This is a genomic window from Arthrobacter sp. 01N442, from assembly GCF_056399345.1.
Genome location: NZ_JBFTRD010000001.1, coordinates 453,780 through 511,450 on the forward strand (window position 1 = coordinate 453,780; position 57,671 = coordinate 511,450).

At 68.8% G+C, this 57,671-nt stretch carries 46 protein-coding genes (2 of these 46 cut by a window edge); 14 read left to right on the plus strand and 32 right to left on the minus strand.

Annotation, left to right across the window (positions count from 1 at the left end; translation table 11 throughout):
- From AC1DNC_RS02080 to AC1DNC_RS02090, 3 genes are all read left to right on the plus strand, one after another.
- Positions 1 to 519, plus strand: partial view of an HRDC domain-containing protein gene (locus AC1DNC_RS02080; RefSeq protein ID WP_476860894.1) — the end only. It extends 900 nt beyond the left edge of the window; the window shows 519 of its 1,419 coding nt (coding positions 901-1,419); its start codon lies off the left edge, out of view; its stop codon occupies positions 517 to 519.
- 148 nt (positions 520 to 667) lie between these two features.
- Entirely contained in the window at positions 668 to 1,939 is a 1,272-nt protein-coding gene (locus AC1DNC_RS02085; protein ID WP_476860895.1) for a thiolase family protein, read from the plus strand.
- The gene (locus tag AC1DNC_RS02090; protein ID WP_476860896.1) at positions 1,936 to 4,101 is read left to right on the plus strand and encodes a 3-hydroxyacyl-CoA dehydrogenase NAD-binding domain-containing protein; all 2,166 of its coding nucleotides are present in this window, start codon (positions 1,936 to 1,938) and stop codon (positions 4,099 to 4,101) included. Before AC1DNC_RS02085 ends, AC1DNC_RS02090 begins: the two co-directional genes overlap by 4 nt.
- A 104-nt stretch (positions 4,102 to 4,205) precedes the next feature.
- On the opposite strand, the gene AC1DNC_RS02095 is transcribed toward AC1DNC_RS02090, so the two are convergent.
- From AC1DNC_RS02095 to AC1DNC_RS02150, 12 genes are all read right to left on the minus strand, one after another.
- Positions 4,206 to 4,556 (minus strand): VOC family protein, encoded by a 351-nt coding sequence (locus AC1DNC_RS02095; RefSeq protein ID WP_476860897.1) that lies wholly within the window; start codon positions 4,554 to 4,556, stop codon positions 4,206 to 4,208.
- 109 nt (positions 4,557 to 4,665) lie between these two features.
- Complete coding sequence (locus AC1DNC_RS02100) at positions 4,666 to 6,282, minus strand: ABC transporter ATP-binding protein (protein ID WP_476860898.1); 1,617 nt, start codon at positions 6,280 to 6,282, stop codon at positions 4,666 to 4,668.
- Positions 6,258 to 7,010 carry an energy-coupling factor transporter transmembrane component T gene (locus AC1DNC_RS02105; protein ID WP_476860899.1) on the minus strand — a complete coding sequence of 251 codons (753 nt, stop codon included), beginning with the start codon at positions 7,008 to 7,010 and terminating at the stop codon, positions 6,258 to 6,260. The genes AC1DNC_RS02100 and AC1DNC_RS02105 overlap by 25 nt, the downstream gene beginning before the upstream one ends.
- 3 nt (positions 7,011 to 7,013) lie before the next feature.
- The gene (locus AC1DNC_RS02110; protein WP_476860900.1) at positions 7,014 to 7,847 is read right to left on the minus strand and encodes an ECF transporter S component; all 834 of its coding nucleotides are present in this window, start codon (positions 7,845 to 7,847) and stop codon (positions 7,014 to 7,016) included.
- A gap of 134 nt (positions 7,848 to 7,981) precedes the next feature.
- Positions 7,982 to 9,034, minus strand: coding sequence for a nucleoside hydrolase (locus AC1DNC_RS02115; protein ID WP_476860901.1), 1,053 nt, complete (start codon positions 9,032 to 9,034; stop codon positions 7,982 to 7,984).
- Positions 9,035 to 9,042: 8 nt separating this feature from the next.
- Complete coding sequence (locus AC1DNC_RS02120) at positions 9,043 to 10,020, minus strand: aldo/keto reductase (protein WP_476860902.1); 978 nt, start codon at positions 10,018 to 10,020, stop codon at positions 9,043 to 9,045.
- A 57-nt stretch (positions 10,021 to 10,077) separates the two neighbouring features.
- Entirely contained in the window at positions 10,078 to 10,296 is a 219-nt protein-coding gene (locus AC1DNC_RS02125; protein WP_476860903.1) for a helix-hairpin-helix domain-containing protein, read from the minus strand.
- An 84-nt stretch (positions 10,297 to 10,380) separates the two neighbouring features.
- Positions 10,381 to 10,938 carry a hypothetical protein gene (locus AC1DNC_RS02130; protein WP_476860904.1) on the minus strand — a complete coding sequence of 186 codons (558 nt, stop codon included), beginning with the start codon at positions 10,936 to 10,938 and terminating at the stop codon, positions 10,381 to 10,383.
- 94 nt (positions 10,939 to 11,032) lie between these two features.
- Positions 11,033 to 13,006, minus strand: coding sequence for a 1-deoxy-D-xylulose-5-phosphate synthase (dxs, locus tag AC1DNC_RS02135; RefSeq protein ID WP_476860969.1), 1,974 nt, complete (start codon positions 13,004 to 13,006; stop codon positions 11,033 to 11,035).
- A 132-nt stretch (positions 13,007 to 13,138) separates the two neighbouring features.
- The gene (locus tag AC1DNC_RS02140) at positions 13,139 to 15,952 is read right to left on the minus strand and encodes an aconitate hydratase (protein ID WP_476860905.1); all 2,814 of its coding nucleotides are present in this window, start codon (positions 15,950 to 15,952) and stop codon (positions 13,139 to 13,141) included.
- 185 nt (positions 15,953 to 16,137) lie between these two features.
- A complete protein-coding gene (locus tag AC1DNC_RS02145) occupies positions 16,138 to 17,484 on the minus strand; it encodes a class I SAM-dependent RNA methyltransferase (RefSeq protein ID WP_476860906.1) in 1,347 nt (448 codons plus the stop codon).
- Complete coding sequence (locus AC1DNC_RS02150; protein WP_476860907.1) at positions 17,481 to 19,457, minus strand: APC family permease; 1,977 nt, start codon at positions 19,455 to 19,457, stop codon at positions 17,481 to 17,483. The genes AC1DNC_RS02145 and AC1DNC_RS02150 overlap by 4 nt, the downstream gene beginning before the upstream one ends.
- A 168-nt stretch (positions 19,458 to 19,625) precedes the next feature.
- On the opposite strand from AC1DNC_RS02150, the gene AC1DNC_RS02155 reads away from it, so the two are divergent.
- A complete protein-coding gene (locus AC1DNC_RS02155) occupies positions 19,626 to 20,297 on the plus strand; it encodes a potassium channel family protein (protein WP_476860908.1) in 672 nt (223 codons plus the stop codon).
- Positions 20,298 to 21,068 carry a potassium channel family protein gene (locus AC1DNC_RS02160; protein ID WP_476860909.1) on the plus strand — a complete coding sequence of 257 codons (771 nt, stop codon included), beginning with the start codon at positions 20,298 to 20,300 and terminating at the stop codon, positions 21,066 to 21,068.
- 16 nt (positions 21,069 to 21,084) lie between these two features.
- Here the strand turns inward: AC1DNC_RS02160 and AC1DNC_RS02165 are convergent, their stop codons facing one another.
- From AC1DNC_RS02165 to dut, 4 genes are all read right to left on the minus strand, one after another.
- On the minus strand, positions 21,085 to 21,795 hold the full coding sequence (locus AC1DNC_RS02165) for a DUF3159 domain-containing protein (RefSeq protein ID WP_476860910.1): 711 nt from the start codon (positions 21,793 to 21,795) through the stop codon (positions 21,085 to 21,087).
- Entirely contained in the window at positions 21,792 to 22,187 is a 396-nt protein-coding gene (locus AC1DNC_RS02170) for a single stranded DNA-binding domain-containing protein (RefSeq protein ID WP_476860911.1), read from the minus strand. Before AC1DNC_RS02170 ends, AC1DNC_RS02165 begins: the two co-directional genes overlap by 4 nt.
- Complete coding sequence (locus AC1DNC_RS02175; protein ID WP_476860912.1) at positions 22,180 to 22,896, minus strand: DUF3710 domain-containing protein; 717 nt, start codon at positions 22,894 to 22,896, stop codon at positions 22,180 to 22,182. Before AC1DNC_RS02175 ends, AC1DNC_RS02170 begins: the two co-directional genes overlap by 8 nt.
- A 78-nt stretch (positions 22,897 to 22,974) precedes the next feature.
- Positions 22,975 to 23,505 (minus strand): dUTP diphosphatase, encoded by a 531-nt coding sequence (gene dut / locus AC1DNC_RS02180; RefSeq protein WP_476860913.1) that lies wholly within the window; start codon positions 23,503 to 23,505, stop codon positions 22,975 to 22,977.
- Between the two features lie 121 nt (positions 23,506 to 23,626).
- Between dut and AC1DNC_RS02185 the strand changes: the two genes are divergently transcribed.
- On the plus strand, positions 23,627 to 24,112 hold the full coding sequence (locus AC1DNC_RS02185) for a DUF3093 domain-containing protein (protein WP_476860914.1): 486 nt from the start codon (positions 23,627 to 23,629) through the stop codon (positions 24,110 to 24,112).
- Positions 24,113 to 24,179: 67 nt separating this feature from the next.
- Here AC1DNC_RS02185 and AC1DNC_RS02190 read toward each other — a convergent pair whose 3' ends face one another.
- Positions 24,180 to 24,479: a DUF4193 domain-containing protein gene (locus AC1DNC_RS02190; protein ID WP_138769577.1), complete on the minus strand. Its 300-nt coding sequence runs from the start codon at positions 24,477 to 24,479 to the stop codon at positions 24,180 to 24,182.
- 322 nt (positions 24,480 to 24,801) lie between these two features.
- On the opposite strand from AC1DNC_RS02190, the gene sepH reads away from it, so the two are divergent.
- Entirely contained in the window at positions 24,802 to 26,277 is a 1,476-nt protein-coding gene (gene sepH, locus AC1DNC_RS02195) for a septation protein SepH (protein WP_476860915.1), read from the plus strand.
- Between the two features lie 43 nt (positions 26,278 to 26,320).
- On the opposite strand, the gene AC1DNC_RS02200 is transcribed toward sepH, so the two are convergent.
- From AC1DNC_RS02200 to AC1DNC_RS02210, 3 genes are all read right to left on the minus strand, one after another.
- Entirely contained in the window at positions 26,321 to 27,526 is a 1,206-nt protein-coding gene (locus tag AC1DNC_RS02200; protein ID WP_476860970.1) for an alkaline phosphatase family protein, read from the minus strand.
- A 79-nt stretch (positions 27,527 to 27,605) separates the two neighbouring features.
- Positions 27,606 to 28,349: a DUF5998 family protein gene (locus tag AC1DNC_RS02205; protein ID WP_476860916.1), complete on the minus strand. Its 744-nt coding sequence runs from the start codon at positions 28,347 to 28,349 to the stop codon at positions 27,606 to 27,608.
- 98 nt (positions 28,350 to 28,447) lie between these two features.
- A complete protein-coding gene (locus AC1DNC_RS02210; RefSeq protein ID WP_476860917.1) occupies positions 28,448 to 31,183 on the minus strand; it encodes a bifunctional acetate--CoA ligase family protein/GNAT family N-acetyltransferase in 2,736 nt (911 codons plus the stop codon).
- Between the two features lie 68 nt (positions 31,184 to 31,251).
- On the opposite strand from AC1DNC_RS02210, the gene AC1DNC_RS02215 reads away from it, so the two are divergent.
- Positions 31,252 to 33,774, plus strand: a complete 2,523-nt coding sequence (locus tag AC1DNC_RS02215) for a DNA gyrase/topoisomerase IV subunit A (RefSeq protein WP_476860918.1) — start codon at positions 31,252 to 31,254, stop codon at positions 33,772 to 33,774.
- A 599-nt stretch (positions 33,775 to 34,373) separates the two neighbouring features.
- On the opposite strand, the gene AC1DNC_RS02220 is transcribed toward AC1DNC_RS02215, so the two are convergent.
- Positions 34,374 to 34,757 carry a VOC family protein gene (locus AC1DNC_RS02220; RefSeq protein ID WP_476860919.1) on the minus strand — a complete coding sequence of 128 codons (384 nt, stop codon included), beginning with the start codon at positions 34,755 to 34,757 and terminating at the stop codon, positions 34,374 to 34,376.
- A 63-nt stretch (positions 34,758 to 34,820) separates the two neighbouring features.
- Between AC1DNC_RS02220 and AC1DNC_RS02225 the strand changes: the two genes are divergently transcribed.
- Complete coding sequence (locus AC1DNC_RS02225) at positions 34,821 to 35,339, plus strand: DinB family protein (RefSeq protein WP_476860920.1); 519 nt, start codon at positions 34,821 to 34,823, stop codon at positions 35,337 to 35,339.
- A gap of 45 nt (positions 35,340 to 35,384) precedes the next feature.
- Here the strand turns inward: AC1DNC_RS02225 and AC1DNC_RS02230 are convergent, their stop codons facing one another.
- The 3 genes from AC1DNC_RS02230 to AC1DNC_RS02240 all read right to left on the minus strand — a co-directional run bounded on the left by AC1DNC_RS02230 (position 35,385) and on the right by AC1DNC_RS02240 (position 39,126).
- The gene (locus AC1DNC_RS02230) at positions 35,385 to 36,374 is read right to left on the minus strand and encodes a GNAT family N-acetyltransferase (protein WP_476860921.1); all 990 of its coding nucleotides are present in this window, start codon (positions 36,372 to 36,374) and stop codon (positions 35,385 to 35,387) included.
- A gap of 110 nt (positions 36,375 to 36,484) precedes the next feature.
- Positions 36,485 to 37,804 carry a DUF2254 domain-containing protein gene (locus AC1DNC_RS02235; RefSeq protein ID WP_476860922.1) on the minus strand — a complete coding sequence of 440 codons (1,320 nt, stop codon included), beginning with the start codon at positions 37,802 to 37,804 and terminating at the stop codon, positions 36,485 to 36,487.
- Positions 37,801 to 39,126: an APC family permease gene (locus tag AC1DNC_RS02240; protein WP_476860923.1), complete on the minus strand. Its 1,326-nt coding sequence runs from the start codon at positions 39,124 to 39,126 to the stop codon at positions 37,801 to 37,803. Before AC1DNC_RS02240 ends, AC1DNC_RS02235 begins: the two co-directional genes overlap by 4 nt.
- A gap of 169 nt (positions 39,127 to 39,295) precedes the next feature.
- Between AC1DNC_RS02240 and AC1DNC_RS02245 the strand changes: the two genes are divergently transcribed.
- On the plus strand, positions 39,296 to 40,483 hold the full coding sequence (locus AC1DNC_RS02245) for an FAD-dependent monooxygenase (protein ID WP_476860924.1): 1,188 nt from the start codon (positions 39,296 to 39,298) through the stop codon (positions 40,481 to 40,483).
- A 136-nt stretch (positions 40,484 to 40,619) separates the two neighbouring features.
- Here the strand turns inward: AC1DNC_RS02245 and cydD are convergent, their stop codons facing one another.
- The 3 genes from cydD to AC1DNC_RS02260 are packed head-to-tail and all read right to left on the minus strand — an operon-like array spanning position 40,620 to position 46,817.
- A complete protein-coding gene (gene cydD, locus AC1DNC_RS02250) occupies positions 40,620 to 44,129 on the minus strand; it encodes a thiol reductant ABC exporter subunit CydD (RefSeq protein ID WP_476860925.1) in 3,510 nt (1,169 codons plus the stop codon).
- Positions 44,130 to 44,135: 6 nt separating this feature from the next.
- Complete coding sequence (cydB, locus tag AC1DNC_RS02255) at positions 44,136 to 45,185, minus strand: cytochrome d ubiquinol oxidase subunit II (protein WP_476860926.1); 1,050 nt, start codon at positions 45,183 to 45,185, stop codon at positions 44,136 to 44,138.
- A 33-nt stretch (positions 45,186 to 45,218) separates the two neighbouring features.
- Complete coding sequence (locus tag AC1DNC_RS02260) at positions 45,219 to 46,817, minus strand: cytochrome ubiquinol oxidase subunit I (protein WP_476860927.1); 1,599 nt, start codon at positions 46,815 to 46,817, stop codon at positions 45,219 to 45,221.
- 359 nt (positions 46,818 to 47,176) lie between these two features.
- Here AC1DNC_RS02260 and AC1DNC_RS02265 point away from each other — a divergent pair, with 359 nt between their 5' ends.
- Positions 47,177 to 47,563: a BlaI/MecI/CopY family transcriptional regulator gene (locus AC1DNC_RS02265; protein WP_476860928.1), complete on the plus strand. Its 387-nt coding sequence runs from the start codon at positions 47,177 to 47,179 to the stop codon at positions 47,561 to 47,563.
- Positions 47,564 to 47,569: 6 nt separating this feature from the next.
- The gene (locus tag AC1DNC_RS02270; protein ID WP_476860929.1) at positions 47,570 to 48,559 is read left to right on the plus strand and encodes a M56 family metallopeptidase; all 990 of its coding nucleotides are present in this window, start codon (positions 47,570 to 47,572) and stop codon (positions 48,557 to 48,559) included.
- A gap of 36 nt (positions 48,560 to 48,595) precedes the next feature.
- Here AC1DNC_RS02270 and AC1DNC_RS02275 read toward each other — a convergent pair whose 3' ends face one another.
- Positions 48,596 to 50,704, minus strand: a complete 2,109-nt coding sequence (locus tag AC1DNC_RS02275; RefSeq protein ID WP_476860930.1) for a DNA gyrase/topoisomerase IV subunit B — start codon at positions 50,702 to 50,704, stop codon at positions 48,596 to 48,598.
- A gap of 252 nt (positions 50,705 to 50,956) precedes the next feature.
- Here AC1DNC_RS02275 and AC1DNC_RS02280 point away from each other — a divergent pair, with 252 nt between their 5' ends.
- Positions 50,957 to 51,178: a DUF7455 domain-containing protein gene (locus tag AC1DNC_RS02280; protein WP_476860931.1), complete on the plus strand. Its 222-nt coding sequence runs from the start codon at positions 50,957 to 50,959 to the stop codon at positions 51,176 to 51,178.
- Between the two features lie 186 nt (positions 51,179 to 51,364).
- Here the strand turns inward: AC1DNC_RS02280 and AC1DNC_RS02285 are convergent, their stop codons facing one another.
- From AC1DNC_RS02285 to AC1DNC_RS02300, 4 genes are all read right to left on the minus strand, one after another.
- Positions 51,365 to 52,699, minus strand: coding sequence for an RNA polymerase sigma factor (locus AC1DNC_RS02285; protein WP_476860932.1), 1,335 nt, complete (start codon positions 52,697 to 52,699; stop codon positions 51,365 to 51,367).
- A 276-nt stretch (positions 52,700 to 52,975) separates the two neighbouring features.
- Positions 52,976 to 54,331, minus strand: coding sequence for a DUF4192 family protein (locus AC1DNC_RS02290; RefSeq protein WP_476860933.1), 1,356 nt, complete (start codon positions 54,329 to 54,331; stop codon positions 52,976 to 52,978).
- Between the two features lie 66 nt (positions 54,332 to 54,397).
- Positions 54,398 to 55,729 (minus strand): MFS transporter, encoded by a 1,332-nt coding sequence (locus tag AC1DNC_RS02295; RefSeq protein WP_476860934.1) that lies wholly within the window; start codon positions 55,727 to 55,729, stop codon positions 54,398 to 54,400.
- Between the two features lie 35 nt (positions 55,730 to 55,764).
- Positions 55,765 to 56,703: a proteasome assembly chaperone family protein gene (locus AC1DNC_RS02300; protein ID WP_476860935.1), complete on the minus strand. Its 939-nt coding sequence runs from the start codon at positions 56,701 to 56,703 to the stop codon at positions 55,765 to 55,767.
- Between the two features lie 329 nt (positions 56,704 to 57,032).
- Between AC1DNC_RS02300 and AC1DNC_RS02305 the strand changes: the two genes are divergently transcribed.
- On the plus strand, positions 57,033 to 57,671 hold the beginning of the coding sequence (locus AC1DNC_RS02305; RefSeq protein WP_476860936.1) for a leucyl aminopeptidase. The gene runs 888 nt beyond the window's last position; 639 of the gene's 1,527 nt are visible here — the first part of the coding sequence; its start codon is at positions 57,033 to 57,035; its stop codon lies off the right edge, out of view.

Here is a 57,671-nt window from a genome sequence, read left to right on the forward strand (position 1 = left end):
ATCCCCGATTCCTCCCTGGTCGCCGCCGCCAAGGCGATGCCCAGCACCGTGCCGCAGCTGCTCGGAACCAAGGGCTTCCACGGCCGGGCCGCGCAGCGCGAGGCTCCGCGCTGGCTGCGCTGCATCAGCACGGCCCGGAACCTCGAGGAACTCCCGCCGCTGCACTTGCCCACCAACGCTCCCCCGCCTCCGCGCGTCTGGGCCGACCGGGACCCGGAGGCCGCGGCGCGGCTCGCCACGGCGCGGCCCAAACTGCAGGCCCGGGCAGAGGAGCTGAACCTGCCGGTCGAAAACCTGCTGACCCCCGACTACCTGCGCCGGGTCTCCTGGCGACCGCCGGCGGAGATCAGCGAGGAGGGAATTGCCGAGGAACTGCAGAACCTTGGGGCCCGCCAGTGGCAGATCGAGCTCACGGCTCCGCTGATCGCCGAGGCGTTCCTGAACCCGCAGCCGCTGCCGCCGAAAGAAGCCAAGGCCGCCCCGGCTCCCGCCGGCACAGCCTCCGACGCCGCTTCCTGACACCGCTTCCTGACGCCGGGCCGCCACTCCTTGCCAGCTAAGTTACTCATGAGTAACATAGCTAGGGATGCCGCCAGGATCATTCTTGTCCCCCAGCCACCGGCCCGGGACAGGGATCCGGCACCCATGTCTCAATGAGGAGTAATACGTGAGCCAAGCCAGCAGCGCAAAGCCGACAATCGGAAGCAGCAGGACCGTCCGCGAGGTCGTTTTTGTGGACGGCGTCCGCACCCCGTTCGGGCGCGCCGGCGAGAAGGGTATTTACGCCGGAACCCGCGCCGATGACCTTGTGGTCAAATGCATTCGCGAACTCATGCGCCGCAACCCCGCCCTACCGGCCGAGCGCATCGACGAGGTGGCCATTGCCGCCACGACGCAGACCGGTGACCAGGGCCTCACCATCGGCCGCACCGCCGCCCTGCTGGCCGGGCTGCCGCGGACCGTTCCCGGCTTCGCTATCGACCGGATGTGCGCCGGTGCCATGACTGCCGTGACGACCACGGCCAGCGGCATTGGCTTCGGCGCCTACGACGTCGTCATTGCCGGCGGCGTCGAGCACATGGGCAACCACCCGATGGGTGCCGGTGCCGATCCCAACCCCCGCTTCATGTCCGAGCGGATCGTGGACCCCGCCGCCCTGAACATGGGCAACACCGCGGAGAACCTGCACGACCGCTTCCCCGCCATCACCAAGGAGCGCACAGACGCCTACGCCGTGGCCTCCCAGGACAAGCTGGCAGCCGCCTACGCCAAGGACCAGATCCAACCGGATCTGGTCCCCGTAGCCACCATGAAGCCCGGCCAGGGCTGGACCGTCAACACGGTGGATGAGCCGCCGCGCCCGGGCACCTCGGTGGAGGACCTCGCAGCACTGCGGACCCCGTTCCGCGCCCACGGCCGCGTCACTGCCGGCAACGCCGCAGGCCTCAACGACGGGGCCACCGCCGCGCTGCTGGCCTCTGCCGACGCCGCCGAGGAACTTGGCTTGCCGGTCAAGATGCGCCTGGTCAGCTACGCCTTTGCCGGCGTCGAACCGGAAGTCATGGGCATCGGACCGGTTCCGGCCACCGAAAAGGCCCTCAAGAACGCCGGGCTCGGCATCGAGGACATCGGCCTGTTCGAAATCAACGAGGCCTTCGCCGTGCAGGTCCTCAGCTTCCTGGACCACTTCGGCATCGCCGACGACGACCCCCGGGTTAACCGCTACGGCGGCGCGATCGCCGTCGGGCACCCGCTCGCCTCCTCCGGCGTCCGGCTGATGAACCAGCTGGCCCGCCAGTTCGAAGAGGACCACAGCGTCCGCTTCGGCATGACCACCATGTGCATCGGCCTTGGCATGGGGGCCACGGTCATCTGGGAGAACCCGCACCACGCCGACTACGGCACCGACTACACCACCAAGACTGGAGCCGCAGCATGAGCGCCGCCGATTTCCACAAGCTTGCCGAGCTGTTTCCGAACGAGACGGTCACGCATTCCTACGTCCAGGACATCCAGCTCCCCGCCGTGAACGGCAAGAGCCCGGGCACCTTCGCCCTGGTCACGCTGGACAACGGCCTGGACCACTCGAAGCCCACCACGCTGGGCCCGAACACCCTGATCGAGCTCGGCACCGTGCTGGAAGGCCTGCGCGACCGGGCCGCGCGCGGTGAGATTGCCGGCGTCGGCGTGACCGGCAAGCCGTACTTCCTGGTGGCCGGCGCGGACCTGTCCACGGTCAAGTCGGTCAGCGGCCGCGAGCAGGGCCTGTGGATGGCCCAGCTCGGCCACGACGTCTACGCCACCCTGGCCAACCTCGGCGTGCCCAGCTTCGCGTTCATCAACGGCCTGGCCCTGGGCGGCGGGCTGGAAATCGCCCTGCAGTCCACCTACCGCACCGTCTCCACCGGTGCCGGCGCGCTGGCATTGCCGGAGGCCTTTATCGGGCTGATCCCTGGCTGGGGCGGCGTCTACATCCTGCCGCGGCTGATCGGGCCCGAGAACGCCGTCAAGGTCATGATCGAGAACCCGCTGAGCAACAACCGCACCCTGACGGGTCCGCAGGCCTACGAATTGGGCGTGGCGGACGCGATCTTCGAGCCGGCTGACTTCGTGGAGCAGTCCGTCGCCTGGGCCGCCCGGGTGATCGCCGGCGCCGAGGCACCCGCGCGGGCCAACGCCGTCGACCCCTCCGCACCGGAGGTCGCCGAACGCTGGGCCGGCGCTGTGGCCGCCGGCCGGGCGTTTGTGGAAGCCAAGACCTCCAACGCCTCCCCGGCCCCGGCCAAGGTACTGGACGTGCTGGAAGCCAACCGCACCATGACGCAGGCCGAGTCCGCGGAGCTGGAGTGCCAGACGCTCGCGGACCTCATGCAGACCGACGAGTTCCGCTCCACGGTGTACGCCTTCCTAGACCTCGTGCAGCGCCGTTCCAAGCGCCCCGCCGGCGCCCCGGACCGCAAGCTCGCCCGCCCGGTCACGAAGATCGGCGTCGTCGGCGCCGGCCTGATGGCCAGCCAACTCGCGCTGCTCTTCGCTCGCCAGCTCAAGGTGCCCGTGGTGATGACGGACATCGACCAGGCGCGCGTGGACAAGGGCGTGGACTACGTGCACGCCGAGGTGGACAAGCTGCTGGCGAAGAAGCGCATCAGCGCGGACGCCGCCAACCGGACCAAGGCGCTGGTCAGCGGCTCCGTGTCCAAGGAAGCGTTCGCCGATGCCGACTTCGTGATCGAGGCCGTCTTCGAGGAGCTCGGGGTCAAGAAGCAGGTGTTCAAGGAAGTTGAGGCCATTGTCTCGCCGGAGTGCATCCTTGCCACCAACACCTCCTCGCTCTCCGTCACGGCGATGGCGGAGGACCTGCAGAACCCCGAACGCCTGGTCGGCTTCCACTTCTTCAACCCCGTGGCCGTGATGCCGCTGCTGGAGATCGTGCGGGCACCGAAGACCGACGACGCCGTGCTCGCCACCGCCTTCGAACTGGCCAAGGGCCTGAAGAAGTCCGCGGTGCTGGTCAAAGACGCCGCCGCGTTCGTGGTCAACCGGCTGCTGCTGCGGCTGATGGGCGAAGTTACCGCGGCCTTCGACGAGGGAACCCCGGCCGAGGTGGCGGACAACGCGCTGCGCCCGATGGGCCTGCCCATGACGCCGTTCACGCTCGGCGCCATGGTGGGCCTGCCGGTCGCGCAGCACGTCCAGGAATCCCTGCACGCTGCCTTTGGCGACCGCTTCACGGTCTCCCGGAACCTGCAGGCGCTCATCGACAACGGCATCAAGTCCATCTGGGATCCCGCCTCGGTGAAGGCCGGCACCCCGGTCATCCCCGCCGAGACCCTGGCCCTGATGACCTTCGGCGATTCGCCGTCGACCGCCGCGGAAGTGCTGCGTCGCACACAGGACGCCCTGGCGGAGGAAATCGGCCTGATGCTGGATGAAGGCGTCGTGGCAGGACCGGAGGATATCGATCTCTGCATGATCCTCGGCGCTGGCTGGCCGATGTTCCTGGGCGGCATCACCCCGTACCTTGACCGGGTGGGTGCGTCCGAGCGGGTCAATGGCAAGAAGTTCCTGGCTCCGGGCGTGGCCTCCGAACCGGCCGCCTAGCGGCCCGGTTCCACACGCGACAGCGCCGCCGTTCCGCCGACAGGCAGGGACGGCGGCGCTTTTGCTTGCTTATTAGCCTGACTGCCGCTGGGAGACCCGTGCGGCTAGCACTCGCAGACCATCAACACATTGCCGTCGGGATCCTTGAAGTTGAACCACTGGCCGTCACGGATTTCCGCGACCTCCGAGCCCGCGCCCTGCAACTGGGTGTGGGCCGCCTGGATGTCCGCGGTGTTGAAATGGAACGCAGGGACCCGGAAGACGGCGTCGGCGGAGTAGATCTTGCTGTCCAGGACCAACCCGGCCCCTTTCATCGGCAGCACGTACAGATGCCCGAAGAGGATCTCGCCGTCCGCCGGGACACCGAGCAGGGAGCAGTACCAGTCCCGGGCCTTCGCGATGTCGCTGACCGGCACGAAGACCGTTCCGATCTCCGGGGCTATTGGATTAGTCAACGGTTCCTCCTGGTCATGGCTCCCGGCCGGGGTGCGGGAAAACTCCAAGGAATATACATGGCCAAGCGGCACTCGGGCGGTAACCGGCGCCTCCGCGTCAGAGCCCGTGTCAGATCTCCCGGAGGCTCCCGCCGTCCAGTGCGAGGACGCGGTGGGCATTGGCGCGGGCGTAGGCGAGGTCATGCGTGACCATGACGACGCCGGCTCCGCGGACTGCCGCGTCGGCGATGGCCTGCTGCAGCCGGTCGAGGCCGTGCCGGTCCAGGCCCACGGTGGGCTCGTCCAGCGCGATGACCGCAGGCCGGCGCGCCAGTACCGTGGCCAGGGCCAGCAGCCGCTGCTGCGAGGACGGCAGTTCCCCCGGGTGCGCCTGTGCGGCGTCGGCGAGCCCGACGGCGGCCAGCGCCTCGTGTGCCCGGCGCACCGCATCATTTGGACCGGCGAGCCGGCGCAGTCCAAAGCTGACCTCCCGCAACACCGTCCGTTCGAAGAGCTGGTCGCGAGGCTGTTGAAACAGGAGGCCGACGGAAGTGGCGATGCGGCCGGTCGGGATTCCGGCGATGCTCTTGCCCGTGACCAGTACGTCCCCGGACTGGGGCCGCAGCAGTCCGTTGAAGTGGCGCAGCAGCGTCGATTTTCCGGTCCCGTTGGGCCCGGTGATGGCGACGATCTCCCCCGCCCGGACGCTCAGGTCCAGGTCCCGCAGCAGGTCCGCCGCGGCCCGGTCCCCGGCCGGCCTCCCTCCCGATCCCCGGCGGACCTTGCCTGCCCCGTAGCCGAAGCCAAGTCCCCGCAGTTCCAGGACCGGTGCGGCGGCGGCCGGTGCGGCGGCGGGGCTGAGGCCGGGCGGGTTTCCGGGTCTCCCGGCGGCGCCGTTTTCCAGCACCACGCCGGCCTCGCGGAGTGAGGCGGTCTTCTCCAGTTCGGAAGGAGGGCCGTCCGCGACGGCCGTGCCGCCGTTCAGGACGGTCCAGTGCCCGGCGCTGTGGGCGAGCGCGTCTGCCGTCTGGCTCAGGACCACGACGGCGGTACCGGCGTCGAGCAATCCGGCCACGAGGTTCCGGAGTTGGCTGGCCCCCGCGGCGTCGAGGGACGCCAGCGGTTCATCGAGCACCAGCACGTCGGGGCGGGCGATGACCGCGCAGGCGACGGCCAACCGGCGCAGCTCGCCGCCGGAGAGCGCCGCCGGGTCCCGCTCCATGAGTCCGGAGAGGCCGGTCTGTTCGGCGACGCGGGCCACCTGCCGGAGCATCTCGAGCCGGGCAACGCCCCAGTTTTCCAGGCCGAAGGCCAGTTCCTCCGCCACCGTGGAGCGCACCGAGGAGAGCATGGCACCGGCGTCCTGGGGCACGTAACCCACCCGGCCGGACCAGGCGGCGGGGTTGATGCGGGGGTCGTCGCTGCCGCCATGAAACTCCAGCAGATCCGCGCCCAACGCCAGGCTGCCGTGCAGGACACCGGAATGGCCGGCCCGGAGCCAGCCGGCGATGAGCTTGCCGAGGGTGCTCTTGCCGCTGCCGGAGCCGCCCAGCACGGCTGTCAGGGTTCCGGGCAGGACGGAGAGCTGCACATCCCGCAGCGCCTCGACTGCCTCGCCGTGGAAGCTGAAGCTGCGGATCCGGGCCGAAGCCGCGGGCAGGGCGGAAGCTTCGGCCTGCCCGGCCCTGGCGGGCTTCCCGACTGGTGCGCGGCCGGCCGCGGTCACGAGGGCACCGCCGTCGGCCACGCAGTGATCAGCCGCAGCACCACGGCCGCCGCGGCCAGCAGGAGCGCGGCAACCCGGAAGATGCGCTGCGCCGGAGGGTCCTGCAGCTGCCGGTAACTGGTCCGCGGTCCCGGCGTGCCGAAACCCCGCGCGTCCAGAGCCTGCGCCCTGGCGCCGGCATCCTCCACCAGCCCCAGGACCAGCGGAACCGCCTGCAGCCTGGCCGCAGCCAGCCGGGACAGCAGCCCGCGGCCGACCACCAGGCCGCGGGCTTCCTGGGCCTGCCGGATCCGGTCCAGCCGTCCGGCCATGGCAGGGACCAGGGTGAGCGTGGAGGCGAGCACGAAGCTGAATTGCGGAGGGATCCGCCGCGCAGCCAGGGCGCTCAGCAGGTCGGGGACGCTGACGGTGAAGGAAAAGAATAGGAGCAGCAGCACGCACGCGGCGGTCCGCGAGCCCAGCTCCACGGCGAGGCCCAGCCCCTCGGCAGTGACCCGGGCCGGCCCCCATTGCGCCAGCACGGTGTGTCCCTCAGGGAAGAACAGACCGTGCAGCACCAGCAAGGACAGGAAAAGCGGCGCCAGGATGACTCCGGCAGCCGTCAGCACCCGCTCTGCCACCCCGGCGCGTGCGGCAAGCAGCGCGGCGGCCAGTGCAACGGCGACGGAAAACGGCCAACTGCCGGCCGCCGTCGTCACGACCGCGGCGCAACAGGCCGCGGTCAGGGCCGTCAGCGGGTGCAGGGACATGTCCTAGGCTACGGAGTCCGACGGGGCCTTACCCGCGAGCACCCGGAAGCGGCGGACGAAGGCGTACTGGAACGTCGTGCGCCGGGGCAGGGCGTAGGCCAGCAGGGCTGCAATCGTGAAGACGATCGCTTTGTCCATCGGGTCCGAGATCAGGGCCTGCTTGGTGATTGCGGCCAGCAGTGTGTCGCCCATGGCACGGAAGGCGCTGACGATGGCGCCGGTGCCCAGGCCCGCGGTTCCGCCGTAGACAAAGGCGGCGATCGGGGCGGACACGACGCCGGCCAGGATGCCGGTGAGGAATCCTGCCACGGGGGCGAAGTAGAAGCGGCGGAACAGTCCTGCGCGGGCGGCCAGGCCGGCGAGGAAGCCGATCAGGGCCGCGCCGGCGGCGAACGGCAGCACGGTGGGGTTGAAGAAGGACCAGACGATGCTGCCGAGCACTCCGGTGGCTGCTCCGGCGGCCGGGCCGGCGAGGACGGCGATCAGGACCGTTCCGATCGCGTCCAGGTAGAACGGCAGGCCGGTGCTGCCCATCAACTGGCCGAGGACCACGTTCAGCACGATCGCCACCGGCATCAGCACCAGGGTGGAGGTGCGCAGGACAGGGAGGACGGCAACGAGCAGGAGCACCGCGCCAAGCAGGAAGCCGCCGAGGGCAACCAGCGCGGAGAAGCTTGCCGGTCCGTTGGCGATCTCGACCGGCTGGGTGAGGACGAGGAAGACGTAGGTGGCGGCGATGGCCGCGGCGCCCGCGATTTCGAGCAGCCGGCGGCGGCCGGGGGCCGCGCCGGCGCCAGTGGAACCCGCATCGGGAAGAGTCAGGGGCTGCTGTGACATGGGGAAAGTCCTTCGGATGGAGTTTGCAAAGACCGCCTCATGTCACCTCGGCGCAGGTACCATCTTAGCCGCCCCGGCGAGGCCGCGGGCGAGCGGCCCCGGCACGGGATCCGGCGGCTTCCATGCCACCGCGGCTAACGGGTTCCCAGTGTCCGCGCCAGCGCGCCCACGGAGGAAATGAGCTCGTCAAAGCACTGGCCGGGATCGTTGCCGGTGACGATCCGGGCGTTCGGCGGGAGTCCCCACAGGCCCCGGTAGTCGGCCACCGTGGTGCCGACCAGCAGCGGGGATTCCGTCTCGACGTCGACTGTCGCCAGCCGCGTGCCGAACGGTGTGCGTCCGACGGCGGCGCAGGCGGCGAACGCGTCGTGCATGTGCGCGACGTACCCCTGGTCGTAGAGCCGGTGGAACTCCATGTAAAAGCGGATCGCGTCGGACAGGCACGCCACCAGGGGGCTGCCGGAACGGCTGCGCTGGCCCTCGGGCTGGTCCGGGAGCACCAGTTCGGGTTCGGCAGCCCCGGCCGCCTCGCCGAGCCGCCGGAGGTGCTCCGGCAGCATCTCGATCCGTTCCGTGGTCTCCAGCGCGCAGACCACCGGGAGTTTGTCCTCGGGCAGCCCGCGGTAGGCCGCGTAGACCTCCTTGGCGGCGTGCGGGTCCACCGAGGTGTTCCACTCCGCCGTCGGCGTCGTGTTGCCCTGGTAGTAGAAGCTGCCGCCCATGATGACCAGGCCCTTGAGCAGCCGCGGCAGTTCCGGTTCGCGGCGCAGGGCCAGGGCGAAGTTGGTGAGTGGACCGGTGATCAGGCCGGTGATCTCCCCCGGATGCGCCCGCGCCTCCTCCACCCAGACGTCCACGGCGTGACGCGTCGAAATGGCTTGGGCGGGCACGGGCAGCTCGGCGTAGCCGATCCCCTGCGGCCCGTGGGTCTCTTCGGTGGTGACAAGCGGGATTTCCAGCGGCACCTCGGCGCCGGTGGCGACCTCAATCCCCTCGCGCCCGCAGAGTTCCAGCAGCGACAGGCTGTTGAGCGCCACCTGGCGGGCACCGACGTTGCCGGCCGTGCAGGTAATGGCCTGCAGCCGGACCTCGGACCGGGCCAGCAGGTACACGATCGCCAGGGCGTCGTCGATCCCGGTATCGACGTCCATCAGGATCAGGTGTTCGGCGTCCGGGCCGCCTGGCATTTCCGGGCTCAGAACAGTGCGACCTTCGGCGTGCGCGGGAAGATCTCGTCGAGCTCTGCCAGTTCGGCGGCGGTGGGGACCCAGGCGGCGGCTTCGGCGTTCTGCCGGACCTGCTCGGGCAGGGTTGCGCCGGCGATCACGCTGCTGACGGAGGGCTGGGCGGCGAGCCAGGAGAATGCCACCTGGATTTCGGTCAGATCCCGTTCGGCGGCGAAGGCGGAAAAGGCCCCCAGCTGGTTCCAGTCGGCGTCGTGGACGAGGTTGGTGCGGGTGTGGCTCAGCCGCGATCCTTCCGGGGCCTTGCCTTGCGAGTACTTGCCGGTCAGCAGGCCGTTGGCCAGCGGGAAGTACGGGAGCACGCCCAGGCCGTACGCCTCTGCCGCCGGCGTGACCTCGAGTTCGGCACGGCGGTCCAGCAGGTTGTAGTGGTTCTGGCTGGCGATGAAGCGGGCTCCGCCACGGCTGCGCGCCACGAATTCGGCCTCGGCGATCTGCCAGCCGGCACGGTTGGAGTGTCCGATGTAGCGGACCTTTCCGCTGGTCACGAGCTCATCGAGGGCTGCGAGGGTCTCGTCGATGGGCGTCAGCGGATCCGGCGTGTGGAACTGGTAGAGGTCGATCCAGTCCGTGCCGAGCCGCCGCAGCGAGGCCTCGGCCGACTTGATGATGTAGTGCCGGGAACCGCGCGCGCCGAAGTCGGTACCGTTGGCGCCGCGCATGTCCATGCCGAACTTGGTGCCGATCACGGCGTCGCCGCGGCGCGAGCCGAGGGCCTTGCCCAGCATGGTTTCGCTTAGCCCGGGCTCCCGGCCGTAGGCGTCGGCGACGTCGAAGAAGGTGATGCCGGCGTCCAGCGCGGCATGCACGACGGCGTCGGTGCCCTCCTGCGATTCAGTGGCGGTGTTGGCCCGGCCCAGGTTGTTGCAGCCGAGCCCCACAACGGAGACAGCCAGTCCGGAATTTCCTACGCGGCGGTATTCAGTCATGGGATTCAGCCTATAACGGCTGCGGACTGGTCCCGGTCAGGAGGCCGTGCCCGGGGCTTAGCCCGCGGGCAGCTCCAGCCCGTGCTCGTCCATCGCGTCCTGGAGCTGCGCGAGCGTACGCGGGCAGACGCCCGGCATCCCGGCCAGCCGGCGGCGGCCCAACTCCCGGACATGCTCAAGGGTCTCCACTCCGGCGTGCGCCAGGGACTTGCGCGCCGGTGCGGCGAGTCCTGCCGGAAGTGGAGTGCTGCCTGGTCGAGGTGATTTCCGCGTCATTGCGTTACCTTCCAATCGCTTGCCCCCAAAACTGAGTTGAGCCGTGCCCGGCTCCTTACAGATGGACTTCCAGGCGGGTGCCGCCTAGAGGGTGAAGCTGTTGGCCGGTTTGGCCGAGTGCTTGAGCTTGAAGTCAGACCCGTTGTACGGCGCCGCTCCGATGCTCAGCTTGGTGAAGTCCAGATCCTCGCCCCGGATGCAGACCTTGATCGCGTTGACGGTCTTGTTGACCTCCGGCGTGAGGCAGAAGATGTTGAGCTTGGCGTCGGAGAACTCGGAGCGGTCCACCACGCCCAGCCCACGCCAGGCGAGGTGGCTGATCAGGGCGTCCTTGGCTTTTTCCTCGAGATAGCGGTCGCGGCTGGTGCCGTCCTTGGTCTTGAGCGCGTACTGCGCCACCACCCAGAACTGCTCCTCGTCCGGGATCTCCGCGTAGCCGTCCTCGGCGCACTGCGCCGCGAAGGCCTCCATGAGCCCCTCACCCGCGGCGGCGTCGGCCGCCTCGGTCTCCTCGGTCTTGCTCTGGTGCCCGACGACGCCGTGGTTCATCACGAACTCGTGGTACTCCTCGTCGATCCAGGCTTCCCGGAAGTGCAGGGTGCCTTCTTCGTCGCGCTTGTAGACCCGGATAATTCCGCTCATGGATGTCCCTTCGTAAACCGTCCGCGGTCAGTGCCGTCGAAGGGTGATTGCTGTGCCTTGACGGCCTGATAAAACTGGTCCGACGCCGGGTCCCTCACAGGATCGGCAGGCTGCCGGTGCTGGGGTGCTGCTGGCCGGGCAGCGGCCGCGCGAACGGCACCTTCGTCCCGAGAACCTGCGCGACGACGTCGTGCGTGATCTGCTGGGCGGTCAACCCGACCCGCTCCAGCACCTGGCTGCGGCTCCCGTGGTCCAGGAACTCCACCGGCAGGCCCACCTCGTTGAGGGCGGTATCCACCCCGGCGGCGCGCATTTCCTGGCGGATCCGGGAGCCGACGCCGCCGGCCCGGACGCCGTCCTCGATGCAGATCACGAGCCGGTGGTGCGAGGCGAGGGCGATCACGGATTTGGGCACCGGCAGGACCCAGCGCGGGTCCACCACGGTGGAGCTGATGCCCTGCGCGCCGAGCCGGTTGGAGACGTCCAGCGCGAGTTCGGACATGGCGCCGACGCTGACAATCAGCACGTCGTTTTCGGTGGATCCCGCGGGGCGGCGGGCCAACACGTCGACGCCGTCGCTGAGCCGTTCGAGGGCTTCGACCTCCGCGCCGACGGTGCCTTTGGAGTAGCGGATGACGGTGGGGGCGTCCTCGACGGCGACGGCCTCGCGCAGTTCCTCGCGCAGCCGGGAGGCATCACGCGGCGCGGCGAGGTGCAGGCCGGGAACGATCTGGACCATCGCCATATCCCACATGCCGTGGTGGCTGGCGCCGTCGGGCCCGGTGACCCCGGCCCGGTCCAGCACCACCGTGACGCCGGCCTTGTGCAGGGCGACGTCCATCAGGAGCTGGTCGAAGGCGCGGTTCAGGAAGGTCGCATAGACCGCGACCACGGGGTGGAGGCCGCCGAATGCCATGCCGGCGGCGGAGGTGAGGGCGTGCTGTTCGGCGATGCCGACGTCGAACACGCGTTCCGGGTGGCGGGCGGCGAACTTGTGCAGCCCCACCGGGATCAGCATGGCGCCGGTGATCCCGACGATGTCCTTGCGTTCGTCGGCGATGTCGGCAATCTCATCGGCAAAGACCGAGGTCCAGGACTTGGCTCCCCCGGCTTCCGTGGGTTCGCCGGTTTCCGGGTCGATAATGCCGACGGCGTGGAACTGGTCCGCCTCGTGCGCGCGGGCCGGGGCGTAGCCGTGGCCCTTCTCGGTCATCGCGTGGACGATCACGGGCCCGGCGTAATTCTTGGCCGTGGACAGTGCGTGCTCCATGGCCTGCAGGTTGTGCCCGTCCACCGGGCCGATGTACTTCATGCCGAGGTCCTCGAACATGCCCTGCGGCGCCCACCAGTCCTTGATGCCCTTCTTCATGGCATGCAGGCTCTTGTAGGTGAACTGGCCCACCGGACCGCCGCTCTGCAGCCGCTTCTTCCACCAGTCAAGGGCGCCCTCATAGGCCGGGGCGGCGCGGAGCGAGTCGATGGTGGGGCGAAGGGAGGCCAGGTAGTCGGCGACGCCGCCCACGGTCGGGGCGTAGGAGCGTCCGTTGTCGTTGACCACGATGACGACGCGGCGCTTCTTGTCAGCGGCAATGTTGTTGATGGCTTCCCAGGCCATGCCGCCGGTCAGGGCGCCGTCACCGACGACGGCGATCACGTACCGGTCGCCGTCCCCGGTCAGCTGCCGGGCACGGGAGATGCCGTCCGCCCAGGACAGCGAGGAGGACGCGTGCGAGCTTTCGACGATGTCGTGCTCGGATTCGGCCCGGTCCGGGTAGCCGGACAGGCCGCCCTGCTGGCGCAGCGTGCTGAAGTCCTGGCGCCCGGTGAGGAGCTTGTGCACGTAGGACTGGTGGCCGGTGTCAAAGACGATGCTGTCGCGGGGGGAATCGAAGATCCGGTGCACCGCGATGGTGAGTTCCACGACGCCGAGGTTCGGCCCGAGGTGTCCTCCCGTCTGGGAAACGTTGCCGATCAGGAATTCCCTGACCTCGGCTGCCAGCTGATCCAGCTGCGCCTGGGACAACTTGCTCAGGTCCTGCGGATTCCGGATGGTCTCCAAGATTCCCAACGGCCCCTCCTTGCGGGTAGTAGACATGCCTTTTAACTCTAACGCCTCGGGACCGGGCCGGGTGCCGGAACGCGAAAGCCCCGGTCCGTCAGGGACGGACCGGGGCTTTCACGGCGTGGCGCCGGACTGCCGCTAGTTAGCGGAGATCTGGCGCAGCACGTACTGCAGGATGCCGCCGTTGCGGTAGTAGTCGGCTTCACCCGGGGTATCGATGCGCAGGACCGCATCGAAGGAGGTGGTGGTGCCGTCTTCGGCCGTGGCGGTGACCTTGAGGGTCTTCGGCGTGGTGCCTTCGTTGAGGGCGGTGACGCCCTCAACCGCGAAGGTTTCCGTGCCGGTCAGGCCCAGGCTGGCGGCGTTCTGGCCGGCCGGGTACTGCAGCGGCAGGACGCCCATGCCGATCAGGTTGGAGCGGTGGATGCGCTCGTAGCTCTCGGCGATAACAGCCTTGACCCCCAGGAGCGCGGTGCCCTTGGCGGCCCAGTCACGGGACGAGCCGGAGCCGTACTCCTTGCCGGCCAGGACGACCAGCGGGGTGCCGGCAGCCTGGTAGTTCTGCGCGGCGTCGTACACGTAGGCCTGCGGGCCGTCGGCCTGGGTGAAGTCGCGGGTGAAGCCGCCCTCAACGCCGTCGAGGAGCTGGTTCTTGATCCGGATGTTGGCGAAGGTGCCGCGGATCATGACCTCGTGGTTGCCACGGCGCGAGCCGTAGGAGTTGAAGTCCTTGCGCTCCACGCCGTTGGCCAGCAGGTACTGGCCGGCCGGGGTGTCCGACTTGAAGGAACCGGCCGGGGAGATGTGGTCGGTGGTGACCGAATCGCCGAGCTTGAGCAGCACGCGGGCCCCGGTGATGTCCTGGACCGGCTCAGGCTGCGCCTGCATGCCCTCGAAGTACGGGGGCTTCCGCACGTAGGTGGACTTTTCGTCCCACGCGAAGGTGTCGCCGGCCGGGGTGTCGAGCGCCTTCCAGCGGTCGTCACCCTCGAAGACGCCTTCGTAGCCGCGGGCGAACATGCCCTTGTCGATCGAGGAATCGATAACCTGCTGGACCTCGACCGGGTTCGGCCAGATGTCCTTCAGGAAGACGTCGTTGCCGGCCTCGTCCTGTCCCAGGGCGTCGTTTTCGAAGTCGAAGTCCATAGTGCCGGCCAGGGCGTATGCGATGACCAACGGCGGGGAAGCCAGGTAGTTCATCTTGACGTCCGGGTTGATCCGGCCTTCGAAGTTGCGGTTACCGGAGAGCACGGCGGTGACGGAGAGGTCGTTGGCCTGGATGGCCTCGGAGATCTCGGCGTCGAGCGGACCGGAGTTGCCGATGCAGGTCGCGCAGCCGTAGCCGACGATGTAGAAGCCGAGCTTCTCCAGGTACGGGGTCAGGCCCGACTTGTTGTAGTAGTCGGTGACGACCTTGGACCCGGGGGCCACCGAGGTCTTGACCCAAGGCTTGGAGGTGAGGCCCTTGTCCACGGCGTTGCGGGCCAGCAGTGCGGCTGCCAGCATCACGGACGGGTTGGACGTGTTGGTGCAGGAGGTGATCGAGGCGATCGACACCGCACCGTGGTCCAGCTCGAACTCGCGGCCGTCGGCGGTCTTGACGGCCACCGTCTTGGACGGACGGCCGTTGGACTTCGGACCGTGCCCGTGCGGCGCCTGCTCGGTGAGGTGGGTCGCCGAGGCGGTGAACGACGGCGAGTCGGACGCCGGGAAGCTTTCGTCGATCGCTTCGTCCAGGCTGCCGTCGGCGAGGTCTTCCTTCACGTAGTTGCGCAGGTCCTCGCGGAACTGGGCCTTGGACTCGGTGAGGATGATGCGGTCCTGCGGGCGCTTCGGGCCGGAGATCGACGGGACAACCGTGGAGAGGTCCAGCTCGAGGTACTCGGAGAACTTGATCTCGCGGGAGGGATCGTGCCAGAGGCCCTGTTCCTTCGCGTAAGACTCCACGAGGGCCACGTTCTCTTCGGACCGGCCGGTGAGGCGCAGGTAGTCAAGGGTGACGTCGTCGATCGGGAACATCGCGGCGGTGGAACCGAATTCGGGGCTCATGTTGCCGATGGTGGCGCGGTTGGCCAGCGGCACAGCCGCAACGCCTTCGCCGTAGAACTCCACGAACTTGCCGACCACGCCGTGCTGGCGCAGCTGCTCGGTAATGGTGAGCACGACGTCGGTGGCGGTGGCGCCGGCCGGGATGGAGCCGGTCAGCTTGAAACCGACCACGCGCGGGATCAGCATGGAGACGGGCTGGCCCAGCATGGCCGCCTCGGCTTCGATGCCGCCGACGCCCCAGCCGAGCACGCCCAGGCCGTTGACCATGGTGGTGTGGGAGTCGGTGCCGACGCAGGTGTCCGGGTAGGCACGAAGCGCGCCGTCAACCTCGCGGGTCATCACGGTGCGGGCCAGGTACTCGATGTTGACCTGGTGCACGATGCCGGTTCCCGGCGGGACGACCTTGAAGTCGTCGAACGCGGTCTGGCCCCAACGCAGGAACTGGTACCGCTCGCCATTGCGCTGGTACTCGATCTCCATATTGCGCTCCAGTGCGCCGGAGTTGCCGAAGGCGTCGATCTGGACGGAGTGGTCGATGACCATTTCCGCCGGCGCCAGCGGGTTGACCCGCTTGGGGTCGCCGCCGAGTTCCTTCACGGCCTCACGCATGGTGGCGAGGTCGACAACGCAGGGCACGCCAGTGAAGTCCTGCATGATCACGCGCGCCGGCGTGAACTGGATTTCAGTGTCGGGCTCGGCGTTGGGATCCCAACCGGCCAGTGCTCGGACGTGATCGGCCGTGATGTTGGCGCCGTCCTCGGTCCTCAACAGGTTTTCAAGCAATACCTTGAGGCTGAACGGAAGGTTTTCTGCACCTTCAACGGAGTTCAACCGGAAAATTTCGTATTCGGTACCGGCTACATTAAGTTTGCCTTTTGAACCGAAGCTGTCCACAATGCTCATCGCAGGACTCCTCTCGCAACAGTTTCATCTTTGTCGCGCCGCAGACCCCTTGCTAGTTAGGTCAGCCTAACTAAGACACGAGTCTTGAAAACCGGTTTCTGATAAACCGGCTCCTGAAAACCACTGTCGAAAAAACCCGGGTGGCTACCGCGCGACGTCGGACTACTACCGCCATCCTAGTGGCATCAAGGCCGGGGAGTCAGTAACGCCACAGTCTCCATGTGGTGGGTGTGCGGGTACAGGTCGAAGGCGCGGAGGCCCGCGAGTCCCCAGCCCGCCTGCTGGAAATAGCCCACATCGCGGGCAAAGGACGCCGGATCGCAGGAGACATAGGCGATCGCCCGGGGACCGGCCGCGAGCAGCTGGTTCACCACGGCCTTGCCGGCGCCGGCCCGGGGCGGGTCCAGGACCAGGGCGTCGAAGTTGCGCGGCTTCTGCCGCAGCACCCGCTCCACCTTCCCCTGGACGATCTCTACCTGGGGCGCGCCGTGCAGGTTCTTGCGCGCATCCCGGCTGGTGCCCGGTGCGCCTTCCACGGACAGCACCGAGCCGGTGACCCCGACGGCGTCGGCGAGCGGCGCGGTGAAGAGCCCGGCGCCGGCGTACAGGTCCGCGACCACGGAGCCGGCGGCGAGGTAGCCGCCCTCGTGCAGGAAGCCGGTGACTGCCCCCACCAGGGTCTCCGGCGCGTCGCGGTGGATTTGCCAGAAGCCGGCGCCGGTGACGCGGTACTCGTGCCCGGCCGCGGTCTCCTGCACCCAGGTCCGGCCGCGCAGCTGCGCCACCTCGCCTGTGGCCGGGTCCACCCGCGCCACCGACACGTCGTCGGGCAGCTGGGCCACGACGGCGCTGAGCCGCTTGGCCCGGGTTCCGGCGGCCGGGACCAGGAGTACCAGCGGCCGGGAGCCGTTGGCCGGCGCCGCGACGTCGATCCGTTCAATCCCCTGCAGGTCGATGTCCCAGAGCTTCAAGGCGTTGATGGCTTCGACGGCCAGCGGCATCTCGCGGACCGGGAACACTGCGTCGGAGCGGTAGGCGTGCATGCCGAGCTTGCCTCCGGGTGTCACGGCGAACCCGGCGCGGGTGCGCCACCCGAGGCCAGTCGCCCCGGTGCCGGCGGCCTCCCCCACGGCCTCGACCGTGACGGGCAGGTCGACGCCGGCCAGCCGGCGCAGCTGTTCGGCCAGGACCTCGGACTTGAGGCTGCGCTGGCGCTCCAGCGTAACGTGGCCCAGCTCGGCGCCGCCGACCGGCGGATGGCCGTGGGACCAGGACCGCTGCGAGTCGGCCGTGTGCCAGAAATGGTCCACCCGGTCCGGGGAGGGCTCCAGTACCTCGACGACGTCGGCGCGCCAGAACTTGGCGGACTCGCCGTCGTCCGTGAGCCTGATCCGGACCTTTTCGCCGGGAATGCCGTGGCGGACGAAGATCACCCGACCCTCGTACCGGGCAACGCAGAGGCCGCCGTGGGCGACGGGGCCGACGTCGACGACAAGTTCGGTGCGGGCGGGCGTCGTGGTGTCGGTGGTCATTGGATATCCTGCAGTTTCTTGGCTTCTTCGGACGATTTCAGCTGCCACGGGACGCTTGCCACCATGACGCCGGGCTCGAAGTGCAGCCGGGTCTTGATCCGCAGCGCGGTCTGGTTGTGGACCAACTGCTCCCACCACTTGCCGACGACGTACTCGGGGATGTAGACGACGATCAGGTCGCGCGGCGAGTCGCGCCGCATGTTCTTGATGTATTCCATGATCGGCGTGACCGTCTCGCGGAACGGGCTGGCCAGCACGGTCAGCGGCACCGGGATTTCAAGCTTCTCCCAGTCCGCCAGGGTCTGTTCGGTCTCCTCCGGGCTGATGTCCACCGTGATGGCGTCCAGCCGGGACGGCCGGGAGGCGCGGGCGTAAGCCAGCGCCCGGAGCACGGGCTTGCGGACGTGCGAGACCAGCAGCACGGCGTGCACCCGGGTCGGCAGGGCCCGGGGCGAGGAGTCTTCATCCACGGCCAGTTCCTTGGCCACGTTGTCGTAGTGCGCACGGATGCTCCACATGATCAGGAACAGGATGAACATGGCCAGCAGCGCGATCCAGGCGCCCTGCTCGAACTTGGTGATCAGCACGATCACCAGGACCAGGCCCGTCATGCCGAAACCGATCGTGTTGATGGTGCGGGATTTGAGCATCCGCAGCTTCGCCGCCGGGTCCTTGGCGAGTTTCAGCTCGCGGCCCCAGTGCCGGATCATGCCCAGCTGGCTCAGCGTGAAGGAGATGAAGACGCCCACGATGTAGAGCTGGATCAGCTTGGTGACGTCGGCGTTGAACGAGATGATCAGCACCAGCGCGCCGGCTGCCAGCGCCAGCACCCCGTTGCTGAACGCGAGCCGGTCGCCGCGGGTGCGGAGCTGGCGGGGCAGGTAGCCGTCCTGGGCGAGGATCGAGCCGAGGACGGGGAAGCCGTTGAAGGCGGTGTTGGAGGCAAACACCAAAATCACGCCGGTGGCTGCGACCACAATGTAGAAGGGGATGGAACCGGCTCCGAAGACGGTCTGGGCGATCTGGCTGATGGCCGGGTTCTGGATGTAGTCCGGGTCCACCGGCTGGCCGTTGAGCAGGAACTCCTTCGCCGGGTCCAGCACGATGTGCACCTTGGTGGCGTTGGCGAGGTAGATGATGCCGGCCAGCATGGACGCTGCGATCACGCCGAGCAGCAGCAGCGTGGTGGCAGCGTTCTTGCTCTTGGGCTTCTGGAAGTTCGGCACGCCGTTGCTGATCGCTTCGACGCCGGTGAGGGCGGCGGCGCCGGAGGAAAAGGCCCGGAGCAGCAGGAACGCCCCGGTGAGCCCGACCAGTCCGTCGTCGAAACCGGCCGCGGGGACGATCTGAAAGTCGGCCGAGGGCGCCTGGCCCAGCTGGCCGGTGGCGGCCTGGAAGATGCCCACGGCGGTCATGCCAAGGATCGAGAACATAAAGATGTAGGTAGGTACCGCAAAGACGCTGCCGGCTTCGCGGATGCCGCGCAGGTTCACGAGCGCCAGGATCACGACGCCGATGGTGGCGATCGCTGCCTGCTGGCCGTGCAGCGAGGGAACGGCGGTAGTGAGGTAGGCCGCGGCCGAGGACATCGACACCGCCACGGTCAGCACGTAGTCCACCAGCAGGGCCGAGGCGACGGTGAGGCCGGCGTACTTGCCCAGGTTTTCGTTGGCGATCTCGTAGTCGCCGCCGCCGGAGGGGTAGGCGTGCACGTTCTGGCGGTAGGAGGCCACAACGGTGAGCAGCACCACCATGACGGCGAGGCCCACCCAGGGCGAGAAGGCCACGGCGCTGACGCCGGCCAGTGCCAGGGTCAGCAGGATTTCGTCCGGCGCGTAGGCCACCGAGGAGAGCGCATCGGAGGCGAAAATGGGGAGGGCGATCCGCTTGGGCAACAGGGTGTGGGCCAGACGGTCGTTCCGGAAGGGCCTGCCTACCAGCACCCGCTTCACGGCATTGAAAATTGTCAGCACCAGACAAAGCTAGTCTGATTCGGACGCGATGTCATGACGGCGAAGCCTGCCTGCGGGCGGCCGGTCCGGCAGCGCTGCCGCCGGACCGGCTCCGGGGCGCCGTGGCCGGTAGAGTTTACGCAGCAACAGAACCGCAGCAGTACAAGAAGGAAGCTTGAGGAGGCACGTGTGGCGCACTTCGTGATCATGGGTTGTGGCCGTGTCGGGGCAACCCTGGCGCACACACTGGAGGACGCCGGCCATTCGGTCGCGATCATCGACCAGGACGACCGTGCTTTCCGGCGGCTTCGGACCGGGTTCTCCGGCCGCAAGGTCACCGGAGTCGGCTTCGACCGGGAAACCCTGAAGCAGGCCGGGGTCGAGGAAGCCTACGCCTTCGCCGCCGTGTCCAGCGGCGACAACTCGAACATCCTGGCCACCCGGGTGGCCCGCGAGACGTTCCACGTCCCGCACGTCGTTGCACGGATCTACGACCCGGGCCGCGCGGAGATCTACCAGCGCCTGGGCATCCCCACGGTCGCGGCGGTGCGCTGGAGCGCCGACCAGGTGCTCCGCCGGATCCTCCCGGAGCAGCACCTCGCCGGTGACTTCCGCGACCCCTCCGGCCGGCTGGTGCTGGCCGAGGTGGACGTGGACTCCGGCTGGATCGGCCACCCGGTGGCGGCGCTGGAGAAGGCCGCGGACATCCGGATTGCCTACCTCACGCGCTTCGGCGAGGGCATCCTCCCCGGATCCGGAACCCTGTACCAGGATGGCGACACCGTCCACGCCATGCTCAGCGTGGACCGGACCTCCGAGGTCGCCCACATTCTTGCCAAGTCCCCCGCCAAGGAGTCCTAAGTGAAAGTTGTCATCGTCGGGGCGGGCAGCGTCGGTTCCTCGATTGCCCGTGAACTGCTGGCCCATAAGCACGAAATCCTGCTGATCGACCTCAAGCCCGAGGTGATCGGCCGCAGCGGCCTGCGCGGTGCGCACTGGCTGGTCGGCGACGCGTGCGAGCTCAGCACCCTCAAGGACGCCCGACTGGAGGACGCCGACGTCGTGGTCTCCGCCACCGGCGACGACAAGGTCAACCTTGTGGTCTCGCTGCTGGCGAAGACGGAGTTCGGTGTGGGACGGACGGTGGGCCGGGTCAACAATCCAAAGAACGACTGGATGTTCGATGATTCCTGGGGCGTCGACGTCGCGGTGAACACCCCACAGCTGATGACTGCTCTGGTCGAAGAGGCCGTGGAGATCGGTGACCTGGTCCGGCTGCTCACCCTGCAGACCGGCGTGTCCTCGCTGGTGGAGTTCACCGTTCCGCACGATTCGCATGTGATCGGCCTGACCGTGGGCGATATCGACTGGCCCGAGGACGCGACGCTGGTGGCGATCCTGCGCGACCAGGCTCCCATCACGCCCAGCCGGGACGACGTGATCGACGGCGGCGATGAGCTGTTCTTCGTCACCACCATCGCGGCCGAGGACGGGCTGCGGGCGCTGCTAGCGGCCCCGGAATCGGACGTCGAGGCAGCTGCCGGAGCCGCGGGCGCCGGCCAGCACCCGGTGACCGCGGACTCCCATGGCCGCGAGACTCAATCCGCCGCCGACGACGGCTTCGACGGCTGATCCCGGCTGGTCGAGGCTAGGCCGGCTCTTCGACTGGGGCCGGCGCGGGGCGGGTGAGCAGCCAAGCCACCCACATGCCGAGGATGTACAGCGGTGCGCCCATGATGAGCCGGGTGGTCGCGAGGCCTGCGAGGCCCTGCTCCCCCATCAGGTACAGCGGGACCTGCACGAGCAGGCGCAGCGCCAGGACCGAGATGATCACCCAGGTGCCGATCCGGTAGGCCTTGACCCGGGCCGGGTGCTTGCGCCAGTCCAGCCCTTCGTTCCGGATGAAGCCGAACAGGAGCCCGGCAAACGGCCAGCGCACCGCAATGGAGATGACCATGGCAACGATGTAGCCGAGGTTAGTGAAGAACCCCAGGACGTAAAAGTCCTCGGCCTTGCCGGTCGAGTTCGCCAGCCAGGCGGACAGACCGACGCCGACGATTCCGGCCAGCGCCTGGGTCAGCGGCTTGCGCTGGACCAGCCGCGCGACGGTGAACGCCGCGGCCACCGCCAGGGCGGCGATCAGGGCCAGGGGAAGTTCGCGGGTCACGGTGAAGGCGACCAGGAAGACCAGGCCGGGAAGGATGCTTTCCGCAATGCCCTGGACACCGCCGGCGCTCTTGAGCACGTCGATGTTGCCGTTGCTGGTGCGGTGCAGGCCTGCCTTGGCTGCGTAGCCTTCGGCGAGCTGGGCCACCGACGGTTGCGCGGGTCCGGGCTGCTGGTCCTCGGGCGTGCTCATTGGTCCTCCTGGCGGGAGAGTATCTCGTAACGCGGATTGAACATGGTGGGCAGCCCGTCCCGGACGGTGACCATTCCCTCGAGCCGTAGCTCCAAGCCGGCCTTCACCCCCGGGATGCGGCGCCGCCCCAGCCAGACCACGCGGAGCCGGTCAGCGGCCAGGAGGGGCCGCTTTCGCCGAACGCTCGGCTGGGCGGCGGGGGCAGCAGCTGCCGCCCGGGTCTTGGGCTGCGGAGAGTCGTGGTCGGTGATGATGGCTGTAAAGGCTGCCACTTCGCTCGCCGGGGCGTAGGTCACGGATTCAATGAAGCCGCGGCAGAGCACACGTCCGCGCTCGGGCAACCCCCGCACCGGGACAGCGGCGGCAGCTTTCTTGCCGGCGGCATCAACCAATCTGGGTAATCTCCGGTCCGCGCTCGGGCTGTTCGAACTCAGGGGCACCCTGCGGGGCCGCGACGCCGGTGTCCCGGGGCAGGCGGAGCTGCAGCAGCTCGCGCGGCGGCATGGGGCTCTCGCCCCGCACTACGACGATCTGCCGGAACAGCTCTTCGAGCCCGGCTGCGGCGGAGCGGTCCAGTGCGGCCTCGCCGCCGAGGACACCGCGGAGGAACCAGCGGGGGCCGTCGACGCCGATGAACCGGGCGACGCGGTAGCCGTCGCTGCCGTCGCCGGCAGGCAGCTTGGCGACGAGTTCGATGCCGAAGTGGCCCTCAATCTCGTCGACCTGGCCACCCTGGCTGCCCACGGACTGGCCGATCTGCTCACGGATCTCGTCCCAGAGGCCCTCGGACCGGGGAGCGGCAAACGCCTGCAGCTGCAGGCTCGAGCCTTCCAGGTCCATGGTGACGGCCACGACGCGCTGGGTGGCTTCTTCGACCTCGAGGCGGAGCTGCAGGCCCTCGCGCGGGGCGATCAACAGGGCGCCGAGGTCGACGTAGCCCTCCTGGCTCTCGATTTCCGAGACGTCGTGGGGACCGGCACTGCGCAGGGCGCTGTCCGCGCCCCCGGCGGGTGCGCCGGCTTCAGCTGCAGCGTCCTCCCGGGCGTCGCCGGTGTCCGTCAACTGCTCCTGCTTGGCTTTCCTGCCACGCCCAAAAACCATGGGGTTGTCTCCTTAGTTGTGATCCTGCGCGGGGCTCTGGGCCACCGCACAGGGAACAGATGCATCAATCGGGCGGGGTCAGGCCCCGGGGGCGCCGAAACCGCCGGTGGAACCGAAGCCGCCGCCGCCGCGGACCGAGTCACTGAGCTCCTGGACGGACACGAATTCCGCGTGCTCCACGCGCTGGATGACCATTTGTGCAATTCTATCGCCGCGCCGCAGTTCAATCGCCTCGTCGCGGTCAGTATTCAGCAGCGTCACGGCAATCTCCCCGCGGTAGCCCGCATCCACGGTGCCCGGCGCGTTCACCACGGTCAGGCCGTGTTTGGTGGCGAGGCCGGAACGGGGGTGGATCAGGGCGACAAAGCCGTCCGGCAGGGCGATGGACACGCCCGTGGGCACCAGCCGCCGCTCCCCCGGCTGGAGGACGACGTCCTCGCGGGCACGCAGGTCGGCCCCGGCGTCGCCCGGGTGGGCGTACGACGGCGGCTGCAGGCCGTCGTCGAGCATTTTCAGCTGCACCGTCAGCGTGGGGGCTCCAAAGCCTTGGAGGTCGCGGGCTGCGGGGTCTGCCGCCGGGGTGGTCACGGCAGTGGTTTCTTCAGTCACAGTTCCCCACTGTAACGCCCGCGGGGAAGTTAGTCCTACCGCGCCGCTGCCCTGGCCGCGCGCGGGTGCCGGCCGCCAGGCCCAAGGTGAAATGGCCCGGGAAAAGTGGAAAGCTGGGCTCATGCCCGAATCCAGTGCAGCCGTGCCTGCCTCCAACAGCACCCCCAATGATGCCGTCGTCCTGTTCAGCGAGAAACTCTGGCCGAACTTTTGGATCTGGCTGGTGGCTGCCGGGCTGGCCGCGGCCGGCATCCTGGTATTCGCGCCCATCAGCATTGCCGCCGGCATCACCGCGGCCGTAGTGCTTTTCGCGATCCTGGCCGTGTTGCTGGTGCTGTCCACGCCGTCCATCTCGGTGACGGCGGCAACGCTGCGCGTGGGCCGGGCGACGATTGAACGCCGCTTCATCGGCGAGACCACGGCCTTCCGCGGCGCGGAGGCGACGGCGGAGCGCGGCACCCGGCTCAACGGGCTCGCATTTATGTGCATCCGCGGCTGGATCGACCCGGTGGTCCGCATCGAGATCACCGATCCCTCGGACCGCACGCCGTACTGGCTGGCGTCCACGCGGCACCCGGACGAGCTCGTCGCAGCCCTATCCCGCTAACTCCCCCGCTAGTCCGCCGCTAACGCCGGGCTGACACCGGTGCCGGGTCGGTACGTGCTGGCAGCCTTTAGCCCTCGCAATCCTTGCAGTACTTCAAGCCGTCCTTTTCGCGGGCGATCTGCGAACGGTGGCGGACAAGGAAGCAGGAGGCACAGGTGAATTCGTCTGCCTGGGCGGGCAGTACCCGGACCAGCAGTTCCTCTCCGGACAGGTCGGCGCCCGGGAGTTCGTAACCCTCGGCGAGGTCGGTTTCGTCTTCATCAACCACCGCGGAAGGCTTGTCCGTACGCCGCGACTTCAGCTCCTCGATGGAGTCCTCGTTGAGGTCCTCCTCAGTCTTGCGCGGCGCATCGTAGTCTGTCGCCATTAGTTGTTGCTCACACTCCGCATTCGTCGGGTTGGTAGGCCTCCGCCGTGCCGGTAGGGCGGGTAGCCCCGGCCGGTCCGGGTTCAGTTCACCGGTGTCAACGCCGGACAATCGCTTTTTGTGCCCGATGTCGGGTCATTTTTGCTCAAACCCCTGCCGAACACCAGAGGCCAGTGGTCGCGGGGCAGATCCGTCCGCTCCGGGGGCGTCCAAACCGGCGGAAAGTCGCGGAAAATCACGGCGCGCCCTCCCTCCTAACCCGAATTGGGACCCAACGGTGGCAGAGTTTCGAATGTTAGTAATGCCAGGGTGGAGGATTTGTATGCAGGATCTACGGCTTGTAGGCGTCCACGACGACGGGGAGCATCTCCTGGTCAGTGGCACCGGCGGCGAGATGTTCCAGCTGCCGATCGATGAGGCTCTTCGGGCGGCTATGAGCCGGACGCCGGCGAAGGCTGCTTCCGGCGTGGGCCCGGAGCCCATTGCCATGTCCCCCCGCGATATCCAGGCCAGGATCCGCAGCGGCGCCACCGCCGCGGACGTTGCCGCGCTTTCCGGCATCCCGCTGGCCAAGGTGCAGCGCTACGAGGGCCCGGTGCTGGCTGAGCGCGAGTACGTCGCCCAGCAGGCCCGCAAAATCGAGGTGGCTTCTCCCTCCGCCGGCCACGACAGCTACCGTTCCTTCTTTGGCGACCAGCCGGCGACCCTGGACGACATGGTCGTGCACCGGCTGCGGGCCCACGGGATCGAGCCTTCATCCGTGGAGTGGGATTCGTGGCGCCGCCCGGACGGCAGCTGGAATGTGGTGGCCCGCTTCGAGGCGAAGCCCGGCGCCCACGCTGCCATCGGTGAAGAGCCGCCGGCCATGTGGACCTTCAGCCCGGCGCGCAAGTCGCTGCAGAACGCCAACCGCTGGGCCCAGCAGCTCAGCGAGCTCGAGCCGATGGACGGCCCTGTCCCGGCGCGCCGCCTCTCGGCAGTTTCCGACCGGCCCTTTGACTTTGAGACCGATGCGGAAGCCGCCGCGCGCAGCGCTACGGCACAGGGCAGTGCCACGGCGCAGCTCAGCGTCGTCCCGCAGGATGGCGGCCAGCACCACGGCGGCCAGCAGGAGAAGGATGCCGACGGGCTCCTGGACATGCTCCGTTCCCGCCGCGGGCAGCGCCTCGGCCTGGACGAAGATGCCGATGACGCCCTGGCGCTGCTGCTGACCAACGGTGTGCCCGCCGCCCACCCGCGGCCGTCCGAGGTTCCACCGCTGGATGAGGCCGGGGAAGACGCCGAGGCCGAACCGGACGGGGAGTCCGCACCGACGGAAGCCGAAGAGGAGCCAGCGGCGTCGGCCGAACCTCGATCGGTGCCGGGCCCGGACACGGTCCCGGATGCCTTCTCCCGACGCCGTGATGCCCGGCCGTCGATGCTCTCCCGCCTGACCCTGGCACCCCGCCACCAGGACAATGACGACGACGCGCTGAAGCTGCACGACGGGGTCAGCACGGAGACCCGCGAGATCACCATCGCGGCGTCCCAGCTGCGCCCGGTCCGGACCGGGCCGACCTCCAGCCCCGGACTGGACGAATTGCTGGGCGGCGGACCGTCGCGTCGCCCGCAGAACGATTCCCCCGCGGCATCCCGCCCCGAGTCATCCCGGGGCGAAACGTCCCGGAACGATCACAGCCGCACCGAAGCGTCCCGGAGCGAGCGGGAGCCGGAGACGCCGGAACGCCAGCCCTCCAAGCCGAAGCGTTCGAGTGTGCCCAGCTGGGACGAAATCGTCTTCGGCACCCGCAGCGACTAGCCACCAACGCCTCGGCACCGCCGAGGGCCCGCCGGGAACCGGATCAGCGGCGTGCGGTTTTCCTGCCGGCGTTTCCCGCGCCCTTGGCTGAGCCCCGTTTTCCTTCCGCGGTGAAGCAGAGCAGCGGGACCTCGCGTTCGGCCTTGGTCAGCGAGCCGTGCTGGCCAACCACTTCAAGGGCCCTGGCCGGAACCCTGCGGGTGTCGTAGAACGCCAGCGCGTCGCGTGCGGCAATCATGACATCACCGATCCGTGCTCCGACCGGTCCGCGGACCTCGCCGAACAGTCCCGCCGCCACCGCCTCTTCCCGGGTGAAGGCCCAGATCCGGTCGCCGAAGCGCGACCGCCAGGCCTCCAACAGCCGCAGCCGGCCGGCGTCGTCGGCCCCGTCCTCCAAGTAGAGGTGGACCATGCGCGGCTCCCCCGCCGTGTGCCGGACGCCGGCGATGAGCTCCGGCTCTGCGGAATAGTCGATCCGCTGGGATTCCGGCACGTCCAGCATGCCGTGATCCGCTGTGACGAGCACGGTGGTGCCGGCAGGGAGGGTGGCATTGAGCCTGCGGACGGTCGCATCGAGCTCTTCGAGCTGGTGTTCCCACTGCGGGGACTGGCAGCCGTAGCGGTGCCCGGTCTTGTCGAGTTCATGGACGTAGAAGTACATCAAAGAGCTGTCTGCGCCGGCCATGGCTTCCGCGGCGGCCGCGGTTCGGGCGTGTGACGTGGTTCCGGCCACGAAGCGTCCGCCCCGGAGCGCGGCCCGGGTCATCGCGGAGTCGCTGAACCGCGGCAGGGCCACGGTGCTGACGTCCACATGCCCGGCGGCCCGCTCGAAGACCGTAGGCAGCGGCTGCCACTGCTGGGGATCGACGCCGTCGTCCCAGTTGCCCAGCATGTTGACCACCCGGTCCTGGTCCGGGTCCAGGACGTCGTAGCCGACCATGCCGTGCTGCCCGGCCGGCAGACCGGTTCCGAAGCTGGCCAGCGACGCGGCCGTGGTGGACGGGAAAGCCGCGTCGAGCCACACCGGCACGGCGCCTTGTCCCGCCTGCAGCACCGAACGCAGGAACGGGGTGTGGGCGGTCTTCTGCTTGAGCAGCTGCCGGCCCAGTCCGTCTGCGAGGACGATGCAGACGTGCTTGGCTGCCGGGAGGTTCAGCCGGTTCTGGAAGCCGGGGACGCCGAGGCTGGCCGCTGCGCTACTGAGTACCTCGGCGATGGAACGCTCCCCGTAGGCCGGAGCGGCGGGCATCCCCGATGGGCCGCCGGGAGTGTGGACGGGCGCCTGCGAAGGCGGCAGCGGGGACCCGGAGGCGCGGACCGGCACCATCTCAGCGCTGGTGGCCGCGGCTGAGGCGGTTTCCGAAGACACCGGCGCGGGTACGCTGCGGGAGCGAGGAGACGCCGTGCGGGGCGGGGGCGGTGGCCCCGGTGTTCACAGCCCGGAGCGCGCGGGCGAAGAGCTTGGCGTCCTGGACGGCCTGCAGGCCGTCGGCTTCGGCACTGATCCGCAGGACGATGTCCTCCTGCGCGATCGTGCCGCTGTAGCCGTGGTCTGCCTCGCACTGCGGGTCACCGCAGCTGGCCGGCCCCATGTCCAGGCGCTGGCCGCCGGACCAGGCGATCGAAAGGGTCAGCTCCCGGACCGGATCCGAAGGCTTGTAGTCCTGCGGCTGGGCATAAACGTAGCTGAGCACCACGGAGCGGATCTGGGTCACCGGCACGGACTCGGTGGAGACCTGGGCCACGATCTGCTCGCCGGCTTCGTCGAGCTGCTGGTCGTCCACATGGGTGATCACCAGCATGTCCTCGGTCAGCACGAGTACGGTGATGTGCCGGCGCACTTCCGCCCGGTCGAAGTGTGTCTCGAGGTGGACCAGGTGGGCCACGCAGTCCCGGCCGTCCAGGGCGTCCGCGACCACGTCCGCCACCAGGCGGGGGTAGAAACCAGCCTGCTGGAGTGCCGCTTCCAGGCTCTGGCCCTGCGCGCTGTGGTCATGCAGGCCGGGGTGCGGGGAGCCGTGGCGGCCGGAGACGGACGCGTGGGGCTGGGATGCTGGAGGCTGGGAGCTCATGGCTTCCATTTTCACAGATCGGCTGGGGACTTGCTAACTGCGCCGGCTAACTGCACTGGCTAACTGCGCTGCCTAACTGCACCGCCTAATTGCACTGCCTAACTGCGCATGGCGCGCCGGGCGGTGTCCGTGCGCTGGGCGGCGTTGGCAATCCGGACGTCGGCGGCCAGGATCACGGCGCCGTCGGGTCCGGCCAGGACCGGGTTGAACTCCACCAGCGCGATCTCCGGGTGGTTGTCCTTGAGCCGGGTCAGCCGGGCCGCGAGGTCCTCGAGCGCGGCCGCGTCGACGGCGGGGAGGCCTTGATAGCCGAAGAGTTTGCGCGACGCGCGGGGTGCGCGGATGAAGTCGTGCACGTCGGAGCCGGAGAGCGGCGGAACGCGGTGCGCCCAGTCATCGAGCAGGTTGACGGCGTCGCCCGCCAGCCCGAAGGACACCACCGGTCCCAGCAGCGGGTCTTCAATGGCGCGGAAGGTGCAGGCCTGCCCCACCGGGGCCATCGACTGCACCTCGAGGGAGGGCGAACCATAGCGCTGCAGCGACTTGCGCATCTGGGCGATGTTCCGGCGCAGCGAGTCGGCGTCCTGGATGTCCAGGCGGACGCCGCCCAGGTCGAGGCGGTGCCGCAGCGCCGGGTCCGTGGTCTTCAGCGCGACCGGCCAGCCGAGCCGTTCCGCCGCTGCGACGGCGTCCTCTTCTGTCTCGAATCCTTCCGAGGGCAGCACCCGGATGCCGTAGCGGCCCAGCAGCTTCGCGGCCGAGGCAGGATCCAGCCGCACCAGCTGCTCGCCGCCCACGGGCCGGAGCAGCTCCTCCAAGTCTTCGTGGGCGCCCTCCGGGTCGCAGCCCTCCGGCTCCACGAACAACCCCTGGTCACGGACCACCCACTGGGCATAGCGCACCACCGCGGCGAGGGCCGCGACGGCGGCCCCCGGGTTTGAATAGCAGGGCACCCCCGCGGCCGGTTCCAGGCCGGTGCCTTCCCGGGCATTCGCGGCTGCCGCGGCTTCGTCGGCGGCGCCGACCATGCCCTCGACGTAGATGGACGGGTCGAGGAGGCCGGTGAATGCAGCCACCACCGGCTTGCCGGCGGCCGCCGAACACTCGGCCAGCACCGCACCGATCTTTTCAACCGTCAGCCCGCGAGCCGGCAACAGTGCCACCACCACGGCGTGCACCGAATCAATGGTCAGCGTCTCCTGCAGGCTGCGGCGCAGCGCAGGCAACGCCCGGGACATGCCGGCGTCCAGATCGACGTCGGCGACGACGCGCTCGACGCCGAGGCCGGCGGCCAGGGCCCTGTCCGCCACCACCTTGCCAAGCGCGCTCGAGTTGCTGAAGACGGCGATGCCGGGCCCCTTTGGCAGCGGCTGGCTGGAGACAATTTGGGCGACGTCCATCAGCTCTTCAATCGTCTCCACCCGGATCACCCCGGCCTGGCGCATCATGGCGTCCAGCGCCTCGGCCGGCGCCTGCGTGGTGCGGACGGCGTGGCCTGGCGGCAGGTTCAGGCCCATGGCATCGGATTTAGCCACGATCACCGGCTTCGTCCGGGCCAGCCGCCGGGCCAGCCGGGAAAACTTGCGCGGGTTGCCGATGGATTCGAGATAGAGCCCGACGGCGGTGGTGTCGGCGTCGTCCTCCCAGAACTGCATCATGTCGTTGCCGGAGACGTCGGCACGGTTCCCGGCGGAGAGGAAGGTGGAGATGCCCACCCGGCGGCGGCTGGAGGCGGCGTAGAGCGAGACGCCGATCGCCGCGGACTGGCTGAACAGGCCAAGGCCTCCGCGGCGCGCCAGCGAGGGTGCCATCGAGGCGTTGAGCGACACGGCAGGGTTGGTGTTGACGATGCCCAGCGAAGCCGGGCCGATCACGCGCATGCCGTTGGCACGGGCTTGCCGGACCAGGTCGCGCTGGCGGGCGAGGCCGCGTTCGCCGTCGTCCGCGTAGCCTGCGGTGGCCACCACGATTCCCTTGACGCCGGCTTCGCCGCATTCCTGGACGACCTTGGGCACCTCATCGTACGGAACGGCGATGATGGCGAGCTTGACCGGGCCGGGAACCTCGGAGAGCTTGGCGAAGGACAGCATCCCGGCCAGTTCGAGGGCTTCGGGGTTGATCGCGTAGACGGGGCCGGTGAAGCCGCCTTCGATGATGTGCTCCAGCAGCTGGTAGCCGATGGTTCCCCATTTGCGGCTGGCCCCGATGACGGCGACGGAGGACGGGGCGAGCAGTTCCTGGATGCTGCGGGCCTCGGCGCGGTGTTCCCGCGATTCCATCACGGCCCGGGACTTGTCCGTGGGGTCGATGTTGAACTCGAGGCTCACGACGCCGTCGTCGAAGTGCCGTTTGACGTCGTAGCCGGCGTCGGAGAAGACCATCAGCATTTTGCGGTTCTCCGGCAGCACCTCGGCGCTGAACTTTCGAATCCCGTTTTCTCTGGCCGCGGCGGCGAGGTGTTCGAGCAGGATCGAGCCGATGCCGCGGCCCTGGTGCGCGTCCGCGATGTTGAAGGCCACCTCCGCCTCTTCCGGGTCATCGAGCCGGTCGTAACGGCCGATGCCCATGATTTCGCCGCCGATGGTGATGACCAGGGCCACCCGGTCCTTGTAGTCGACCTCGGTGAAGCGTTTGAGCTCCTTGGCGGAAAGCTTGGACTTGAACGCGAAGAAGCGCATGTAGATCGACTTCTGCGACTGACCCACGTGGAAGGCCTGCACCGCGTCGGAGTCCGCGGGGTGGATGGGGCGCAGGTGCGCCGTGCCGCCGTCGCGCAGCACGACATCGGCTTCCCAATGTTCCGGATATACGCCTTCCACGGGCTGATCCACCATAGGCTTAGCCTAGCCATAAACTTGCGCAGTACCCGTTTAGTACCCCCGTAGAAGGACCCACCAGCCTCATGGCACGCCGCCAAACCACGCCCCCGGCAGGGGAAGCCCCGGACTTCACAGAGAACATCGTCGACATTGACGTCACTTCCGAAATGGAAGGCTCGTTCCTGGAGTACGCCTATTCGGTCATCTACTCCCGGGCCCTGCCCGACGCCCGCGACGGTCTCAAACCCGTCCAGCGCCGCATCCTGTACATGATGAGCGAGATGGGCCTGCGCCCGGACCGCGGCCACGTCAAGAGTGCCCGTGTGGTGGGCGAAGTGATGGGCAAGCTGCACCCGCACGGCGACACGGCGATCTACGACGCCATGGTCCGGATGGCGCAGGACTTCTCCCTGCGGCTTCCGTTGATCGACGGTCACGGCAACTTCGGCTCGCTCGACGACGGCCCGGCCGCACCGCGCTACACCGAGGCCCGGCTGGCGGCGGCGGCGCTGACCATGACGGACCACCTCGACGAGGACGTGGTGGACTTCGTTCCGAACTACGACAACCAGCTGACCCAGCCGGATGTGCTTCCGGCGGCGTTCCCGAACCTGCTGGTCAACGGCGCCACCGGCATCGCCGTCGGCATGGCCACCAACATGGCCCCGCACAACCTGGGCGAAGTGGTGGCGGCGGCACGGCACCTGATTGCGAACCCGGACGCCACGCTCGAAGACATCATGAAGTTCGTCCCGGGCCCGGACCTGCCCACCGGCGGCCGGATCGTGGGCCTGGACGGCATCCGCGACGCCTACGCCACCGGCCGCGGCTCCTTCAAGACCAGGGCCAAGGTCGACGTCGAGCAGCTCTCGGCACGCCGCACCGGCCTGGTGGTCACGGAACTGCCGTACATGGTGGGCCCGGAAAAGGTGATCGAAAAGATCAAGGACGCGGTCAACGGCAAGAAGCTGACCGGGATCAGCGACATCGTGGACCTCACCGACCGCAAGCACGGGCTGCGGCTCGTGATCGAGCTGAAGAACGGTTTCAACCCGAACGCAGTGCTGCAGCAGCTGTACCGCTACACGCCGATGGAGGACTCCTTCGGCATCAACAACGTCACGCTCGTGGACGGCCAGCCGCAGACCCTGGGCCTACTGGAGCTGCTCTCCGTCTACGTGAACCACCGCATCAACGTGGTGCGCCGCCGCACGTCCTTCCGCCTGGGCAAGAAGAAGGACCGCCTGCACCTGGTCGAGGGCATGCTGATCGCGATCGTGGACATCGACGAGGTCATCCAGATCATCCGCTCCTCGGACGAATCGGCCGCTGCCCGCACCCGGCTGATGTCCATCTACGATCTCTCCGAGATCCAGGCGAACTACATCCTGGAGCTGCGGCTCCGGCAGCTGACCAAGTACTCACGAATCGAGCTGGAGAAGGAACAGGACGAGCTGCGCCGCGAAATCGCCGAGCTGCAGGCCATCCTGGACTCGCCCGAGCTGCTGCGCGGGCTGGTCTCCGACGAACTCGGCGAGCTCGCGGACAAGTACGGCACGCCGCGAAGGACGGTACTGCTCGAATCCGAGGCCGTCTCCCCCACGGTCGCCGCCGCCCTCGCGGCCGCGCCCGGCGCCAAGGGCAAGGCCGCCCCGCTGGCCCTGGAGATCGCCGACGACCCCTGCTGGGCCATCCTCACGGCGTCCGGCCAGATCGCCCGCACGGCCAACCAGGACAGCCTTGCCGAATCCGGTCCGCGGACCAAGCACGACGTGTTCCGCTCGGTGGTCAAGACCTCGGCGCGCGGCGAGATCGCCGCGGTGACGTCCCAGGGCCGCATGCTCCGGCTCCAGGTGATGGACATGCCGGTGCTTCCGCCCACTTCCGGAACCCCGAACATGGCCGGCGGGGTCCCGGCCAAGGACTTCATCACGCTGCTCAAGGGCGAATCCCTCGTGGCCTTCGCGCCGCTGGATCAGGTCTTGGCGATCGGCACCGCGCAGGGCGTGGTCAAACGCGTCCAGCCGGACTACCCGCTGAACCGCGAGGACTGGGAAGTGATCTCCCTCAAGGACAAGGACACCGTGGTGGGCGTCGAGCCTGCCGCCGCGGACGACGTCGAACTGGTCTTCATCACGCGCCAGGCCCAGCTGCTGCACTTCAGCGCCTCCGCCGTCCGTCCGCAGGGGCGAACCGCGGGCGGAATGGCCGGCATCAAGCTGGCCGCCGGCGACCGGGTGCTGCACTTCGGCACCGCCCTCGCCACCGACGACGCCGCCGTGGTGGTCACCATCGCCGGCACCGAGGGCGCACTCCCGGGCACCGCGCCGGGCGCCGCCAAGGTCACCGCGCTGGCCGAGTACCCGGCCAAGGGCCGCGGGACCGCCGGCGTCCGTGCACACCGCTTCCTCAAGGGCGAGGACACCCTGCTGCTCGCCTGGGCCGGACACGGCCCGGCGAAGGCGTCCTCGCTGGCCGGGGTGGCACGTTCGCTCCCCGGCGAGCACGGCCGCCGCGACGGCTCCGGCATCCCGCTCTCCCAGGCCATCGATGCGATCGGCCCGAGCACGGCCTGGGCCGCGGAGGACGCTACCGCGGAGGGGTAGGGGCTGCGGGGTGGGCGGTGCTCGGGGGCGGTGCTCGAACCGATTCCGCCCATTCGCCTAATATGGCCGCTACGACGCCCGGGTTAGCGGCCACCTGTGGCGATCCGCCGGGGTGGAGCCTCAAAATTCCACGGCGCGGGGAGCCGAGTCCGCCCTTTCGCCACATATGGCCGCTATGAGGCCCGGCGCGGGGAACTGAGTCCGCCGATTCGCCAAAAAGGGCCGCTATGAGCCCGGGTTAGCGGCCATCTGTGGCGAACCGCCGGGGTGGAGTCACGGGCGTTACTCGGCGCGGGGGGAACCGAGTCCACGCATACGACACATATGGCCGCTATGAGCCCGCGTTCGCGGCCATCTGTGGCGAACGGCCAGGGTGGAGTCTCGGCAAACTCGGCGCGCAGACCAACTCCACCCATTCACCACCCCTGGCCGCAAAAAGACCGACTCGGGGAACCGGGGCCGCCCATTCGCCAAGAAGGGCCGCTAAGAGCCCGGGTTAGCGGCCACCTGTGGCGAACCGCCGGCTTGGCTCATGGACGAACCCCGACGCGGCGAACCCGCGGCAACCCCGGAACGAACCCCGAACCAGCCCGCCGCCGCTACATCCCCGAGTTGAGGTTCAGGATATTGCCCTCGCTGTCCAGGAACCACGCTGCGGAGCTTCCGTCCGGCAGGGTGGCAATGCCGTCTTCGGTCTTCAGGCCCGGGAAGTCGTAGTCCTCGAAGACCACCCCTGCCCCGCGGAGCTCGGCGACCGCGGCCCGGACGTCGGGAACCATCCAGCCCATCTGGGTATTCTTGGCCGATCCGGCGTTGGGCGTCTGGTACAGCATGAACCTGCTGCCGGCGCCGCACGTGTATTGCAGGTTGTCCTCGGCACCCGGATTATCCGGTTCGAGTCCGAGCTTGTCGCGGTAGAAATCGCGCGCGCGGGCGAGGTCCGCGGCCGGCAACACGGCGCCGACCGGCTGGTCTTTGAGCATGGCACATCCCTTTCCAGGCCCTTCCCCCGGAACGCATACTACTCCTTCGCCTAGACTGCTCCCATGCCTATCGTGCCCGATCAAAAAGACTGGACCTGGGTGCTCTCACGGCCCTGCCCCGAGTGTTTTTTCGACGCCTCCGCCTGCACCCCGGCGACGGCGCCGGGAAAGCTGGCCAGCATGCTGCCGCGCTGGCGTTCCGTGCTTCGGCGCCCCGATGCCGCTGTGCGCCCGGACGAGGACACCTGGTCGGCCCTGGAGTACGCCTGCCACGTCCGGGACGTGTTCACGCTGTTCGACCACCGGCTCGACCTCATGCTCACCGAGGACGACGCCCGCTTCGAGGACTGGGACCAGGACCGGACCGCCCTGGAACAGGACTACGCCGGCGCCGACCCCGCCGAGGTAAGCACCACCCTGACAGCCGAGGGTGAACAGATCGCCGCGTCCTTTGGCCGGGTGCCGGAGCAGGACTGGGGCCGGAGAGGAACGCGCAGCAACGGGTCGAAGTTCACCGTGCTGACCTTCGCGCAGTACTTCATGCACGACGTCGTACACCACCTCCACGACGTGGATGGATAGCATGTGGACGGATAGCCGGCGAAGGCAGGACGGATAGCTGGCCCGCTACAGCTCCTTGTCCCAGGCCATGCTGCGGTTGACCGCGACGTATCCCATCTTGGTGTAAAGCGCCAGGGCTCCGGTGGGATTCTCCGAGTCGACGTCGAGCGAAGCTTTATCCATTCCTGCCGCGGCGAACCGGCGCATGGCGTCGGCAAGCAGCGCCTTGGCGATCCCCCGGCCCCGGAACTCCCGAGGCACCCCCAGCAGGTCGGTATAGCCTTCCTTGAAGCCGCGGTCAGCTGCGTTGTCGGCGTCGTGGCTGGCGATCTGGTAGCCGGCCACCTTGCCGCTGGACTTCTCGACGACGACGCCGCTCAGGTCCGGCCGTGCCTGCGGATCGTTCACCACAAACCTCCAGGCCTCCTCGTCGCGGGGCTCGCTGCCCCAGTGGTCCCGAAAGGCATCGTTGTGGGCCAGCCTCACGGCCTCGTGCAGCGCCGGCCCGAAGCCCACGAGCTCCAGCCCGTCGTCCAACTCCGGCACGGGGAAGGCCTGGGCCAGCGGCCGGTGCATCTCGTTGTAGTAGCGGACAACCCGGTAGCCGCGGCCCTCGAAGAGTGCGGCCTGGTGGGTGTGCTGCTCTTCCATGTAGACACGCAGCCGCGGCCCGGCAGGACCGCCGTCGTCGGCGAACCGCTGGAGGGTCCGGGCCTCCAGCCAGCCCAGGAGCCCGGATCCGACGCCCCGGTGCTGCCAGTCGGGGTCCACGCAACCGAATCCGACGGCCTTGTCCCCGTCAGGGTTCTTGGTGATCCTGGCATAGGCGCGTGCGACTCCGTGGCGGTCGAAGCCGAGGACGCTGTTGTCGCCCACCGGGTTGGTCCGGGACTCGAGGAGCTGGGCCAGGTCTTCGCGCCGCTCAAACCAGACTGGCCGCTCCACGGCGGCTGTCCGGGCGATCAGGGCGGCCCAGTCCTCCAGCTCGGCGCTGCCGGCCGGCCGCCAGTCCAGGCGGGGGTCGAGGCTAGCCTCCGGTCCGCTGTGTCCAGTCATGGCTACAGGCTAACGGCGGCCCTACCCCCGCGCCAGCACCGGTTCGGCCTGCGACGCTGCACGGTCCAAGCCATTGGGAGGGGAAGCCATTTTCCGCGCCGTCGTCAGGGTTATGAACCTGGAGTGACAGCGATACGGAGCTGCTCATAGCGTTCAAGCAGGGCCCGTTTTTCGGCGCTGCTGTATTCGTGGTGGTCGATGCTCTCCCGAAGTTCCGTGAGCCGGGTTTCGAGGGCGGCGCGCCGGGCACCCCGGCGGTCGCACCAGCTGACTTCTTCGAAGAGCGCCAGCAGTCGGTTTCCAACGTCGGCGTCCTGCATGCCGTAGTGCCGGATCTGCGAAACGGCAAGGGAGAGGTAATGGTCAAAGCCGGGCTTGGCGAGGATGGCACGGATTACGCCGTCGTCGTCGTTCGCGGCATCGTCGCGCAGTTCCCGGCCGGCCAGCACGCACAGCAGGCCGGAGAGGTGGCCTATGACGTGCACAGCCGTCGTCGGGTCGTTCGTCCCGGGCGACAGGGCACGGGCACCGACGTCGGCCAACTGACGGAAGCCGAAGGCGGGATCCTGATCGTTCGTGCGCTCAAAGCCTATGGTCACTGCGTCGCCAAGTCGCCGGGTGAGGTCCTCGAGCTCGGCAGCCGTGAACTCTTCGCGCTCCCCTGCCGCCCAGACGGTGGCAAAGGGAACGCCGGCAATCAGGGATTCCCCGGGCCATGCGTCGATCCGGATGATGGCGCCGGCAGCCCGGGCGACGTCGACCACTGCTACTGCGTCAACCGAGTTGAGAAAGCCGGACGAACCGGCCGCCAGGCGTGCCGCGGCGGGCCCCGCGGGCTGGCTTGATCCGGGGGCCGGGTCCTTGGGAATCACGCGCTCGATCGTGGCGGCGGTTTCGGCATGGACGTTCTTCATCATGGTCTCGACCCGGATCTCCCGGGTCAGGTGCGCCAGGAAAAGGACCAGGCCTACAACGCTGGCCAGGGCTAGGAGGAAGGCCACCGTTACCGCAATATCGGGGACGAACTCGTCCCGGCTCTCAGCGGAACTTCGAACACTCCGAAGGACCGTCAACGCATAGGAGAAGGTCCCCAGGAACAGCGCCAGGGTCCAATGCACGAAGCTGTCGCTGGTGAACGTGCGTAGCAGCCGCGGGGAGAACTGGCTGCTGGCCAGCTGGAGGGTCACGACGGTGAGGGAGAAGGTCAGGGAGGTGACGGTGATGAGGGATCCGGAGATGGCCTGCAGTACCGCGCGGGCGGCTTCCGGTCCGCCGCTGAAGAGGTAGTTCTCCAGCGCCCCCGGCATGCGCTCGTCCAGCAGGTTGTCGAGCGCGGGCAGCCCGACGCCCAGCGCCACGGCCAGGGCCACGGCGAGGACCGGGATCGGCCACAGTCGGGCGCGGAAGGCGGCCCGGATTCGCCGAATCATACTGTTGACTGCTGGCGGTCGGCGGCGTCGCCACTGTTGTCGCGGCGTTTGACGGCCCACCACTGGGCCAGGAAGATGGCCAGGGCCAGGGCGGCGCCCACACCCAGGGTGAGCAGGTCCTGCTCGGCCTTGACGAGAACGAACGCCCCCAGGACAGCGAGGTCCAGGATGATCGCGACGGCGGGAACCCACCTCGCGGCCTCGATGTCCCGGTGCAGGTGACGGATGACGCCCGAGTGCACGGCGATGTCCATGCTGATATACAGCAGGGCGCCGAGGGAGGCTATCTGGCTCAGGTCGAAAAAGACGGTGACCAGGATCGCCAGGCCGGCGGTTATGAGCAGGGGCTGGTGTTTGACCTTTCCCGGAAGTGCCGGAGCCTGCTTCATCTCCTGGAGCATCGCGTAGAGCCTGGACACTGAATATAGGCTGGCGAGCAGGCCGGAGAGCGTAGCGACAACGGCCAGGGCGATGGTCAGGCCAACCCCCCAGGTGCCGAAGAGCGGCTCGGCGGCCCGTGCCAGGGCGTAATCCCGGGCCTTCATGATTTCCGGGACGCTCAGGCCGCCGGTAACCGACACCGTGAGCAGCAGGTAGATGACCGTGCACAGCGCCAGGGAAATGATGATGGACCTGCCGATGTTCTTTTTGGGCTCTTTGATGTCACCGCCCTGGTTGGTGATGGTGGTGAACCCCTTGTACGCCAGGATGCAGAGCGTTGTGCCGGCCAGGAAGCCGAGAATGCCCTGCTGCGGAGGTTCACCCGACCCGCCGGTGAGCGCAGTCCCGAGCGAGGACCAGCCCGAGGCCAGCAGGCCCGCGATCGCCAGCGCCGCGATTCCGACGATCTTGGCCGCGGCCGTGACGGTCGCCGACCGCTCCACCAAGGTATTGCCGAACACGTTGACCAGAGCGGCGGCGGCAATCGCCGCCACACCCAGGGCCGGCACCAGCAGCGTTGAACCCTGCAGGCCGAAGGGCCGAAGCAGGTAGGTGCCAAAGGTCCGGGCTAGGAGACTCTCCGCGACCACCATGGATACATACATAAAGAGCGAGAACGATCCTGCAATGACACCGGGTCCGTAAGCAGCCTTGAGCAGCATGGCGATGCCGCCGGAGGACGGGTTGGCTCCGGAGTATTTCACATAGGAGTAGGAACTGAAGGCGACCACGACCGCTCCGGCAAGAAACGCCGCTGGCACCAGGCCCCCCGCGAGGCCGGCCACCTGGCCTACCAAAGCGAAGATCCCTGCTCCAACCATCACCCCCGTCCCGAGGGAGACGGAACCGGCCAGGGACAGCTTCTCTGAATCATCAGCCATGACGACGAGTCTAGCCGCGGCGGTGGAGCCGCCCGGCCCGGGCCTGACCAGGATAGTTGCCAGGCGAGGTCCTTGGAGCAAAGAATGAATCAGCGGGTTCCAGAAATCGACGGCGCTTCCTGCGCCGCTTCCTGGGCCCGGCCGATCCGGTTCGCGGTGGAGGCGCGCCATGAAGGCTGTGGTTGTGGGGGCTGGCATTGCGGGCCTCGTCGTGGCGCGCCAGCTGGGTATGGCCGGCTGGGACGTCGAGATCCTCGAAAAATCGGCCGCTCCGCGTCCCGACGGCTACATGATGGATTTCTTTGGTCCGGGCGTGGAGGCCGCGGAGAGGATCGGCCTCTCCCCGCGGCTCGCCGCCGTCGCCTACCACGTCGAGGCGGCTGAGTATGTCGATGTGGCGGGACGCCCCACGGCCAGCCTCGACTTCGACCAGTTTGCCCGGCTCGCCGGCGGCAAAGTCCTCAGCCTGCTGCGCCCCGACATGGAGCGCGCCGCGCTCGCTGCGCTCGACGACGTACCCGCCGACAGGGTGCTGGTGCGGTACGGGGTGCCGGTTTCCCGGGCGTGGGAGGAGAACGGCGGCGTGCGCGTTGTCGTCGGCGGCCAACTGGAGCAGACCCTCACCGCGGACGTTCTCATCGGGGCCGACGGCATCCACTCCAGCGTCCGGGCCCTGATTTTCGGTCCGGAGGACGAGTACCTGCGCCCGTTGGGCATGCGCGCCGCGGCCTGCATCGTGACCGACCCGGGACTGAATGCCCGGTTCCGGAACCGGTTCGTCCTCACCGACAGCATCGGCCGGCTCGTCGGGCTCTACAGTCTTCGCTCGGATCAAGTGGCAGCTTTCCTGGTTTACCGGCATGCCGTTGAGGCGGCAGGGCAGTTGCGGTCCGAGGCGCCGAGGGAGCGGCTGCGCCGTGAGTTCGCCGGGCTGGGTACGGCGGTCGAGAGACTGCTGGAACTTTGCCCCGAACACCCGTACGACGATGTGGTGGCACAGATTGTGATGCCGGGCTGGACGCGTGGGCGGACCGCCCTGGTGGGTGACGCCTGCGGGGCGGTGTCGCTGCTGGCGGGCGAAGGCGGTTCGCTCGCCATTGCCGGATCGGCGTTGCTGGCGGACATGCTGGGGCCAGTGGCCGCAGCCGAGGGAATCAGCCCTGCCCTTGCCGGATTCGAACGGCGCTGGAGGCCGGTGGTCGAGGAGGCCCAGGCCGCTGGCAGGCGCGCCGCTGCCTCGTTCCTGCCCGCGAACCGGACCCAGCGCCTACTGCGTCGCTGGGTCATCCGGGCCAGCCATCTGCCCGGCATCGACCGGCTAGTGGCCCGCCAGATCGTTGGCCGGATCGCAAAGTGAGCCGTTCTTGACCGCTTACCCATGACGGGACCAGACTGGGCCTGCGCAGCTCCGCTACTGCGGCCACTGCCGAGGCATAACGCCGGCTTCCGTGAAAAATTCGAGCAACTCGACGAACAAGTGTCCGGCGGCGGCCCTACCTCCGCGCCAGCACCCGCTCCGCCGGCGCTGAACCGGTCCGGTCCAGATTCAGCAGGGCGTCATCCGGGCTGATGTCGTCCGGGTTGTGCGTCACCAGCACCACCGTGCGGCCGGTCAGCCCACGCCGGAGCTCGGCCAGCATGTCCCGGCCCGCCTGGGCGTCCAGGTGCGCCGTGGGCTCGTCCAGCAGGATCACGTCGGCGCCGGTGAGCAGCGTGCGTGCCACCGCCAGGCGCTGGCGTTCGCCGCCGCTGAGGAAGGCGCCGCCGGGCCCGATGGGCGTATCCAAGCCCCGGTCGAGCCGGCCCAGTAGCGGCTCCAGCCCGACGGCGGACAGTGCCTCCACCAGCCGCCGCTCCAACGCCTGCGCCCCGGCAGTCCGGACGGACGCAGCGGCCCCGTCTGTCGCCCCGGGGGCGGGCCGCTCCCCCTCCGGCAATCCCAGCATCAGGTTGCCGCGGATAGTCGAGTCGAAGAGGTGCGCCTCCTGCGGACACCAGGCCGCGCGCCCGGTCCGATAGAGCCGACCGCCGACCGCTGGCAGGAAGCCGAGCATAACGGCCAGCAGCGTGGACTTCCCGGAACCGGAGGCGCCGGTCACGGCCAGCCAGCGGCCGGGTTCGGCGCTGGCGGTCAACCCGGTGAACACCTCCGCGCCGCCCGGCCACGCGGCCGCCAGCTGGTCGAGTTCCAGGCCGGGCCGTCCGCCGGGCCTGGAACTCGACCAGCTGGCCGCCGGAACAGGACCGCCGGAATCGTCGGGCTGCTCGGCAGCGAGGACCCCGGACCCGCCGACGCGCCGCAGCACCAAGCGCAGCGCAGGAAACTGGCGCACCGCCGTCGTAATGGCCGAGTACGGTTCCACGAGGGCCAGCTGCAGCAGCACGACGACGGCGACGAGCGCCGGCTCGGCAGCCCCGCTGAGGGCCAGCGGTGCCGCCAGGACCGCACTGGCCAGCGCCGCGGCACCGCAGGCCAGCACGGTGAGTCCCTGACCGAGGCCCTCCGCCAGGGCCTGGCGCTGCGAAGCCGCCGTCGCGGCCCGGTCGTCCCGATGGATAGCCGTCAGAACCGGGGCACCCACGCCGTTGGCGTGCAGTTCGGCGCGGGCATCCAGCGCCGCGGCCACCCGCCGCAGCACACCGGAGCGCAGTTGCTGCTCGGTGCCGGCGGACATCCGGTCCGCGAGCAGCGCCAGGGCCGGCGAAGCCACGAGGCTGACGAGCGCGGCGGCAATGATGGCGGGCAGCGCCGCCGGGAGGAGCAGGCCGACGCCGGTGACGGCCGCTGCGCCGACGGCCACGGCGGTCAGCGGCGGCAGCACTACCCGCGGCAGCAGCTCGCGGACAGTGTCGACGTCGTCCACCACGGCGCCCAGGACGTTGCCGCCCTGCAGGAGCCGCCGCAGCGACAGGGCCCGCCGGCTCAGCGACTCCCAGAGCCGGCCGCGGAGCCGGGTGAGGGCGGTGAAGATGGCGTCGTGCAGGAGCAGGCGTTCGGTGTACCTCAGCGCCGCGCGGCCGACACCGAAGAAGCGCACGCCCACAATCGCGGTGAGCAGGTACAGGATGGGCGGCTCCTCGCTGGCCCGGATGATGAGCCAACCGGACAGCCCGGACAAGGCGACGGCAAACAGCGCGGCCAGGACCCCGACCACGCCGGCAGCGGCGAATTTACCGGCGACCGGGGCAAGCAGCCGGCGCAGCTCGGCGGCCGCAGTTCCAAAGCGGTCAGTTCCGGCGGCCAAGGTTGCGGCCTCGGCGCCGGTGTTGGCCGGTACGGCGCCTTCGGGCGCTTCCGGCGTGACGGCCTGGCCGTCCGGGGTGCCGTAACCGGGCGCCGGAGCCGGCATCGCGGCCGCGGAAACGGCCACGGAAACGGCTCCGGCCCCGGCAGGTCCGCCGACGGTCACCAGCCGGTCCGCGAGTTCGCGGGTCTGCCGGTCGTGGGCCACCAACAGCACCGTGGCTTTGCCGCGCAATCCGGAGATGGTGCGGCTGACGGCGTCGGCGGACGCCCGGTCCAGGTGCGCGGTGGGTTCATCCAGCAACAACACCGTGGCACCGGCAGCGATCCGGGCCAGTCCCCGGGCCACGGCCACCCGGCGCAGCTCCCCCGGACTGAGTTCGGCGGGATGCTTGGCGGCGAGGTGATCGGCGGCGCTGGCGGCCAGGCAGCGCCGGGCCTCGGCGGCGCCCTGATCCGGGGACCGGTCCGGGTCGGCGCCAAGGTAGAGCAGGATCTCCGCCAGCACGGTGGTCTCCACCATCACGGGGTGCTGCGGCACCCAGGCGATGTCCGCCGTCGTGAACCCCTCCACCCGCCCGGTGACCTCCGCGCCGGTGCCGTCGCCGATGGTGCCGGCGAGCACGCCCAGCACGGTGCTCTTGCCGGCCCCGCTGCGGCCGTCCAGGGCGGTGATTACGCCGGGGGCGGCGGTGAAACTCAGCGGTCCGACGGCCGCCTCCGCCCGGCCGGCGTAGCGCACGGTCAACTCCCGGACCGTGACGGCGGGCGGAGCAGCCGCCGGCCGGGCGGCGTCGCGCGCCGTGGTTGCGACGAGCGGAGAGGCCTGGGCGGCGTCGAGGACCTTCGTGGTGTCGGCGAGCGCCGCACGACCCTCGTCGCTGGCGTGATGGGCGGTGCCGAGTTCGCGCAGCGGGAGATAGCAGTCGGGGGCCAGGATCAGGGCCAGCAGTCCCGCTTCGAGCCCCATCTCCCCGTGCACCAGGCGGACGCCGATGAAGACGGCCACGACGGCGACGGAGATGGTGGCGATGAGCTCCAGCGCCAGGGCGGAGAGGAAGGCGGTGCGCAGGGTGCCCATGGTCTTGGCGCGGTATTCCTCCGAGATGTCCTCGAGGGCCTTGCGTTGCGCGGCGGCACGGCCCAGGCCCACCAGCACGGGCAGTCCCTTGGCGAGTTCCACCATGTGCCCGGAGAGCCGGGACAGGGCGGACTGCGCTTCACGGACCCGGTCCTGGGTGTAGCGGCCGATCAGGATCATGAACAGCGGCACGAGCGGGACGGTCAGGACGATCACGACGGCGCTGACCCAGTCCGCGAAAAGGATCCGCGCCCCGAGCAGCAACGGGATCGCGGCGCAGTTCACCAGGGCCGGCAGGAACTGGGTGTAGTAGTTGTCCAGGGCGTCCAGTCCCCGGGTCGCCAGCACCGCGAGCCCGCCGTCGGCCGGGCCGGCGGTGCGGGTCCCGGTGTGCAGGGCTTGTTCCAGCAGCTCTGAGCGCAGCTCCTCCTTGACGCCCAGAGCGGCGCGGCGTGCTGCCACTGCCTGGGCCCACACGGTGACCGAGCGCAGCACCACTCCGGCCATCCCCCAGCCCAGCTGTTCGGCCCACGCGGGGTTGTGGGCCATCAGCCCGGCGAGCACAGCGGCGACCGCCTGCCCCATCAGTACCAAGGACAACGCCTTGAGGGCGGCCAGCAGCCCCAGCAGGTAGAGCGCGGATCGGGTGGCGGGTCCTGCAGGGAACTGCGGTCTCATCGGCGGCTAGTCCTTCGGCGCCAGGGCCTTGGCGGCAATCGCGGGCAGGAAGCTGTGCGCTTCGGGAATGTGGGCGGCGCTCACCCGGCGCCGGAACACCCAGTAGGTCCAGGCCTGGTAGGAGAGGACGAGCGGCAGCCCGATGCAGGCCACGATGGTCATCAGGCCGAGCGTGTAGTCCGAAGAGGAGGCGTTGGCCACTGTCAGGCTGAAGTCCGGGTTGAGGGTCGAGGGCAGCACCACCGGGAAGGCGGCGCCGAAAATCGAGGCGCTGCCGAGCAGCAGGAACACGCCCAGCGACAGGAAGGCCCTGCCCTCGGCGCCGCCCCGGGCGAAGTTCCAGGCCAGGGCGGCCGCCACGACGGCGCCGACGACCGCGGCCACGGTCCAGGCCTTGCCGCTTTGCAGCTGCAGCACGATCGCCCAGCCGGCGATCGGCAGCAGTAGCACCGGCAGCAGCCGGACAAACCATGCCCGTGCGCGGTGCCGGACGTCGCCGTCGGTCTTCAGCGCCAGGAACGCCAGCGCGTGCAGCAGCGAGAAGCCGACGACGGCGAGCCCGCCGAGCACGGCGTAGGGGCTGAACCAGGCGAACGGGCCGCCCTCGCGGTCACCATTGGCGTTCAGCGGCAGCCCCGTGGTGGTCAGCGCTAGGGCCGCGCCGACTCCGAATGCTGCGACCAGGGATCCCAGCGCGATCGCCCAGTCCCAGCGCGCACGCCATTGCGGGGTGTCCACCTTGCCCCGGTATTCGAACGCCACGGCGCGGAAGATCAGCGCCACCAGGACCACCAGCAGGGGCAGGTACAGGGCGGAGAACAGGGAGGCGTACCAGAGCGGGAACGCCGCGAAGGTGGCGCCGCCGGCGGTGAGCAGCCATACCTCGTTGCCGTCCCAGACCGGGCCGATGGTGTTGAGCAGCACCCGGCGTTCGGTGTTGTTCCGGGCGAAGGCCTTCATGAGCATGCCGACGCCCAGGTCGAAGCCCTCCAAGAAGAGGTACCCCGTCCACAGCACCGCGATGGCAATGAACCAGATGGTGGGTAGCAGTTCCATGCTGAATTTCCTCTGCTTCTTGTTCGGGGGCCGTTAGTAGGCGAAGGCCAGGACGTCGTCGGACTCGGGCTTGCCGGGGGTTCCGCCGGGAGGGGTCTTGTCCTCGTTTTCGTCCGCCGGGGCGTGCGCGAGCTCGGGCATCGCAGAGACCACACCGCCGCGGATGTACTTCACCAGCAGCTTCACTTCCACCACCAGCAGCACCGCGTACACGGCGGTCAGCACCACGAGGGAGGTCAGCAGTTCTCCTGCGGAGACGCCAGGGGAAACGGCGGCGGCGGTGAACATGAAGACCTGGTCGATGCCGCTGGCGTCCGGGTTGGGAGCGACCACGAAGGGCTGCCGGCCCATTTCGGTGAAGATCCAGCCGGCGGCGTTGGCGCCGAACGGGGCCAGGATGCCGAACACGGCGAGCCGCATCAGGCCGCGGGAGGCGGGAACGGTTCCCTTGCGGGTGACCCAGAGGGCCAGAAGGGCGGCCAGGGCTGCCACGCCGCCGAAGCCGATCATCATCCGGAAACCCCAGTAGGTGACTTCCATGACCGGGACGTACTGGATTTCCTTGCCGGCGCGGTCGCCGTAGATCGGGCTGTCCGGCAGGTGGGTGCCGTAGTCCGCCTTGTACGTCTCCAGCAGGCTGTTCACGCCCTTGACCTCGGTGTTGAAGTCGCCCTTGGCCAGGAAGGACAGGATGCCGGGAACCTCGATCACGGCGACGACGTCGTCGCAGTTCTTGGAGCCGACGTTGCCGACGCTCAGGATGGAGAAGCCGGTGCCGTCGTGGCAGGCCGCCTCGGCGGCGGCCATCTTCATGGGCTGCTGCTCAAACATTAGCTTGCCCTGCAGGTCGCCGGTGATGGCGGTCCCGGCGAAGGAGATCATGGCGACGACGGCGCCGATTCGCAGCGAACGGATCCAGACGGCGTGGTCCGCGCGGTCCCGGCCGGGGATCTCCGACTCGCCGGGGATCACCTTGCCGTCGGCTCCCACGGTGTCGATGCCGTCGTGGCGGCGGCGCCACAGGTGGTACCAGGCGATGCCGAGGAGGAAGGCCCCGGCGACGGCAAGGGCGCCGAAGAGGGTGTGCGGCACGGCCACGAGCGCCGTGTTGTTGGTGAAAACGGCCCAGGCGTCGGTCATTACGGGGCGCCCGTCAATCATCTCGACGCCCACCGGGTGCTGCATCCAGCTGTTGGCCACAATAATGAAGTAGGCGGAGAAGACCGAGCCGATGACAGCGATCCACAGGCAGGCCAGGTGGACGCCGCGTTTGAGCTGCTTCCAGCCGAAGATCCAGAGACCCAGGAAGGTGGATTCCACGAAGAAGGCCAGCAGCGCCTCCATCGCGAGCGGGGCGCCGAAGACGTCCCCCACGAAGCGGCTGTACTCGCTCCAGGCCATGCCGAACTGGAATTCCTGCACGATGCCGGTGGCCACGCCCATGATGAAGTTGATCAGGAAGAGCTTGCCCCAGAACTTGGTCATCCGGAGGTATTCCGGCCGGCCGGTGCGGTACCAGAGGGTCTGGATCACCGCCACCACCAGGCCCAGGCCGATCGTGAGCGGCACCATCATGAAGTGGTAGACGGTGGTGATGCCGAATTGCCAGCGTGCGATTTCCAAGGCGTCCAAGGCAGTCCCTTTGGCTAGGTTCCCGAGAGATTTCTACGTTACGTAGAAATAGTACTTCTACAGAGTGTAGAACAAGTTCAGATCCTCACGCACCCCAGCGTGGCACGGCGCGCCACGCCCCGCAATGGAACATCGCACCTCCGTCCGGGGCGTCATGACCCGGCCCGGACGCCGGCCGCGGGCTCGGCCCGCTCGCCGGGCCCTCCGCGCCCGAACGCCGCCGGCGACACGCCGCGGCGGCCCTGTTCTACCTCATGTAGAAACTAGGCGCAAAAAGCGGTAAATTTAATGCTGAAGTATCCGGCAAACCCCCGGGGCGGGACCACCGCCCCGGGGCGCTCTCAAGAAGGACATACGGAATGGCAAGTCTCGGCGAACTGGAACGGGCAGTGATGGACCTGCTCTGGGCAGGCCAGGAAGCTGCGACTGCGAACACCCTGCGGGACCTGCTCGCGCAGAGCACGCAGGCGGCGGGCGGTTCGGCCGGCCACGAGGGCAAGGACCTAGCTGTCACCACGGTGCTGACCGTTCTGTCCCGGCTGGAGCGCAAGGGCTTGGTGGAGCGTGAACGCGGCACCCGCCCGCACCGCTACCAGGCCGTGTCCAGCCGCGCGGACCACACCGCGGAACTGATGCACGAGGTGCTCGGCTCCGCCCCTGACCGGGAGGCGGTCCTGGCCCGCTTCATTGGCTCCGTGTCCGCGGCCGAGGCTGAAACGCTGCGCAAACTGCTGGAGCACAGCTAACACCGGATGTTCTGGACCTCATACTTTCTGGCGGTCCTGGCGATAGTACTGGCGTGGCCGGTCCCTATCCTCCTTTCGCGTGCCCATTGGCCCGCCCGCTCCCCATTCACGGCCATGCTCCTCTGGCAGGCAATCGCCCTTGCGGGCGGTCTGTCCATGATTGGCGCCATGCTGGTCTACGGCCTGGAACCGGTCGGGGACAACCTGCTGGCCGGCCTCCGCGCGCTGGCCGGCATGGTGCTGCGCAACGAACCGACCACGGCCCTCGGCTTCTGGCACATCTTCGCCCTCTCTGCCGCGGCGCTGTTGAGCGCCCACCTGGTCTTTACCCTGCTGCTGACCTATTACAAGATCCAGCGCCAGCGGCGGCGGCACCGCGAACTTCTCGCACTGCTCGCGTCACCGTCGGCCGACGGCCCGCGGACTATGGTGATCAGCCACGACTCCCCCGTGGCCTACTGCCTGCCCGGCGGCGCCCGCTCCGTCACGGTGCTCTCCGACGGGCTGATGGCCGCCCTGGAACCGGACGAACTGCGTGCCGTCCTCAGCCACGAGAACGCCCATCTGAGCCAGCGCCACCACCTGCTGTTGTGGGCGTTTGCGGCCTGGCGCCAGGCGCTGCCGTGGTTGCCGACCACCCGGCTCGCGCAGGAAGCGGTCAATTCGCTGATCGAGATGCTCGCCGACGACGTCGCCCTTAAAACCGAAAGCAAAGCCACCCTGATCAAGGCGATTGCGATCGTCGCCAACGGCTCGGCAGCCGCCCCGGGAGCCTCGGCGGCGCGGATGGCGTTCGGCGCCGGGGAAGCCGACGCCGCCCAGCCCGGGGCCACCGGCGGCGCCGGCGCCCTGGTGACTACTGCTACGCGGGTCAGCCGGCTGCTGTCGCCCCAGCCCCCGCTGCCGGAGGCGCTGCGCCTCGGCGTGCTGGGCGCCTGCGTGCTGCTGCTGGCAGTGCCCACGGCGCTGCTGATCGTACCCGGCTTGCTGGGCTGAACCCGCTGCCCGGCCCGAGGGTCGGGACAGGCCCGCTCAGGCGTCGATGCGTTCGCGGTCCAGGCTCGCCGCGCCTGCAATGATGAAGTCCTTGCGCGGCGCCACGTCGGAGCCCATCAGCAGGTCGAAGGTTTCCTCGGCCTGCTTCGCGTTCTCGATCCCGACCTTGCGCAGGGTGCGGTGCCGCGGGTCCATAGTGGTCTCGGCGAGCTGCTCGGCGTCCATTTCGCCCAGGCCCTTGTAGCGCTGGATCGGCTCCTTGTACCGTTTTCCTTCCTTGGCGAGCCGGGCGAGCAGCCCGTGCAACTCCGCTTCGGAGTAGGTATAGATCATCTCGTTGGCCTTCTGGCCCGCGTTGATGACCTCCACCCGGTGCAGCGGCGGGACGGCGGCAAAGACGCGGCCCTCATCGATCATCGGGCGCATGTAACGGAAGAACAGCGTCAGCAGCAGGGTCCGGATGTGGGCGCCGTCGACGTCGGCGTCGGTCATCAGGATGACCTTGCCGTAGCGCGCGGCGCTGAGGTCGAAGCTGCGGCCGGAGCCGGCACCGACCACCTGGATCAGCGCGGCACATTCGGCGTTGGACAGCATGTCCCCCACCGAGGCCTTCTGGACGTTCAGGATCTTGCCGCGGATGGGCAGCAGCGCCTGGAAGTCCGAGGACCGTGCCAGTTTGGCGGTGCCGAGCGCGGAGTCACCTTCGACGATGAACAGTTCGGAGCGTCCGACGTCGTCCGTCCGGCAGTCCGCGAGCTTGGTGGGCATCGAGGAGGTTTCGAGCGCGTTCTTCCGGCGCTGCGTCTCCTTGTGGACGCGGGCCGAGATGCGCGATTTCATCTCGCTGACGACCTTTTCCAGCAGGAGCGCGGACTGGGCCTTGTCATTGCGGTTGGAGGAGGTGAGCTTGGCGTTGATCTCCCGCTCCACCACCTTGGCCACGATGGCGCGGACGGCCGAGGTGCCCAGGATCTCCTTGGTCTGGCCCTCGAACTGCGGCTCGGCGAGGCGGACCGTCAGCACCGCGGTCAACCCGGCGAAGATGTCGTCCTTCTCGATCTTGTCGTTGCCGGCCTTGAGCTTGCGGGCGTTGGTTTCCACCGCCTTGCGGAACGTCTTGAGCAGGGCCTGTTCGAAGCCGGACTGGTGCGTACCGCCCTTGGGGGTGGAGATGATGTTCACGAAGCTGCGCACGGTGCTGTCGTACCCGATGCCCCAGCGCAGCGCGACGTCCACCTCGCAGTCGCGCTCCACTTCGGCCAGCTGGCTGTGGCCGCGCTCGTCCAGGACGGGCACCGTTTCCTTGAACTTGCCGGCGCCGTGCAGGCGCCAGACGTCGGTCACGGCCGGATCGGCGGCCAGGAACTCAACGAACTCGGAGATGCCGCCGTCGTGGTGGAAGACTTCCTCGTGCGGACCGAACTCGCCCGGGGTGCCGGCGACCTTGCGCTCATCCCGGACGGTGAGCTTCAGGCCGGGGACCAGGAAGGAGGTTTGCCGGGCTCGGGCCGCAAGCTCGTCGTAGGAGAACTTCGCGTCCGGCGTGAAGATCTGGCGGTCGGCCCAGTAGCGGATCCGGGTTCCGGTGACACCGCGCTTGGCCTTGCCCACGACGTCGAGCACGGACCCGTCGACGAACGGCTCGAACACGGCCGCCGGATCCGGCTTGGTGCCCGGGTCCTTGAACCGGCCCGGCTCGCCACGGCGGAAGGACATCTTGTAGGTCTTGCCGCCGCGGTCCACCTCGACGTCCAGCCGCGAGGACAGGGCGTTCACCACCGAGGCGCCGACGCCGTGCAGGCCGCCCGAGGCCGTGTAGGAACCGCCGCCGAACTTGCCCCCCGCGTGCAGCTTGGTGAAGACCACCTCGACGCCGGTAAGCCCGGTCTTCGGTTCGACGTCGATCGGAATGCCGCGGCCGTCGTCGTGGATCTCAACCGAGTTGTCCGCGTGCAGGATGATCTTGATGTCATGGCCGAAGCCGGCCAGGGCTTCGTCGACCGAGTTGTCGATGATCTCCCAGAGGCAGTGCATGAGCCCGCGCGAGTCCGTGGAACCGATATACATACCCGGGCGCTTGCGGACGGCTTCGAGGCCTTCCAGCACGGACAGATGCCGGGCGGTGTAGTCAGAACTTGGTGCCACGGGACGGAAACTCCTTCAGGGATGAAACATAGAGACGCTCTACCTAGATTAGTCGGCCCAGGGCCCGACGCCGGGTTGCCACTCCCCGGGAAGGACAAGACCGCGGGCCACACCGGGGGCAGCACTGCCGACGCCGCCGCAGCAGCCGTTATTGAGCCGTGATACGCGGACAGCGAAAGTGTCCCATCCTTGCCATGGAACGGCAGCGAATGCTGGTTATATAGATGTATCGATCTACTAAGGAGGCCGAACATGACAACAGCAGTTGCGGACCGCACACTCACCACCGTTGACCGGTGCGACCGTTGCGGAGCTCAGGCATACGTCCGGGTTGTTCTCGGAGCCTCCGGCGGTGAACTGCTCTTCTGCGCTCACCACGCACGCGCCGTAGAACCGAAGCTTCGGCCGCTCAGTTCCGACTGGCATGACGAGACGGACCGCCTCAACGAGAAGGCACCGGTTCCGGTCGACTAGACGTCCACACAGCGATCTCGGATGAGATCCGCCGGCAGGGCCCCTCCATTGCGGAGGGGCCCTGCTGCTTTAACTTTCCCCGGGTGCTTAAGGAAAAACAGCGCGGGGCCACCTCCTGCCCGTCGATCCGAGGATCGTGGGGGAAGTGGCCCCGCGCTGCGTGAGCCGGCGCTCCGGCCAGGTCGCTTAGTCCAGGTAGTCGCGCAGCACCTGGGAGCGGGAGGGGTGGCGCAGCTTGGACATGGTCTTCGATTCGATCTGGCGGATGCGTTCGCGGGTCACGCCGTAGACCTTACCGATTTCGTCTAAAGTCTTCGGCTGTCCGTCGGTCAGGCCGAAGCGCATGGCGACGACGCCCGCCTCACGCTCGGAGAGCGTGTCCAGGACCGAGTGCAGCTGTTCCTGCAGCAGGGTGAAGCTGACGGCATCGGCCGGAACAACGGCCTCGGAGTCCTCGATGAGGTCACCGAATTCGGAGTCGCCGTCTTCACCGAGCGGGGTGTGCAGCGAGATCGGTTCGCGGCCGTACTTCTGGACTTCGACGACCTTTTCCGGGGTCATGTCCAGCTCGAGGGCCAGCTCCTCCGGGGTGGGTTCGCGGCCAAGGTCCTGCAGCATCTGGCGCTGGACGCGGGCCAGCTTGTTGATGACCTCCACCATGTGCACCGGGATGCGGATGGTGCGGGCCTGGTCGGCCATGGCCCGCGTGATGGCCTGGCGGATCCACCAGGTGGCGTAGGTCGAGAACTTGAAGCCCTTGGTGTAGTCGAACTTCTCGACCGCACGGATCAGGCCCAGGTTGCCTTCCTGGATCAGGTCCAGGAACAGCATGCCACGGCCGGTGTAGCGCTTGGCGAGCGAAACCACGAGACGGAGGTTCGCCTCCAGCAGGTGGTTCTTGGCGCGCTTGCCGTCGTGGATCACGAACTCAAGTTCGCGCTTGAGCTTGGGGTCCATGGACCCGTCGTCGGCCGCGATCTTCTCCTCGGCGAACAGCCCGGCCTCGATCCGCAGGGCCAGGTCGACTTCCTGCTCGGCATTCAGCAAGGCAACCTTGCCGATCTGCTTCAGGTAGTCCTTGACCGGGTCGGCGGTGGCGCCGGCGGACATGACCTGCTGCACCGGGGCGTCGTCGTCGTCGGCATCGGAGTAGACGAAGCCGGAGCCGGTGGTGGCTGCTGCCGCCTTGCCGGCTACCTCCTCGCCGTCCTCACCGAGTTCGGCGGCGTCGGGGGTTACTTCGTCGAGGTCCTCGTCGACCTCGACGTCGTCGGAGTCCTCGTCGCGGGACTTGCTGGCGGCTTCTGCCGCTGCTTTGGCGCCGGGCTTGGGCCCGCGCTTCTTGGGCTCAGGCTTGGCGACTGCCGAGGCGGTGTCATCACCCGCTGCGGAGGCTGCGTCTTTTGCTGCCTTGTTGGCTGCACGCGTGGCGGCACGCTTTGCGTTTGCCGCCGCCTTCTTCTCCTCGGGGGACAATACGGCCTGGTCGGCGGGTTCCTTCTTCGCGGAAGACGGGGTCACAGAAAACCTTTCTAGCGGCGGTCTGTGGAATCACCATACGGGCAACACCACTATGACCCTGTCAAGTCCGTGTTTCACATCAGGCGCAATCACGTCCAGCAGAGCCACTAAGTAGAACTGCCGGGGCGACCGTAATGTTCCCTGTTTCCAAGGTTCGCTACACGCACTCGATACACGGACCCAACCGGGTCTCGCCAACCATTGTCTCACGATTTTCCGGAACGGGCCCTCGGACCTCATGGGCACGCGCAATATTGCGGCCCGGCACGCCGTGGCTCAGGCCGCATCGGGATCGAACTTCTGCCATGCCACATCCCGCCGCCGCGCCCAGCCGCACAGCGTGCCGCGGCGGCCCAGTTCGGCCAGCAGTTCCGCCAGCCGGTACCCGGGCCGCTCGGCTGTGGCCTCGATGAACAGCGCGTCGGCGTAGGATCCCCGGCCCCGGCACCATTCGATCCAGCCACGCCCCGTCAGTGCCGCGGCCCGGGCTTCGCCGCCGCCACAGCCGCAGAGCCGTCGGAGGATCCGGTCGAGTTCCGCCAGCCGGCCCCAGTCCGGCATGGGCGGCGCGAGACCGAGTAGCACCTCACCGTAGCCAGGGGTGCCTGCCGGCGCAGCTCCGGCCGCTAGTCCGCCGCCGGGACTTCCGGCACCCTCCACGGCAGGGAAACCGTCGAGACCGGGGAGCGCGGCCGGGCTTCCCTGGCCGCCGTCGAAGATGCCGAAGTCCTCGGCGCCGGCCACGGCGGCGTCGCGGCCGGCGGCCGCCATCACGAGGACCGCGTCACGCCACGCAACGACGCACAGCGTAGCGCGCAGGTAGCCGGCGAGCCCGACCGGCAGCTCGGCTTCGGCGGCCGCGGCAGTTCGTCCTGTCCGGCGCCGTCCGGCTTCGAGCACGCGCTCCCACACATCCAGCACCGTGCCAAACTGCTCGCGCTCCCGCCACCGGCCCGCGAATTCACGCGCCCAGCCCTCCTCGGCCTCCAGTACGGCCGGCTCATCCGGATCCGGCGGCGCGGCGCGGGCGGATCGTCCCGGGGCGGAGCCGACGCTGCTGCCCCGGAACACCAGTTCGGCGTTGAGGCGGCTGTTGCGGATCTCCTCGATCGGCCGGCCGGGAGGGGCGCAGCACGAGGGGTCCGTGCAGTAGGCGTTGCGCCAGTACCGCTCCCCGACCAGCCAGGCGTCGCGCACCGGCAGGCCGGCCTTGCCGAGGGTGCGCTCCAGCTCGCGCAGCAGCCGGGCCAGCACGGCGGAATCGATGTCGGCGTGCATCGTGGAATCCGCACCGGCCACCCCCGACGGGGTTTCAGTGGGATGGGCGGCTGTGTCGTCGGCTGGATCATTGGTGGCGTCCTCACCGGGGCCGCCGGTAAAAATGGCGAGGAGGGTGCCGTCGGCGTCGTTATCGGCGCCCAAGTAGTCGCGGATGGTCCGGGCGAAAGCGGCCAGCCCCGGGCCGCGGCAGCGGGACGCGTCCGGGAGATCAACCCGGAGGGTGGCCCCGAGGCGCTTTCCCTGCATGGTCATGGCAACGAGGCTGTTGGCCGGCCAGTAACCCAGGGAGTGCGGAATGAATCCGAGGATGTCCTCCGGGCCGGTGATTTTCAGATGATCGGGAGCTGTCATGGAGCCAGCTTCGCCCGCACCCGCGGCGCGCGTCAGCCCGGGAGTTCCCCTATGTGGACAAGTCCGTCAGGGCGTGCGGCGGCGTTCCGCGACCAGCCGGCGCTGCTGGGCCAGGGCCTTCAGCAGCGGTGGCACAATGACGCCCTGCGCGGCCATCTGACGGCGCACCTTGCGCCTCGTGATGAGGATGGCCGCGGCGCCCACCGCCAGCAGCAGGAACTGCACGCTCAAGGCGATCCGGAAGGCGCCGAGGCTGTAGAGGCCTGCCGGCGAGAACCCGGCCAGGTGCAGCGCGTCCAGGGCCACCCCGATCAGGAAGATGGACAGCAGTGCCGCGATGAAGCCGCCCACATTCACAATGCCGGTGGCGGTCCCGATCCGGTGCGCCGGGTTGAAGGTCCGGGCGAAGTCGAAGCCGATCATCGACCCCGGCCCGCCGATGGCCAGGACCACCACGAGGCCGGCGAGCAGCCACAACGGCGACCGGCCGGGCTGGAGCAGCACCGCGGCCCAGGCCGCGGCCGTGGCCCCGGAAATCAGCAACACCATGGTGGAGCGGCGCAGCGGGTGGCGGGCAACGAAGCTGCCCATCAGCGGACCGGCGGCGATCGCGGCCGCGACATACAGGGCCATCAGGGCCGAGACGGTTGCGGTCCTGAGCCCCTGCGCGGAGATCAGGAAGGGGTAGCCCCAGGTCATGGCGAAGACGGTGCCGCTGAACTGCACGGTGAAGTGGCTCCACAGCCCCAGCCGGGTGCCCGGTTGCCGCCACGCCCGGGAGAGCGAGACACCGGTGGCGCGCAGCCCCTGGGACGGTTCGGGCGCGGGATGTCCGGGCGGCTGGTCCTGGAGCAGAAGCACCACCAGCACGACGGCAAGCCCGGACATGCCGGCCAGCGTCAGGAAGGCCGGGGTCCAGCCGGCCGAGTGCAGGATCATCGCGAACGGCACCACGGAAAAAAGCTGGCCGAGCTGGCCCGACATACCGGTCAGCTGGGTGAGCAGCGGCACCCGGGCGGGAGCGAACCAGAGCGGGATCAGCCGGATGACGGAGACAAAGGTCATGGCGTCGCCGGCGCCCACCAGCACGCGGCCCAGCACACCACCGGGAATGTTGACGGCGAACGCGAGCTGGAGTTGCCCCAGGCCCATCAACAGGGCGCCGCCGGCGATCATGGCGCGCGAACCGAAGCGGTCCACCAGGACCCCGACCGGGATTTGCAGGGCCGCGTAAACCAGCAGCTGCAGCACCGTGAAGAAGGAGATTTCGGCGGCACTGGCATGGAACCTCGCGGTGGCTTCCAGGCCCACGACGCCGAAGGAGGTGCGCTGGCTGACCGCCACCAGGTACGCGAAGATCCCGATAATCCAGATCAGCCAGGCGCGGGGGGAGGTCACTCCCCTATTATGCCCCGGCCCGTCATAAATAGTATTTATTCGCCTGGTTCTTTACGGGCCAGGTAGGCCTCCACGGCGGCGCCCAGAGCATCCGCATTCGGCAGCTGATCATTCTCGTCCGCAAGCAGGGAGCGGCGCACGGTCCCCTCGGCCTTCTCGTCGTACCGTGTCTCCAGCCGGGAGACGACCTGCTGGACCTCTTCGGACGCGTTGATCTGCTCGGCGATCTGGCGGCCGACTTCCCGGCCCGCCTCGCGGAGGCGGTCCGTCGGGAGCATCAGCGAGGTGGCCGCGCCCAGGTACTCCAGGCCGGCGACGGCGGCCGTCGGGTATTCGGCCTCTGCCAGATAGTGCGGAACGTGGATCACGTAGCCGGCGATGTTCCGGCCAGCCTCGACGAGCCGGAGCTCGAGGATGTGGCCGACGGCGGCAGGCACCTCGACGGTGGGCTTCCAGACCGAGATTCCCTCGATCAGCTCCGGCCGGTTGCCGTGCACGGTGACGCCGACCGGGCGGGTGTGCGGCACCGGCATCGGTATGGAGTGGATCCAGGCCGCCAGGTTGACGTCCAGCTCTTCCACGATTCCGACCACGGCGCGGGCGAAGCGTTCCCACTGCAGGTCCGGTTCGAACCCGGCCAGCAGCAGGAACGGGTTGCCCAGCCCGTCGGTCAACCGGTAAAGGGCGAGGCTCGGGGCCTGGTAGTCCTGCAGGTGGTCCTCGACGAAGCTCACCTGCGGCCTGCGGGAGCGGTAGTCGATCAGCTGGTCGGCGTCGAACTCGGCGACGAGTTCGGAATCCAGGGTGTCCAGCAGTTCCGTGGTGATCTGGCTGACCACGTGGCCGGCATCGGCGAAGCCGGTGAAGCCCATGAGCAGGTTCAGCCCGCGCAGTTCGGGGCTGCGGAACAGCGCGTCATCACGGACGTAGAGCGTTTCAGGGTCCAGCAGGGAGCCGGAAATCCGTTCCATCACGACGTGTTCCTTTCGCAGTAGCAGGTGAGCGGCCGAAGCCGCTGCGGGCGCCGGGACCATACGCGGGCGCCGGCCCGCGCAGCCGGTTCCGACGTGCCTATACGAGCTTCAACGCACCTTCGGCCGGGGTAATTCCTGCGCGAACTGTGTGCCAGCTCTCATTAAATTGAGTTCCGGCGCCGGGGAGAGACTACGATCGGAACTGGCCTGATAGATGGCCTTGCAGACACCGGATTGCGTGCAATGGCGACGGTGGCTGAGGTACCCATGGCAGGGCGCCGAACATGCAGTTCCTGCCGAAAAATCACAGAGAATTGAGGACTGTCCTCGTGGTCAAGAATACCGAAGTCAAACTGAGTGCGATCGCCGGAGACTTGAAGAGGTCCCCGTCCGACGCCCTTGTCGTGGGCGTGGGACAGGGCCCTGACGGCCCCGTGCTGCTGGATAACCCGCTGACGGCCAAGGCGGCCGAGGCGCTGGCCGAGTCACTAGGCGTTCTTGGCCTCACCGGTGCCGCCGACCAGGCGCACCGCCTTCCCGGGCTGCCGGAAGCCGGCGCCTCCGTCCTCGTGCTTGCCGGTGTCGGCAAGGTGTCCGCCGGCACTCCGCTCTCCGAGGAAGCACTGCGCCGCGCGGCCGGCTCGGCCGTCCGCCAGCTCGCCGGCGTCGCCACCGTCACCCTTGCGCTTCCGACGCCGGACCTGGGCGCCGTTGCCGCCGTCGCCGAAGGCGCCGCGATGGGCGCTTACTCCTTCAACGAGTACCGCTCCGCCAAGGACGGCCTCAAGGACCCGGTCAAGAACGTACGAATCCTTACCGACTTTGCCTCGGACAAGGCCCTCGCCCCCGTCCTGGAGCGCGCATCCCTGATCGGCAAGGCCGTCAACGCCACCCGCTCGCTAGTCAACCAGCCGCCGAGCCACCTCTACCCCGAAACGTTTGCGGACGCGGCCAAGGAACTCGCCAAG

Excerpts from the sequence above, each read along its gene's own strand:
- AC1DNC_RS02090 (WP_476860896.1), top strand. The coding sequence starts at position 1,936 with ATGAGCGCCGCCGATTTCCACAAGCTTGCCGAGCTGTTTCCGAACGAG.
- AC1DNC_RS02105 (WP_476860899.1), bottom strand. The coding sequence starts at position 7,010 with ATGTCCCTGCACCCGCTGACGGCCCTGACCGCGGCCTGTTGCGCCGCG.
- AC1DNC_RS02110 (WP_476860900.1), bottom strand. The coding sequence starts at position 7,847 with ATGTCACAGCAGCCCCTGACTCTTCCCGATGCGGGTTCCACTGGCGCC.
- AC1DNC_RS02115 (WP_476860901.1), bottom strand. The coding sequence starts at position 9,034 with ATGCCAGGCGGCCCGGACGCCGAACACCTGATCCTGATGGACGTCGAT.
- AC1DNC_RS02120 (WP_476860902.1), bottom strand. The coding sequence starts at position 10,020 with ATGACTGAATACCGCCGCGTAGGAAATTCCGGACTGGCTGTCTCCGTT.
- AC1DNC_RS02125 (WP_476860903.1), bottom strand. The coding sequence starts at position 10,296 with ATGACGCGGAAATCACCTCGACCAGGCAGCACTCCACTTCCGGCAGGA.
- AC1DNC_RS02130 (WP_476860904.1), bottom strand. The coding sequence starts at position 10,938 with ATGAGCGGAATTATCCGGGTCTACAAGCGCGACGAAGAAGGCACCCTG.
- AC1DNC_RS02140 (WP_476860905.1), bottom strand. The coding sequence starts at position 15,952 with ATGAGCATTGTGGACAGCTTCGGTTCAAAAGGCAAACTTAATGTAGCC.
- AC1DNC_RS02145 (WP_476860906.1), bottom strand. The coding sequence starts at position 17,484 with ATGACCACCGACACCACGACGCCCGCCCGCACCGAACTTGTCGTCGAC.
- AC1DNC_RS02165 (WP_476860910.1), bottom strand. The coding sequence starts at position 21,795 with ATGAGCACGCCCGAGGACCAGCAGCCCGGACCCGCGCAACCGTCGGTG.
- AC1DNC_RS02175 (WP_476860912.1), bottom strand. The coding sequence starts at position 22,896 with ATGGTTTTTGGGCGTGGCAGGAAAGCCAAGCAGGAGCAGTTGACGGAC.
- AC1DNC_RS02185 (WP_476860914.1), top strand. The coding sequence starts at position 23,627 with ATGCCCGAATCCAGTGCAGCCGTGCCTGCCTCCAACAGCACCCCCAAT.
- AC1DNC_RS02190 (WP_138769577.1), bottom strand. The coding sequence starts at position 24,479 with ATGGCGACAGACTACGATGCGCCGCGCAAGACTGAGGAGGACCTCAAC.
- sepH (WP_476860915.1), top strand. The coding sequence starts at position 24,802 with ATGCAGGATCTACGGCTTGTAGGCGTCCACGACGACGGGGAGCATCTC.
- AC1DNC_RS02200 (WP_476860970.1), bottom strand. The coding sequence starts at position 27,526 with ATGCCCGCCGCTCCGGCCTACGGGGAGCGTTCCATCGCCGAGGTACTC.
- AC1DNC_RS02205 (WP_476860916.1), bottom strand. The coding sequence starts at position 28,349 with ATGAGCTCCCAGCCTCCAGCATCCCAGCCCCACGCGTCCGTCTCCGGC.
- AC1DNC_RS02210 (WP_476860917.1), bottom strand. The coding sequence starts at position 31,183 with ATGGTGGATCAGCCCGTGGAAGGCGTATATCCGGAACATTGGGAAGCC.
- AC1DNC_RS02215 (WP_476860918.1), top strand. The coding sequence starts at position 31,252 with ATGGCACGCCGCCAAACCACGCCCCCGGCAGGGGAAGCCCCGGACTTC.
- AC1DNC_RS02220 (WP_476860919.1), bottom strand. The coding sequence starts at position 34,757 with ATGCTCAAAGACCAGCCGGTCGGCGCCGTGTTGCCGGCCGCGGACCTC.
- AC1DNC_RS02225 (WP_476860920.1), top strand. The coding sequence starts at position 34,821 with ATGCCTATCGTGCCCGATCAAAAAGACTGGACCTGGGTGCTCTCACGG.
- AC1DNC_RS02230 (WP_476860921.1), bottom strand. The coding sequence starts at position 36,374 with ATGACTGGACACAGCGGACCGGAGGCTAGCCTCGACCCCCGCCTGGAC.
- AC1DNC_RS02235 (WP_476860922.1), bottom strand. The coding sequence starts at position 37,804 with ATGATTCGGCGAATCCGGGCCGCCTTCCGCGCCCGACTGTGGCCGATC.
- AC1DNC_RS02240 (WP_476860923.1), bottom strand. The coding sequence starts at position 39,126 with ATGGCTGATGATTCAGAGAAGCTGTCCCTGGCCGGTTCCGTCTCCCTC.
- AC1DNC_RS02245 (WP_476860924.1), top strand. The coding sequence starts at position 39,296 with ATGAAGGCTGTGGTTGTGGGGGCTGGCATTGCGGGCCTCGTCGTGGCG.
- cydD (WP_476860925.1), bottom strand. The coding sequence starts at position 44,129 with ATGAGACCGCAGTTCCCTGCAGGACCCGCCACCCGATCCGCGCTCTAC.
- cydB (WP_476860926.1), bottom strand. The coding sequence starts at position 45,185 with ATGGAACTGCTACCCACCATCTGGTTCATTGCCATCGCGGTGCTGTGG.
- AC1DNC_RS02265 (WP_476860928.1), top strand. The coding sequence starts at position 47,177 with ATGGCAAGTCTCGGCGAACTGGAACGGGCAGTGATGGACCTGCTCTGG.
- AC1DNC_RS02270 (WP_476860929.1), top strand. The coding sequence starts at position 47,570 with ATGTTCTGGACCTCATACTTTCTGGCGGTCCTGGCGATAGTACTGGCG.
- AC1DNC_RS02280 (WP_476860931.1), top strand. The coding sequence starts at position 50,957 with ATGACAACAGCAGTTGCGGACCGCACACTCACCACCGTTGACCGGTGC.
- AC1DNC_RS02290 (WP_476860933.1), bottom strand. The coding sequence starts at position 54,331 with ATGACAGCTCCCGATCATCTGAAAATCACCGGCCCGGAGGACATCCTC.